The following is a 51,858-nucleotide window of genomic DNA, read 5'->3' as shown; positions in this document are numbered from 1 at the left end:
CACCCCCGAGACCCGGGGCCTGGTCGGCGCCCGGGAGCTGGGGCTGCTGCCGTCCGGCGCGGTGGTGGTGAACGTGGCCCGGGGCCCGCTGCTGGACGAGGGCGCGCTGTGCGACGCGCTGGAGAGCGGGCGGGTGTCGGCGGCGGCGCTCGACACGTACGAGCGGGAGCCGCTGCCTGCGGACTCCCGGCTGCTGGGGTTCTCCGAACGCGTGGTGCTCACCCCCCACTTGGGTGGCGCTTCGCGTGCGGTGGCGGAGAAGGCGGCGCGTATCGCCGCCGAGGAGGTGGGCCGCTGGGTGCGCGGCGAGCCGCTCGCGCACTGCCTGACCTAGGGCCTGTCGTTCGGATCAGGTCGCAGGGAAGCGGCGGTTCTTCTGATCGCCGGTGAGCGGGGTCTGGTGCGTGCCTGTGCAAGGCGGAGGAGGGAGTCGACGCGATGGGGGCACCACCCGCGCGAGCGAAGCCGAGCGTGGAGGAGTCGGCGAGTGACGACAACGCGGCAGAGGTGCGTGCCAGACCCCGCCTCTGCGGCGTGATCCAAACGACAGGCCCTAGGACCGGAGGAGAGCCGCATGTACGTCGGTATCGATGTGGGCACGTCCATGGTCAAGGCGGCGGCCTTCGACGACACGGGCCGCGAGCTGGCCGTGTCCTCCCGCCCGGTGGAGCTGAAACTGCACGGCGGGTTCGTCGAGCAGGACATGGAGGAGGTGTACCGGGCGGTCGTCGCCGTGCTGGACGAGGTCGCCGGGCGGGTCCCGGGGCCGGTCGAGCTGGCCGGGCTCACCGGGCAGGGCGACGGGGTGTGGCTGGTCGACGGGGAGGGGCGGCCCGTGCGGGCGGCGGCCTCCTGGATGGACGGGCGGGCGCACGAACTGGTCGACCGGTGGCTGGCCGACGGTACGTTCGAGACGGTGTTCCGGCGGACCGGAAGCGCGATGTTCCCGGGCTGTCCGGGGCCGCTGCTGGCCTGGCTGGACAGCAACGAACCGAAGGCGCTGGATGCCGCGAAGGCCGCCCTGTACTGCAAGGACATGGTGTTCCAGCGGCTGACGGGGGCGGGTCCTGCGACGGATGTGTCGGACGCGTCGATGCCCTTCCTGGACCCGCGCACCCGGACGTACGACAACCGGGTCGTGGAGCTGCTGGGGCTCGCGCGCCGGCGCCGTCTGCTGGCCCCCGTCAGCGACCCGGTGGCGACGGCCGAGGCGCGGGGCGAGGGCCTGCCGCCGGGCACCCGGATCGCGAACGGGCCGTACGATCTGCCGGCCTGTGCGCTGGGCGCCGGGGTGACGGCCCCGGGGGACGGTCTGCTGATCGTCGGCACCTGTCTGGCCAGCCTGGTCGCCACGACCGAGCTGGACCTGACGGGCGAGCCGGCGGGCCTGTACATCTCCACCGACCGGCCCGGGTACTGGCTGCGCGCCATGCCCGCGATGGTCGGCACGGCGGCCCTGGACTGGGTGCTGTCGACGACGGGGGTGCGGCACGACGAGGTGGACGGCCTGCTGGCCGAGACCCCGCCGGGCGCGAACGGCGTGCGTGTGCTGCCGTACTTCGCGCCCTCCGGCGAACGCGCCCCCTTCGTCGAGCCGCGGCTGCGCGCCGAACTCACGGGCGTCTCCCTGGAGTCGACCCGGGGCGATCTGGTCCGCGCCACCTGCGAGGGCATCGGGTACGCGGCCCGGCACTGCCTGGAGGCGGCCGGCCTCGACGGGAATCTGGCCGTCTGCGGCGGCGGCACCCGCAGCCCCGCCTGGATGCGGCTGCTCGCCGATGTGCTCGGCCGGCCGCTGCGGGTCGTCGAGGGCGAGGTGGGTGCCAGGGGCGCGGTCCTAGCTGCGGCCGAGCGGTACGGGGTACCGCTGGACGCGCGGGTGTGGACGCGGCCGACACAGGTCGTCGAGCCGGACCGGGGCCGAGCCGCGTACTACACGAAAGGCTACGAGGAGCACCTGGTCCGGCTTGCCGGGGCACGGGCCCGGGCAAGGACCTGAACGTCCGGATGGGGAAAGGGACCTGAATGCACCTGAGACGCCGATCTGTCCTGCTCGCGGCCGCCGCCACCCCGGCGGCCGCGACCGTACCCGCGCTCGCGGCACCCGCGGACACGGCCGCTGCCGGCGGGCCGCTGGTCATCGGCCACCGCGGCGCGGCCGGCTGGCGCCCCGAGCACACGGCCGCCTCGTACACGTACGCCGTGCAGACGGGCGCCGACTGGATCGAACCGGACCTGGTGCCGACCAAGGACCATGTGCTGGTGGTCCGGCACGAGAACGAGATCTCCCAGACCACCGACGTGGCCCGCCGCCCGGAGTTCGCGGACCGCCGCACGACGAAGACGGTCGACGGCCGGTCCGTGACCGGCTGGTTCACGGAGGACTTCACCCTCGCCGAGCTGAAGACGCTGCGGGCGGTGGAGCGGCTGCCGCAGGTCCGCAACCGCAACACGGTGTTCGACGGGCGCGAGGAGGTCATGACCTTCCAGGAGGTCGTGGACCTGGCGCGGAAGCTGTCGAAGACGCACGGCCGGACGATCGCCGTCTTCCCGGAGACCAAGCACCCGACGTACTTCCGGTCCAACGGCCTGCCCCTGGAGCCGAAGCTGGCGGCCGCGATCCGCCGCAACCGGCTGGGCCGGCGCGAGTGCGTCGTGCAGTCCTTCGAGCCGACGAGCCTGAAGCGCATGACAGGCCTGGGCGTACCGCTGTGGCAGGCCCTGGGGACCACGGGCGGGCCGTACGACCTGCCCACGACGACCTACCGGGAGATGATGACCCCCGACGGGCTGGCGGACATCGCGCGGTACGCGGACTGGATCGGCCCGGACAAGTCGTCGCTCGTCGGCACGTCACTCCTCGCGGACGCCCACGCGGCGGGGCTGCGCGTGGGGCCGTACACGTTCCGGGCGGAGAACCAGTTCCTGCCGGCGGACTTGCGGCGGGGAACCGGACCGAACGATTTCGGGGACGCGTTCGCCGAGTACGCGCTGTACTACCGCTGGGGAGTCGACGCGGTGGTGACCGACTTCCCCGACCTGGCGGTGATGGCGAGGAGGGGCTGATGTTCTTCAAGGACAAGCACTGCCCGACCTGTGGCGGCAGCGGAACGCAGGTGTTCACGCCGCTCAAGCCCGAGGAGAGAAAAGCGCTCGGGACGCACCGCACGGACCTGTGGCGCTGCTCCGCTGCGGGCTGCCGGTGGTATCAGCCCTGGGGCCATCAGGCCGGCGGGGGCCGGCTCCCGGAGGAACTTCAGAACCCGGGAGCCGACGCCTCGGTGTGACCCCTACAGGTTGGAGAAGTCCGGGCCCTTCGTGCGAGTGCGCTTGATCTCGTAGAAGCCCGGCACCGAGGCCACGGCGAGGGCGCCGTCCCACAGGCGGGCGGCCTCCTCGCCCTTGGGAGCCGGGGTGACGACCGGGCCGAAGAAGGCGATCTGCTCGCCGTCCGCGCCGGGCACGGCGATGACCGGGGTGCCGACCTCCTGGCCGACCTTGTCGATGCCCTCCTTGTGGGAGGCGCGCAGTTCGGGCTCGTACCGGGTGCCGTCCCAGTGCTCCATGAGGGACTCGGGCAGGCCGACGTCCTTCAGGGCGGCGGCGACGGTCTCCTTGCCGGGGCCCTCGTCCTGGTTGTGGATGCGGGTGCCGAGCGCGGTGTAGAGGTCGCCCAGCACCTCGGCGCCGTGCTCCTGCTGTGCCGCTATGACGATCCGGACAGGACCCCACGCCTTGGTCTCGAGCAGGTCGCGGTACTCCTCGGGCAGCTCGTCGAGCTTGTCCTCGTTGAGCACGGCGAGGCTCATGACATGCCAGCGGACCTCGATGTCCCTGACCTTCTCCACCTCCAGCACCCAACGGGAGGTCATCCACGCCCAGGGGCACAGCGGGTCGAACCAGAAGTCGACGGGGGTCTTGTCCGACATGTCTCTCCTCATGAGGAAACCGTTTCTCCGGGAACGCCACTGCTCGCCCCGGTCATTCCCGGCTGCCTCGTGTCAGGGGTACGTGGCAGGATCGTCGCTGTTCAGCCGTATCCGACGACGCTTGAGGAGTTCCGCCCGTGCCCGGTGAGAATCTGTCCCGCGACGAGGCCCGGGAGCGGGCCGCCCTGATCGGCGTCGACGGGTACGAGGTGTCCCTCGACCTGCGGTCCGCGGTCGGTGCGGACGACACCGACGGGCCCCGCACGTTCCGGTCCGTCACGACCGTCCGGTTCCGCTGCAACGAGCCCGGCGCGAGCAGCTTCGCCGATCTGATCGCCCCGAGTGTGACGGCCGTCTCACTCAACGGCCGTGATCTGGACCCCGGCGAGGTTTTCGACGGCTCGCGGATCACGCTGGAGGACCTGGCCGCCGACAACGAGCTGGTGGTCGACGCGCAGTGCGCCTACTCCCGCACCGGCGAGGGCCTGCACCGCTTCGTCGACCCCGAGGACGGCGAGGTGTACCTGTACACGCAGTACGAGCCGGCCGACTCCCGCCGCGTCTTCGCCAACTTCGAGCAGCCCGACCTCAAGGCCCCCTTCCGCTTCGAGGTGCGGGCGCCGGAGGGCTGGACGGTGTGGAGCAACGGCGTGGGCGAACGGGCCGACGGGGTGTGGCGGTTCGCCGAGACCAAGCCGATCTCGACGTACATCACGTGTGTGGTGGCGGGCCCGTACCACTACGTGACGGACAGCTACTCCCGTACGTTCGCGGACGGCACGACACTGGAGATCCCCCTCGGCGCCCTGTGCCGCAAGGGTCTCGCGCCCTACTTCGACGCCGAGGACGTCTTCCTGGTCACCAAGCAGGGCCTGGACTTCTTCCACGACCACTTCGACTATCCGTACCCGTTCGGGAAGTACGACCAGGCGTTCGTGCCCGAGTACAACCTGGGCGCGATGGAGAACCCGGGCCTGGTGACCTTCCGGGAGGAGTTCATCTTCCGGGGCAAGGTGACGCAGGCGTCCTACGAGCGCCGGGCCAATGTCGTCCTGCACGAGATGGCGCACATGTGGTTCGGCGACCTGGTCACCATGGAGTGGTGGGACGACCTGTGGCTGAAGGAGTCGTTCGCGGACTTCATGGGCGAGTTCTCGCTGGTCGGCGCGACCCGCTTCGTCAACGGCTGGGTCACCTTCGCCAACCGCCGCAAGTCGTGGGCCTACCGGGCCGACCAGCTGCCCTCCACGCACCCGATCACGGCGGACATCCGCGACCTCCAGGACGCCAAACTGAACTTCGACGGCATCACCTACGCCAAGGGCGCGTCGGTGCTGAAGCAGCTCGTGGCGTACGTCGGCCAGGACGCGTTCCTGGAGGGCGCCCGGCGCTACTTCAAGCGGCACGCGTACGGCAACACGCGCCTCGGTGATCTGCTGTCGGTACTGGAGGAGACCAGCGGCCGGGACATGAGCGCCTGGTCGCGGTCCTGGCTCCAGACGGCCGGGGTGAACTCGCTGACCCCGCAGCTGCTGCTGGACCCGCGGGGCCGCGTCCAGGAGCTGGCGGTGGTGCAGGAGGCGGCCGAGTCGCATCCGGAACTGCGCCCGCACCGCGTGGCGGTGGGCCTGTACCGGGCGACGGACGGCGGGGCGGTCGAGCGGTACGCGCGCGCCGAGGTGGACGTCGACGGCCCGCGGACGGTCGTGGCGGAACTGGCCGGCGCCGAGGCGCCCGACCTGGTCCTGGTCAACGACGACGACCTGACGTACTGCAAGATCCGCTTCGACGAGACCTCGCTGGCGACGCTGCGCGAGCACCTGGGATCGGTGACCGACCCGCTGGCGCGTGCCCTGTGCTGGTCGGCGCTGTGGAACATGACGCGCGACGCGCTGCTCCCGGCGAGGGACTTCGTGGACCTGGTGCTGCGGTTCTCGGGGAGCGAGTCCGAGATCGGCGTGGTGCAGATGCTGCACGCGTGGGCCGAGTCGGCGGTCACGCACTACGCGGCGCCCGCCCGGCGGGAGACGACCGCCCGCCTCCTCGCCGAGGGCGCGCGGCGCGAGCTGTACGCGGCCGAGGCCGGCAGCGAGCACCAGCTGGCCTGGGCGCGTTTCTTCGCCCGGACGGCCGCCGCCGAGGCCGACTTCGAGCTGCTGAGTGATCTGCTGGCGGGCACGGCGTCGGTCGAGGGCCTCGACCTGGACCAGGAGCTGCGGTGGGTGTTTCTGGAGCCGCTGGCCGCGCACGGGGTGGTGGACGAGAAGGCGTTGGCCGAGGAGCTGACCCGGGACGACACGGCCTCCGGCAAGCGCCACCAGGTGCGCTGTCTGGCCGCCCGGCCGTCGGAGGCGGTCAAGGCGCAGGCGTGGGCGCAGGTCGTGGAGTCGGACGCGCTGTCCAACGCCATGGTCGAGGCGACCATCGCAGGCTTCTCCCAGGGCTCGCAGCGGGAGCTGCTCGCTCCGTACGCGCAGAAGTACTTCGCGGCGATCGAGCGGGTGTGGGCCGAGCGGTCGATCCAGATCGGGATGCATGTGGTGCAGGGCATGTTCCCGTCGCTCCAGCAGTCCCAGGAAACCCTCGACGCCACGGACGCGTGGCTGGAGACCCACCGGGAAGCGGCCCCGGCCCTGCGCCGGCTGGTGCTGGAAGCCCGGGACGACCTGGCGCGGGCGCTGCGGGGACAGGAGTGCGACGCGGCCTCTGACCAGTAGCTTTGGCCTGAGATCTGGGCATTCCGCCATCGTTACGAGATGCGTGCCCCGCAAGCCGTAACCCTGGTCCACACCCGAACGGACCAGGGACTTTCGGCATCCGAACACTCGTCCTTTAGAGCCTGGTTGTCCGTATTTGTCGACGGACCTGTAACAGCGGTTAAAGGGCGGTCGGAGCACGGGAAATTGCGGGTCATGACCCACAACACCCCGCTCTCCCCCCGCCCCCTGCACGACCTGTCGGGCCGCCGCCGGCTCCGCGTGATGACGGTCACGCAACTCCGCTCGCACGGCGTGACGACGTCCGAGGCGAACGAGCAGTGCCGCCCCGGCGGACCCTGGCAGCAGCTCCTCCCGGGCGTCGTCCTGCTCCACCCGGGCCCGCCGACCAGCGAGGAGCGGCTGCACGCGGTGCTGATGTACGCGGCGCGGGAGCGCGGCGCGGGCGTCCCCGCCCAGCCCGGCGCGAGCGGGGGGCACGCTCCCGCCTGCGCGGAGGTGATGATCACGGGCCTGGCCGCGCTGACCCTGCACGGCTTCTCCTCCACGCCCCCGCTGCCGTCCCTGGATGCCTTCGACGTCCTGGTCCCGCGCATGCGGCGGATTCGCTCGACAGGCTGCGCGCGCATCGTCCGCACCCCCGCGCTCCCTGTCCCCGAGCAGGTCGCGGGCGTCCCGGTGGCCCCGGCGGCCCGTGCGCTGGCCGACGCCGTCGCCGAGCTCTCGGATGCCGACATCGTGCGCCGGCTGATGACGGAGGCGGTGCGCGGCGGCCACTGCGAGCCGGCGGCGGTGGTGCGGGAGCTGAACCAGGCGCGGCTGCTGAGCCGTCCGCACGTGGTGGACGCGGTGGAGTCCCTGCTGGCCGAGGGCCGGGCGCGTGCGGAGGACCGCCTGTACCGGATGGTGCGCGAGTACGGCCTGCCCGAGCCGGTCTGGAACGTGGACCTGCGCCTGCCCGGCGGCCCGTACCTCGGGGGCCTGGACGCGTACTGGCCCGATCAGGCGGTGGCGCTGGAGCTGGACACACGGGCGCCCCGGCAGGACGACGACGCCCTGTGTTCCGAGTACGCCCGCAAGCGCGAGCACCTGGAGCGCCTCGGCATCACCGTCGTCCACATCACGCCCAGGAAGCTCCGCGACTCCCTGGAACAGCAGGCGGCGGTGGTCCGCACGGCCCTGATGGCCTCGGCCGACCGCGATCCGGCCGCGCATGTCCTGGTACTGCCCCGGTAGTGACGGACAAGGGGCAGGACCAGAAGGGATTACTTTCCGCAGAACTCCGCCTCGATGATCGCGCGGGGGCTGCCCGACCAGTCGCCGTTGAAGTTGACGGCGAGCATGTGGCGGCCGTCCTCGGTCGTCACGGCGTCCGAGTCGGAGCCGCTGATGCCGCCGTCGTGGCCCCAGACGTGGACGCCGCAGCTGAGCTTGCGGTCGACGAGCCCCAGGCCGTAGCGGCTGGTCTCCCGACTGGACTCGACCGTGGTCTTCATCTTCCTCAGTTGCTCGGGCGGCAGCAGCCTGCCGCGGAGCAGGGCCGAGTAGAAGCGGTTCAGATCGGCCGAGCTGGAGACCATCTGGCCCGAGCCGTAGGCCAGGCGCGCGTTCAGTTCCGTGACGTCGTACGTCGGGCCCGTATCCGTCTCGGCCAGCTTGGAGTAGGCGCGGCCGCTGGGCCGGGGCAGGGTGACCCTGGTGGTGGGGACGGACGTGGAGGTCAGGTGCAGGGGGGCGATGATGCGCCGTTCGATCTCGTCGCCGTAGTCGTTGCCCGTGGCCTTCTCGATCACCCGCGCGGCCAGGAGGTAGTTCGTGTTGGAGTACCTGAACGAACTGCCCGGCGCGAAGTACGGCTCGTTCGCCATGGCGAAGGCGAGCAGGTCCTCGGGGGCCGCCTCGTCGAACCGGTGCTTCATGAAGCCGTCCGCGGTCATGTACGTCCGCTGGAAACCGGCGTCCGCCAGGTAGTCGAAGATGCCGCTGGTGTGGTTCAGGAGCCGGCGGAGGGTGACCTTTCGGCCGTCGTGGCCGTTGCCCCGGACCACGCCCGGCAGCCACTTCTCCACCGTGTCGTCCAGCGACAGCCTTCCCTCCGCCTCCAGTTGCAGGACGACGGTGGCGACGAACGTCTTGGAGATGCTGGCGACGCGGTAGTGGTCCCGCGTCGAACGCGGCTTGCCCGTCTCGAGGTCGCCCACTCCGCCCGTGGCCGCCCAGGCGCCGTGGCCCTGCTGCACTCTTACGGTCACGCCCGGGACGCCGTCGGCGACCGCGGCCAGCATCGCCTGCCGGGTCGCGTCGTGGTCGTCTACGGGCGGGGCCGCGACCGCGGGGCCCGCCAGGGCCGCCGACAGTGCCACGGCCGTCGTCGCCGTCAGGATCGTGCGTGCGCGTCTGGTCATGTCCCGTACCCCCGTCACGTCGAGCGGTGTCAGGAGGTGGGACCCGAGTCGGCGGGCCGGAGTTGACCGGCCCGCGGCGGGTTGGGTGGGTTTCAGCCCTTTTTCAGCACCAGCTCGGTGTTGCGGTCGTCCGGGTCGCCGCCGAGGGTCGTGCTCGCGCCGGGGGCGTTGAGGGACAGCTCGCGGTAGAGGGCGGCGAGGCCGGTCTGGGAGAGGTCGGAGAAGTCCGTGCGGTGCGGGGCCGAGGACTCCACGAGCGTGGTGAACAGGGAGACCGTGCCGTCCTTGTTGTCGGTCAGCTCGATGATGCGGGCGAGCTGGGGGTAGTCGACGTGGGAGGCCGTGGAGATCTCCCAGAAGGAGCCGCCGCCGGACATCGAGTGCGGGGTGATGACGTTCTTGTGGATGTGGCCGTTCACCCAGGCGAGCACGTTGCGGTGGCCGCCGAGGAGGGCGAGGACCTCCTGGCCGTTGTGCCGGCGCTCGTGGGGGCGGGCCGGGTCGATGCGGGTGTTCGTCATCGTCTTGCTGGTGTGATGGCTGAAGATCACCGCGTAGGAGTCCTTGTTCTCCCGCAGTGTCCGGTCGAGCCACTTCAACTGGGCCGTGCCGAGCGAGCCTTCGTAGTGGCCGCCCGCGTCGGTGGTGTCCAGGCTGATGCCGATGACGTCGTCGGAGACGCGGAAGGCGTAGTACTGGGTGCCCGTGTCGAGGTTGGCGGAGGAGTAGCCGTGGCCGGCCGGGCCGATGCCGCGGTAGGCCGGGTCCAGGTGCGCCTGGAGGTACTCGGTGGGGGTGAAGGGGGCACGGCTCTCGTCGGGGGTGACCGAGCGCGTGGCCCGGGCGTGGGTCTTGAGGAAGTCGTGGTAGCGGACGCCCTCGGGGTCCCGGGCCTTCTTGATGAGGGTCTGGAGCCGCTGCGCCTCGGCCGCGGACACGTTCATCAGCTTCTTGCCGCCGACGGCGAGTTCGGTGAGATAGGAGTCGCCGTGCGAGGCGTAGCAACCCATCGGCATGGAGTCGTGGTTGCCGACGGTGGAGTACCAGGGCAGGTTGAGGCCGGGGCTTTGGACCTCTCGGATGGCGGCCTTGAGGAAGCCGTCGAGGTGCGGGAAGCCGACCTGCTTGTCGCTGTCGCGGACCGCGGCGTCCGGCTGCCAGTACAGCTTGAGGCCGCTGTTCTGGACGCCCTCGTACCGGCGCGGGTCCCCGGTGTTGGGTGTGATGCGCCCGCCGCTCATGATCTTCAGGAACCACTCCAGCTCGGACTTGGCGTTGTTGTCCGTGTTGTCGCCGGTGGTCATGGCGAAGTGCAGCGGGGCGCCGGTGACGGGGGCGCCGCGGAGCGCGTTGATCCGCTCCACCAGCGCGATCGCGCCCTGCACGGTCAGCGCCTCGTGCGGCCGCCAGGCGTGCACGTCGGCGGAGCGCAGGTACTCCAGGCGCAGCGGGTGCTGGGCGTCGATGATGTGCAGGTCGGTGAGCTGGACGAACGCCGCGAGCGCGGTACGGCGCCCGGCGCGGCCGGACTTGGGCGCGGCCAGGTCGGAGCGCACGACCCGCTGCCAGCCGGGTCCGTCGCCCAGCCGCCGGTAGCCGGAGCCGCGCGGGGTGGCCACGGACGCCACGGTCGTGCCCTTGGTGTACGGGGCCAGCGGCGCGGCCGGTGCCCGGCGGGAGGAGGCGGCGACGGCCTCGGTGGTTTCCTTGGTGCCCGTGGCGGCCTGGCTGTCGCTGGGCCGCAGGGCGTAGCCGACGCCCGCGGACAGGGCGACCGCTCCGGTGGCGGCGAGGACGGAACGACGGTGGATGCCCTGGCCGGAGCCGGCGACTGAGCGTGTGCGCGACATGCGCTTCTCTCCCCGAGTGCGAACGCGTCGGCAGTGGTCGCGGGATGTCCGGCACGCGAACATCCCGCTCGTACTGGATCGTTGGCACTGGGAATGACCTGCGCGTAAACGGGGTGGCAACGCGCAGCGCCGATCACCGTACGTGGATCTTGGACTACCCTGCGCGTCGCCGGTCGCACCTGGAACGGCCGGGAGTCGGTCACGCGGTGTTCATCTTCCGGGGCAGTGCACCTATTCCACCTCCTCCATGAGGCCGGCGAGCCGTCCGGTGGCCGGCCGCTCCCGCCACAGGCGCAGTGCTATGTCGACCATTCCCACCCGGACCAGTCCGGGCACCGCGTCCAGGTCCTGCCACGCGGCGAGGTCGGTGGAACCGTTCACCTCGTTGCGCAGCTCGCCGCCGGTGATCCGGCCCTCGTAGACGAAGCGGACGGCGTGATGGTCGACGGCACGTCCGATGCCGCCGCGGAAGGTGTGGTGGGAGGAGTCCACGCCGAGCAGTCCGGTGACCTCGATGTGGTACCCGGTCTCCTCCTCGACCTCCCGCCGCACGGTGTCGTAGGGGTCCTCGCCGTGCTCCATGCCGCCGCCGGGCATGACCCACTCGGGGGTGCCGTCGGCCGCCGGGGAGCGGGCGAGCAGGATCTGTCCGTCACGGACGCATACGGCGTAGGCCGCCACCCTCAACTTCTGTCTCACTCCGGGACGTTAACCGATTTCGCCGCCTTCAGGACTCATGCCCGCAAAACGCATCGCGGGTTTTCCCCATACATCCATTTCGATTCGGTCAACCCTCCCCAAAGAACCTCCCCTTGCGTAAAGCTGTGCGATCGTCCGGGCCTGCGTTCCGGACGGTCGCGACCAGGACCGATCGGCCCCGGCCGCTCCCGCTCGTTCCTTTACCTACAAGGGATGCCGATGACCAACACCCCCCAGCCTGAGCCGATATCGGCCCGCAGACGTGCGGCGCGCGTCGCCGTGGCCGCCGGTCTCGTCGCCGCGCTCTCCGCGGCCGGACCGGTCCCCCTGGCCTTCGCCGCCGACGAGCCGGGCGCCTCCGCCCCGGCCGACACCGACGTCAAGTCCGCGCACGCCAAGCTCGGTTCGGGCGACGCGGACCTGCTCGCCGAGGCCAAGGCCGACGGCGACAAGACCGTCACGATGATGATCGCCACCGCTCCCGGGCAGACCGAGCAGGTCGCCGGGCAGCTGGACGCGGTCAAGGGCGGCGCGGTGGGCCGGGCCGACGACAAGCTGGGCTACGTCCGCGCCACCGTCCCGACGTCCCGGGCGGACTCGGCCATCGCCGCCGCTGTCAAGCTCTCCTCCGTGCACGGCATCGACCTGCGCGAGGAGATCCCGCTGGACGACCCGACGCCGGCCGCGGACGCCGTCAAGGGCGCCGAGGCCGCCGCGGGCACGTACCCGGCGCCGGGGAAGAAGACCCCCGCGGAGAACCCGTACAACCCGTCCTTCGAGACGGGCGCGGTCGACTTCGTCGAGGACCACCCGAAGGCGGACGGCCGCGGCATCACCATCGGCATCCTGGACTCCGGCGTCGACCTGGGCCACCCGGCACTCCAGAAGACCACGACCGGCGAGCGGAAGATCGTCGACTGGGTGACGGCGACGGACCCGGTCGTCGACAACGACAACACCTGGCGCCGGATGGACACCTCGGTCTCGGGCCCCACGTTCACGCACGACGGCAGGACCTGGACGGCGCCTTCGGGCTCGTACCGGGTGAGCACCTTCAAGGAGTCGTACACCACCGGCGGTGACGCCGCGGGTGACGCCAACCGCGACGGCGACACCACGGACTCCTGGGGCGTGCTGTACGACCCGGCCGCCGGCACGGTCCGGGTCGACCTGAACAACAACAACGACTTCGGTGACGACACCGCGATGAAGCCGTACAAGGACGGCTTCCAGATCGGATACTTCGGCACCGACGACCCGAAGACCGACGTCGCCGAGCGGCAGCCGTTCGTCGTCGAGATCCGCAAGAACGTCGTCTACAACGGCGCCGGCGCGAGGGCCGACTTCGTCAACATCGGCGTCATCGAGTCCGAGCACGGCACGCACGTCGCCGGCATCACCGCCGCGAACGGCCTGTTCGGCGGCAAGATGGACGGCGCGGCGCCGGGTGCCAAGCTCGTCTCCTCGCGCGCCTGCACCTGGTCAGGCGGCTGCACCAACGTCGCGCTCACCGAGGGCATGATGGACCTCGTCACCAAGCGCGGCGTCGACATCGTCAACATGTCCATCGGCGGCCTGCCGCCGCTGAACGACGGCAACAACGCGCGCGCCGAGCTGTACACGCGCCTCATCGACACCTACGGCGTCCAGCTGGTGATCTCCGCGGGCAACTCCGGCCCCGGCACCAACACCATCGGCGACCCGGCCCTGGCCGACAAGGTCATCTCGGTCGGCGCGTCCGTCTCCAAGGAGACCTGGGCCGCCAACTACGGCTCGGTCGTGGAGAAGAAGTACGCGCTGATGCCGTTCTCCTCGCGCGGCCCGCGTGAGGACGGCGGCTTCACCCCGACCCTGGTCGCCCCGGGTGCCGCGATCAACACGATCCAGACCTGGATGCCGGGCGCGCCGGTCGCCGAGGCGGGCTACGCACTGCCGGCCGGCTACGGCATGCTCCAGGGCACCTCGATGGCCTCCCCGCAGGCCGCCGGCGCCGCCGCGCTGCTGCTGTCGGCCGCGAAGCAGAAGAAGATCGAGCTCACGCCGGCGACCCTGCGCACGGCCCTCACCTCGACCGCCGACCACATCAAGGGTGTGCAGGCGTACGAGGAGGGCGCGGGCCTGATGAACATCGAGGACGCCTGGGACTCGATCCGCGACGGCGCCACCTCCCACGCCTACGCGGTGAAGGCGCCGGTCGACACCGCGATGGACGACAAGCTCAAGACGCCCGGCTACGGCACGGGCCTGTACGACCGTGAGGGCGGCCTGAAGGCCGGCCAGAAGAAGACGTACGAGATCACCGTCACCCGGACGTCCGGCGCCGACAAGGCGATCCGGCACGAGCTGCACTTCGAGAACAACGCGGGCGGCACGTTCCGGATCGTCGGCTCCGACGAGGTGAAGCTGCCGCTGAACAAGCCGGTCACCGTCAAGGTCCAGGCCGCGCCGAAGTCCGCGGGCATCAAGAGCGCGATCCTGGAGGTCGACGACCCGAAGACCGAGGGCATCGACAAGCAGGTCCTGCACACGGTGGTCGTCTCCGCGCCGCTGAAGTCCACGTTCTCCGCGTCCGGTTCGGTGCAGCGCAACAGCTCGCAGCACTACTACGTCACCGTTCCCGAGGGCGCGAAGACGCTCGAGGTCGCGATGAGCGGGCTGAAGGACAAGAGCCAGACCCGGTTCATCTCCATCCACCCGTTCGGCGTCCCGGCCGACCCGACGTCGACGGTCAACTGCTACCCGAACTACTCGAACCCGGCCAACACCTGCCGCCCGGACCTGCGTTCCTACGCGAACCCGAAGCCCGGCGTGTGGGAGATCGAGGTCGAGTCGCGCCGTACGTCGCCGCTGCTCGACAACCCGTACAAGCTGGACGTCGCCGTGCTCGGCGCGGTCTTCGACCCGGCGGAGAAGACCATCGCCGAGGCGAAGACCGGCACTCCGGTCAACGCGGAGTGGACCGTCACCAACAAGTTCGCCGCGATCGACGGCAGGCTGAAGGGCGGGGCTCTGGGCTCCGGCCTGATCACCCGGAAGACCATCGCGCACGGCGATTCGCAGGAGTCCTCCGTCACCGTCCCCGAGGGGGCTGAGCGTCTCGAGGTGGCGATCGGGGGCGTGTCCGACGCCAAGGCCGATCTCGACCTCGCGGTTCTCAAGGACGGCAAGGTCGTCGGGCAGTCCGCCGACGGTGACTCCGAGGAGTCGGTCAGCCTGACCGCGCCGGCGGCCGGCACCTACACCATCGTCGTCGACGGCTACTCCGTTCCCTCCGGATCGACGGCGTACGACTACAAGGACGTGTTCTTCGCGCCCTCGCTCGGTGCGGTGAACGTCGACGCCTCGCAGGCTGTGAAGCTGACCAGCGGCGAGTCGGCGAAGGTGACTGCCCAGGTCCTGGTGAAGAGCGCGGCTCCCGAGGGCCGGAAGTTCTCCGGTGAACTCCAGCTCGTGAACAACCGCGGCACGGTCGCGGGTACGAGCACGGTCACCATCGAGAAGGCCGTTCCCTAGCAACCGGTTCGGGATGGTGTGAAAGGAGCGGGGCCGGTGTTCTGACGAGCACCGGCCCCGCTTCCGTCACCCCACGGATCGGTGCCGTTTGATCACGACCGCGACAGAGGCGGCCAGCAGGAGTGTCCAGACGGTGATCTCCACGGTTCCGAACCCGCTACCGAGCAGGACCAGCAGACCGGCGAACACCGCGACTGTCGCGAGCACCTTCAGGAGAAGCCTGACCACCAGGGAACTTCCTTACTTGTTGGAACTGGTGAAGGAGGTGCCACCGGACCCCTTGACCTTGATCTTCGACCAGGGGTAGTTGGTGGCGTAGCAACCGTAGGGTCCAGGCCGGTGCCGAAGGAGCGCCCGAGGACAAGGTCAGCAAGCGGCTCCTCATCGGGTAGGCGCGAAGCATGTGGAGGGGCGGGCACGTACCTGACGTGGCCGCCCCCTCGGCGTTCCCCTCGGCGATACCCCCCGGGGTCAGCCGTCGTCCTCGCACTTCAGCCCGCGCGCCTGCGGCAGTGCCTCGGTGATCCAGGCCCGTTCGTCGGCGATATCGCGCCGGTCGACGACCCACTTGTCGGCCACGGCGGTGTCGCGCGGGATGCCGACCAGCACGTGCTGGCCCTTGCGGGGGCGGGGCTCCAGGAAGTTCTCCCACAGGAAGCTGATCTCGGCCTCGGCCTTCGCCGGCTTGTAAGAGCGGGTCACGCGCAGGGTGACGCGCTGCTGCCCGGTACCGGCGAGGGGCTCGACCTCGGTGACCGTGCCCTCGACGACGAGCCGGGAGCACGACAGGTATCCGGCGGCGCTCCTGGACGCCGCGGCGCCCGAGTCCGACTCGGCCGACCCGCTGCTCGTGGCGTCGCTGGAGCCGCTCCCCGACTCGACCACGGGCCACGACATGCCGGCGAAGAGGACGGCAGCGGCGGCCACCCCGACGGCACCGAGGGCCAGGGCGAAGGGCCGGCGCCGGGACCGGGGCGGCCGTAGCGGAGCGGGGTCGGGTGTCTGCACGAGATCGTGCACCGGCGCCGGTTCGGCGAGCGCGTCCCCCAGGATGCGCAGGTGCCGGCGCAGCAGCGCCACATCGGCCACCGCAGCGCTGTGCTCGTCCGAGAGGGCGGCGTCCGTCAGCGGCTCCCCCGTGATCGCGGCCATCAGCGGGTCCGCACCGGTGTTCCGCTCGTGCTGGGCGGGCATGTCACACCACCTCGTCCTCGTGCAGGCGGGCGCGCAGGGCCCGTACCGCCGTGTGCAGCCTGCTCTTGACCGTGCCCTCGGGGACGCCGAGCTGCTCGGCGATGGACCGGACCGGCAGGTCGGCGTAGAAGCGCAGCACGACGACCTGCCGCTGGGCGTCGGGCAGCTCGTCCAGGCCCTGGGCGACGGCGACGGACAGCACGCTGGTGTCCTCGCCGGAGGGGTGCTCCAGCTGCCGCAGGGCGGCGAGCCGCTCCCCGAGGCGCTCCTGGCGGCGCTTGGCCCGGTGCCAGTCCATGGCCAGGTTGGACGCGACCACCGCCGCCCACGCCGATACGTCCCGCGGCGCCTCCCGGCCGCTCGCGGCCCGCTCCAGCAGCCGCAGGCGGACCTGCTGTACCCCGTCCGGCAGGTCCGCCTGCGGCACCCCGCCCAGCGCGAGCACCGCCCGCACCCGGCGCTCCTGTGCCGCGTCCAGCGGATCGTCGCCGGTGCCGGCGTGCGCCTCCCGGCCGCGCCGGGCCCTTCCGCGCAGCAGCACAAGCCACCCCCCTCACCGTGTTTCTCCTACGACGCCGGCACCGCCCGGAACGTTCGGTCCTTTTTCCGGCGGGCGACAGAGGCGTACGTCACACTCCCGTGTGGCCGAGACCAACAGGGGCAGGCGACCTTGCGGCGTATGCCCCCCGGCAAACGAATTTCTCCAGCTCAGCGGGGGTGGGCGCCGGATGTCCGCAACCATGGAACGGGACACGTCGTCCCACTCCCCGGGCAGACCGGGGAAAGAAGTGGACAGGCGGGCCGTGGTCGGCCGCATGATGGAAAAGCCTCGGCCAAGCAACGAGCACGTGAAGAGACGCAGGAGAGGGAGTCACCGTGAGGGTCGGAATCGTCGGAGCCACCGGACAGGTGGGCACGGTCATGCGCAGGATCCTCAAGGAACGGAACTTCCCGATCACGGAGCTGCGCCTGTTCGCCTCGGCCCGCTCGGCGGGCTCGGAGCTGGACGGTGTGACGGTGGAGGACGCGGCGACCGCCGACTACACCGGCCTGGACATCGTGCTGTTCTCCGCGGGCGGTGCCACGTCCAAGGCGCTGGCCGAGAAGGTCGCCTCCCAGGGCGCGGTCGTGATCGACAACTCCTCGGCGTGGCGCAAGCACCCGGAGGTGCCCCTGGTCGTCTCCGAGGTGAACCCGCACGCGATCAAGAACCGCCCCAAGGGCATCATCGCCAACCCGAACTGCACGACGATGGCCGCGATGCCGGTGCTGCGTCCGCTGCACGAGGAGGCGGGCCTGGAAGCCCTGGTCGTCGCCACGTACCAAGCGGTCTCCGGCTCCGGCCTCGCGGGCGTCGCCGAGCTGCACGACCAGGCGCAGAAGGTCGTCGCCGAGGCGGACAAGCTCACGCACGACGGCGAGGCGGTCGACTTCCCCGAGCCGGGCGTCTACAAGCGCCCCATCGCCTTCAACGTACTGCCGCTGGCGGGCTCGATCGTCGACGACGGTCTGAACGAGACCGACGAGGAGCAGAAGCTCCGCAACGAGTCCCGCAAGATCCTGGAGATCCCCGAGCTGAAGGTCTCCGGCACCTGCGTGCGCGTCCCGGTCTTCTCCGGCCACTCCCTCCAGGTCAACGCCCGCTTCGCCCGCCCGATCTCGCCGGAGCGCGCGACGGAGCTGCTGAAGGACGCCCCGGGCGTCGAGCTCTCCGACATCCCCACCCCCCTCCAGGCCGCCGGCAAGGACCCGTCGTACGTCGGCCGCATCCGCCGCGACGAGACGGTGGACAACGGTCTGGCCCTCTTCGTCTCCAACGACAACCTCCGCAAGGGCGCGGCCCTGAACGCGGTCCAGATCGCGGAACTGGTGGCGGCCGAGCTGAAGGGCTAGCCCCTGCGCACCTCGTAGAGGAAACAGCCGTACTCGACGGCCCGGACGTGGACGAGCGCCACGGCCGGGTCGTCGAACGCTTCCCCGAGCGCTCGCTCGAAGGCAGCCGGTTCCTCGACCAGCCGGCCGCCCAGGATGCGGCCCTCGGCGGAGTAGCGGCGGACCGTGCGGTGGGCATCGGTGAAGGGGAGGGCGGCTTCGGCGTCCGGGCCCGCGCACTCCTCGGAGTGGATGAAGACGGGGCCCTGTTCGTCGTAGGCGCCGGGATCGACGCCCCTGTCGGCCGCCCAGCGGCGCAGTGGGGCGTAGGAGACCAGGGCGATGCGTTCGCCCGGTTCGCCGCGGCGCAGGCAGCAGCGGAGGGGGGCGCCGCCCTCGGTGTCGGTGAAGGGGGCCGGTGCGCGGTCCGCGTCGTCGGCCGTGCGCAGGTTCTTCAGGGTGTGCGGGTCGATGGGGCGTGCCGTGTACGTCGTCGTCATGGTCATCAGGTTTGCTCGTCCGGGCTCTGCGGACCGGCGGGATCCGGACGTCGCGTTGCCCCTGTCCCGGGCCGCACGGCCCGTACGGCCGCGGGCAGGGCCGGGAGCGGCAGGCCGCCGCGCACGCGGAGCACCGCCGTCGGGCCGAGTACGTCGGCCGCGCGTCCGGCCGGGCCGGCAGGGCGACAAGGGCACGGCCCGCGCCGAGCCGCAGCGCGGCGGCTCCCGGTGAACGCCCGGCGCGATCCCCGGTGAACGCCCAGCGCGATCGGCTGACAGCCAGTTCCGGGCGGGGATCGAGACACCCCCGTACCCAGGCCCCGGAAGGCGAGCAGCAGCGTCGAGCCGGCGAGTGAGCCCGCCGCCGGGATCAGCAGCAGGACGACCGTGCCCAGCCTCGCCGAACCGACCAGCAGGGTGCTGATCGTTCCCGCGCCCTGGCGCGGGAATTCGCGCGGACCGTCGCCGCGCAAGCGGTGTCCCCCGGGAACCCTCAGGTCGTCGCCCGATGCCAAGCTGCCGTGGAAAGATGACGCAACCCACCCATACCGAGGAGATGACCGCGTGCCTGGCACAAACCTGACCCGCGAGGAGGCGCAGCAGCGGGCGAAGCTGCTCGCCGTTGACTCGTACGAGATCGAACTCGACCTCTCCGGCGCGCAGGAGGGCGGCACCTACCGGTCCGCGACCACGGTGCGCTTCGACGTCTCGGAGAACGGGGCGGAGTCGTTCATCGACCTGGTGGCCCCGGCCGTGCACGAGGTGACCCTCAACGGGGACTCCCTCGACCCCGCCGAGGTCTTCGCGGACTCCCGGATCGCCCTGCGCGGCCTGCTGGAGGGCCGCAACATCCTCCGGGTGGTCGCCGACTGCGCGTACACCAACACCGGTGAGGGCCTGCACCGTTTCGTCGACCCGGTCGACGACCAGGCCTACCTCTACACCCAGTTCGAGGTGCCGGACGCCCGGCGGGTGTTCGCGAGCTTCGAGCAGCCGGACCTGAAGGCGACCTTCCAGTTCACCGTGAAGGCGCCGGAGGGCTGGACCGTCGTCTCCAACTCGCCCACCCCCGAACCCCAGGGCAGCGTCTGGGTGTTCGAGCCGACGCCGCGCATCTCGACGTACATCACGGCGCTCATCGTCGGCCCGTACCACTCCGTGCACAGCGTGTACGAGAAGGACGGCCAGTCCGTCCCGCTCGGCATCTACTGCCGCCCCTCGCTCGCCGAGTACCTCGACTCGGACGCCATCTTCGAGGTGACCCGGCAGGGCTTCGAGTGGTTCCAGGAGAAGTTCGACTACACGTACCCGTTCAAGAAGTACGACCAGCTGTTCGTGCCGGAGTTCAACGCGGGCGCGATGGAGAACGCGGGCGCGGTGACCATCCGCGACCAGTACGTGTTCCGGTCGAAGGTGACGGACGCGGCGTACGAGGTACGCGCGGAGACCATCCTGCACGAGCTGGCCCACATGTGGTTCGGCGACCTGGTCACCATGGAGTGGTGGAACGACCTGTGGCTGAACGAGTCGTTCGCCACGTACACCTCGATCGCCTGCCAGGCGCACGCGCCCGGGAGCCGGTGGCCGCACGCGTGGACCACCTTCGCCAACTCCATGAAGACCTGGGCCTACCGGCAGGACCAGCTGCCCTCCACGCACCCGATCATGGCCGAGATCCGGGACCTGGACGACGTCCTGGTCAACTTCGACGGCATCACGTACGCCAAGGGCGCCAGCGTCCTGAAGCAGCTCGTCGCCTACGTCGGCATGGACGAGTTCTTCCGGGGCGTGCAGGCCTACTTCAAGCGCCACGCCTACGGCAACACGCGCCTGTCCGACCTGCTGGGCGCCCTGGAGGAGACCTCCGGCCGCGACCTGAAGACGTGGTCGGAGAAGTGGCTCCAGGCGGCCGGCATCAACATCCTGCGCCCGGAGGTCGAGACGGACGCGGACGGTGTCGTCACCTCCTTCGCCATCCGCCAGGAGGCCCCGGCCCTGCCCGCGGGCGCCAAGGGCGAGCCGATGCTGCGCCCGCACCGGATCGCCGTCGGCCTGTACGAACTCGACGACGCCAGCGGCAAGCTGGTCCGCGACGAGCGGATCGAGCTGGACGTGGACGGCGAGCTGACGCCCGTACCGCAGCTGGTGGGCAAGCGCCGCCCGGCCGTGGTCCTGCTCAACGACGACGACTTGTCCTACGCGAAGGTCCGCCTGGACGAGCAGTCCCTGGCCGTCGTCACGGAACACCTCGGCGACTTCGAGTCCTCCCTCCCCCGCGCCCTGTGCTGGGCGTCGGCCTGGGACATGACCCGCGACGCCGAGCTCGCGGCCCGCGACTACCTCTCGCTGGTGCTGTCCGGCATCGGCAAGGAGTCCGACATCGGCGTCGTGCAGTCGCTGCACCGCCAGGTGAAGCTGGCGGTCGACCTGTACGCCGACCCGGCCGCCCGCGAGGCGCTGCTGGCCCGCTGGACCGACGCGACACTGGCCCATCTGCGGGCGGCGGCGCCGGGCAGCGACCACCAGCTGGCGTGGGCGCGCGCGTTCGCCGCGACGGCCCGCACGCCCGAGCAGCTGGACCTGCTGGACGCCCTGCTGGACGGCTCGAAGACCATCGAGGGCCTGGTCGTCGACACGGAGCTGCGCTGGGCGTTCGTGCAGCGGCTCGCGGCGGTGGGCCGGTTCGACGAGACGGAGATCGCGGGCGAGTACGACCGTGACCGTACGGCCGCCGGTGAGCGCCACGCCGCCACGGCCCGCGCGGCCCGGCCGACCCCGGAGGCCAAGGCGGAGGCGTGGGCGTCGGTCGTCGACTCCGACAAGCTGCCGAACGCCGCGCAGGAGGCGGTCATCGCCGGCTTCGTCCAGACCGACCAGCGCGACCTGCTCGCCCCGTACGCGGACCGCTACTTCGAGGTGGTCAAGGACATCTGGGAGTCCCGCTCCCACGAGATGGCCCAGCAGATCGCCGTCGGCCTCTACCCGACGGTCCAGGTCTCCCGGGAGACCCTGGACAAGACGGACGCCTGGCTGACCTCCGCCGAGCCGAACGCGGCCCTGCGACGGCTGGTGTCGGAGTCGCGCGCGGGCGTGGAGCGCGCACTGAGGGCGCAGGCGGCGGACGCGGCGGCGCAGTAGTCGACCGTACGGCGATGAGGGGCGCCCGGCGCAGTGCCGGGCGCCCCTTGTCCGTGCCGGGGGCGGTCCCGGAGCAGGCGGGACTTTGCGGACACCCGCTAGCGGCGGATGAGGTGGGTGAGAGTGACGCCGTTGGGAAAGGCGGTGCGTTCGGCGACGTCGAAGACCGTGGGGTCGAAGGCGCCGTCGAAGGCCGGGACGCCGGCGCCCGCGGCCACCGGGTAGTTCTTGATCACCAGTTCGTCGATCTCGGGCAGCAGGGTGCCCGCGAGCTTGCCGCCGCCGCAGAGCCAGACGTCCAAGCCGGTGCCTTCCTCCTGCTTGAGCTCGCGGACGAGGGCGAGCGGGTCGCCCGGGACGACGGTGACGGCCGGGTCGGTATCGGATTCGAGGGTGCTGGACACCACGTACTGGCGCAGGTGCGCGTACGGACTGGTGATTCCGTTGTCGAGGGCGGGGCGGTAGGTGCCGAGGCCCATGACGACGGTGTCGAAGTGCCGGTTGGGTGCGTCGGCGAGGCCGACGGCGGCGCGGTAGGCGGTCGGGACGGTCTCGGGGTACAGGGTGTTGGTCCAGGCGCTGTAGGCGGCGGTCTGCTGTTCGTCACCGGCGGGGAAGAAGTCGTACTCGCCGCCCGGCCCGGCGATGCGGCCGTCGAGCGTGACAGCGACGTAGTACACGAGCTTTCGCATCAGGTAACTCCACATGTAGTACTCTGCTTGAAGTGGTTTGAACGTAGTACTACGAGTGGAGTGGTGTCAATGGTCAGACGGAACGAACAGCGGCGTGCCGCCCTCGTCGACGCGGCGATCGAGGTGCTGGCCAGAGAAGGCGCACGGGGCCTGACGTTCCGGGCGGTGGACACCGAGGCCGCCGTACCCGCCGGCACCGCGTCCAACTACTTCGCCAACCGCGACGACCTGCTCACCCAGGCCGGCGCCCGTGTCTACGAGCGGCTCCAGCCCGACGAGGCCACCATCGCCCGCCAGCGCGCGGCCGGCCGCGACCGGGAAACCTATGTGGAGCTGATGCGCGAACTCGTCAGCCGCGTCGCTTCCTTCCGCACCGGCTACCTCGCACTGCTCGAACTCCGGCTGGAAGCTACCCGCCGCCCCGAACTGCGCAAGGTCCTCACCGAACGGGTCCGGGCCGACGTCGACGCCAACGTCGCCTACCACGAGGCCTCCGGCCTCCCCGGCGACGCCATGGCCGTCAAACTGCTCATTTTGACCCTGAACTGGCTGATCGTCGAGCAGCTCACCCTGCCGGACGTCTTCACGGAGGCCGAGCGCGAACAGCTGGTGACGGCCGCGGTCAAGCGAATCGTGGCGGCGGAATGAGCGGAAGCGGGACCTACCGCCGCAGCGCCGGACCTGTCACGCCCTGACCTGTCACGTCCATCGGATCCCTTGGGGCCTTCCTTCCAGGAGAACCGAGGACTGGCCCGCCAGAGGTTCCCCGGACCGCTTCCGAGCCCGACGGCTTCCGCCGCGGCCCGATCTGCCCCGCCACCGTCGCTCCGAACGCCAGCGCCATGCCCGCCAGTTGCACCGGTGTCAGCGTCTGACCGAGCGCCGCCCAGCCGACCACGGCCGCGGTCAGCGGGGAGAGCGGACCGAGGAAGGTGGCCTGGGTGGCGGTGAGGCGGCCGATGCCGCGGAACCACAGCCAGTACGCGACCGCCGTGTTCGCCAGGGCGAGGTAGAGGTAGCCGCCGACCGCCCGGCCGTCCAGCGCCGGCGGTGCGCCTTCGACGAGGACGGCGAGGGGCGCGATGAGCAGGCCTCCCGCGGTCAGCTGCCAGCCGGTGAGGGCCAGCGGGCCGACGCCCTCGGGGCGTCCCCACCGCTTGGTGAGCACGATGCCGGCGGACATGGACGCGGTGGAGGCGAAGGCCGCCAGCACGCCCAGCACATCCAGCGCCCCGGCTGCCTGGAGCACGACCAGGCTGACGCCGAACGCCGCCGCGACCCCGGTGAGCAGCGTGCGCGGCGACGGCCGCTGCCCCAGCAACAGGGCCGAGAGGCCGACCACGAACAGCGGGCCGACCGAGCCGACGACCGCCGCCATGCCGCCGGGCAGCCGGTATGCGGAGAGGAACAGCAGCGGGAAGAAGGCGCCGATGTTCAGCGCGCCCAGCACCACCGACTTCCACCACCAGGCACCGCGCGGCAGCACCCGCGCGAGGGCCAGCAGGAGCAGACCGGCGGGCAGGGCGCGCAGGAGGCCGGTGAACAGGGGACGGTCGGGCGGGAGGAACTCGGTGGTGACGGCGTAGGTGGTGCCCCAGGAGACGGGGGCGAGGGCCGTGAGGGCGGTGAGTGTGGCGCGGTGCGCGGCCTGGGGACGCATGAGTCGCACCCTTCGGAGTAGGTCAGTGACAAGTAGCTTAGCGCTAAGCCACTTGCCGTCAAGCCACTTTCTTGCGGGCGACCCGGAGCCGTCGGATACTCGTGCCATGAGCGAACGCCCCGAGCAGCGCAAGGACCCCGTCGACGCGATCATCGACCAGTGGGCGACCGTGCGGCCCGACCTCGACACCGCCGCCATGGAGGTCTTCGGCCGCATCTACCGGCTCTCCCGCGCGATGGGCGACCGGACGGAGAAGGCGTACGCGCGGTTCGGGATCGGCCGCGGGGAGTTCGACGTCCTGGCGACCCTGCGCCGCGCCGGCGAGCCCTACACGCTCTCGCCCCGGCAGCTCTCGGCCACGCTGATGCTCACGACGGGAGGAATGACGGGCCGCCTCGACAGGCTGGAGCGCGCCGGCCTGCTGCGCCGCTCCCCCGACCCGCACGACCGCCGTGGCCTGAAGGTCACGCTCACCGATAAGGGCCTGGAGCTGATCGACGAGGCGGTCGGCGCCGGACTCGCCGTCCAGACGGAGGCGCTGTCCGGCCTGGACGCCGAGCAGGCCGGACAACTGGCGGAGCTGCTCAGGCAGTTGCTCCGGACGACGGAGGACCGGCAGGACTGAGCCGGCGTCCGACGCATTCGCCGGTGACCTGACCGGCCGGTGCCGGTGCCGACCCGCCGATGCGCTACCCCACGTGGGCGGCGACGGCCGCCTCGATCGCCCGGACGTCCGCCGAGTCGGCCGCCCATGCCGCGTACCCGTCGGGCCGTACCAGCACGGTCGTACGGCGGTCGCTCGCCCAGCGCTCCACGGCCAGCCGGTCCTCACGGCCGGCCCCGGCCTTGTACGGCTCCGGGGTGATCAGCACGAACCGGCCGCCCCGCATCGCCTCGTGGAGACGACCGCCTCCGGCCAGGGCGACGTCCGGGACGCGGAGGCCGGTGAAGCGGTGGGAGCCGCGGGGCGCGGGGTAGCGGTAGCCGATGCCGGTGACCTGGCCGAGCGCCTTGCGGCGGGCCGGGCCGACGGTGTCGAGGAAGGCGGCGAAGGCGGTGCGCAGGCCAATCGTCCAGGGCCGCCGGGCCATGGCGGCACGCACGATGCCGCCGCTGCTGCGCAGCACCGTCCTGCCGACGGGGTGCCGTTCGGCCTGGTAGGTGTCGAGGAGCGTGTCGGCCGCGTGCCCGTTGAGGACGGCGGCCAGCTTCCAGCTCAGGTTGGCCGCGTCCTGGAGGCCGGTGTTCATGCCCTGGGCGCCGGCCGGGGTGTGGACGTGTGCGGCGTCACCGGAGAGGAGGACGCGGCCGACGCGATAGGAGGGTGCCTGCCGCTCGTCGCTGTGGAAGCGGGACATCCAGCGGGGGTCGTGCATGCCGAAGTCACGGCCGAGGGCGCGCCGGGTGGTCTCCCTGATCTCGTCGAGTCCGACCGGCGCGTCGTCGGGGAGCTCGCGGCCGCGGTCCCAGCAGACGACGCGGTGGTAGCCGTCGCCGAAGGGGACGAGGAAGGCGAAGGCGTCGCCGACGGCGTCGAAGGTGAGCAGTTCCCCGGGTTCCTCGGTCACCCGTACGTCCGCGAGCATGACGGAGCGGATCACGGAGCGGCCGGGGAACGGCAGCCCGATGGCGTTCCGCACCGTGCTGCGCATCCCGTCGGCGCCGACGACGTACGCCGCGCGCAGCGTCTCCGTGCCTCCGTCTGGCCCGCGGACCTCGACCGTCACGCCCTCCGCGTCCTGCGTCAGACCTGTCACCTCGGTCTCGTACCGGAACCGCGCCCCGGCCTCCAGCGCCCGCCGCTCCAGGACCTTCTCCACCTCGTACTGCGGAAGGACGAGGAGGTGGTTGAAGCGGGAGGGAAGCGCGGAGAGGTCGAGGCTGAGCCGGCCGTAGAGGCGGAACCGGCCGAGCCGCCGGCCGACGGCCTCCACTTCACCGGCCAGCCCTCGGGCGTCGAACTGCTCCAGTGTGCGGGCGTGCAGGACGAACGCGCGGGAGAGGTTGCTGATCCCGTGCGGGCGCTTCTCGACGACGGTGACGGGGACGCCGGCGGTGGCCAGGTCGCCGGCCAGGAGCAGGCCGGTGGGGCCGGAACCGACGACGATCACGGTGCGGGTGGTGTCGCTCATCAGGGCCTCCCTATAGGCCAACACATGTTGGTCGATGACCGTTGGCCAACACTCGTTTGCCAACAGTCGTTGACCAACGGTCGTTGACCAATGTAGAACCGCACATCCACTCCGTCAACGCTTGTTGGCCTACACATGTTGACCTACGCTCGTTGGCATGCCCGACAACAAGCCCACCGCCCCCTCCAGGCGCTCGGACACCACCCGCGCCGCCATCCTCCACGCCGCCCGCGAGCGTTTCGCCGCCGACGGCTACGAGCGCGCCACCATCCGCACCATCGCGCGGGACGCGGGCATCGACCCGTCCATGGTGATGCGGTACTACGGCAGCAAGGAGGGCCTGTTCGCGGCCGCCGTCGCCGTCGATCTGAAGCTGCCCGACCTGGGCCCGCTGCCCCGGGACGAGGTCGGGTCCGCCCTCGTGACCCACTTCCTCGCCATGTGGGAGGACAACGAGGTGCTCACGGCCCTGCTCCGGGTCGGTGCCACCAACCAGGCCGGGGCCGAGCGCATGCAGGGCATCTTCCAGGAGCAGCTGCTTCCGGTCGCCCGCCAGGCGTGCCCCGACCCCGAGCAGGTCCCGGTGCGGGCCGCGCTCACCGCCACGCAGCTGCTCGGGATGGCGCTCACCCGGTACGTCCTGCGCCTCCCGCCGGCCGTGGCGCTCAGCCGCCAGGAGATCGTGGCGTGGCTGGCGCCGACGGTGCAGCGCTATCTGACGGCACCGAATCCCTGACTCCCGGCCGATTCCCGGCCGGCCACCGGGAAAGCCGAGGGCGCCGCCCCGGGCGCCGTACGACGGCATGCGCGTACGTACGGCGGGGGACGGCGCCCTCGGAAAAGGTGCGTGACGGACTCGAAGGGAGCCCTGGTCAGGCCTTGGCGTCGGCCTTCGCGTCGGCCTTGGTCCTGATGTTGGAGCTGGTCGGGTCCTTCTGCTTGTGCGACTTGTCGCCGATCATCACCAGACCGTGGATGACCAGGTACAGCACGATCGGGGCCACGACGAAGAGGCCCAGCGTCTCGATGACGCTCAGGCCCGGACCGGGGTCGTCACCGTCGTCGCGCGTGAGCGCGGAGGCGGGCGACGACATGAGCAGCATCATCAGCGTCGTACCGGCGGCCAGGGCGCCGGCGCGCAGGGCGTTCTTCTTGTCCACGGTGCCAAAAGTATCCAACGCCGGTCGGGGCCGCGCGCCCGGGGTGCCGTAAGAGGCGTCCTCAGCCGCCCGACGCGTCGGGCGGCTGTCTCAGAACCTCGATGAGGGCGTGCAGCCGGGGCGAGGCGGCCAGATCCTCCAAGGTCACGGGACGGCCCTCCGCGTCCGCGATCGGCAGCCGCCAGTTCGGGTACTGGTCCCACGTTCCCGGGAGGTTCTGCGGGCGGCGGTCGCCCACCCCGTCGGGGAGCCAGACGCCGACCATGCGGGCCGGGGTGCGCAGCAGGAAGCGGTGGACGGCCTGGATCTCGGCCTCCTCCGAGGAGGTGTCGGTGCCGCCGGTGCCGTTCAGCAGGCCGAGGTGGGTGAGCAGGGCCAGCCACTCGGCGGTGTCGGCGGCGGCCTCGGCGCGCTCCTGCTCCAGCGGGCGGGTCAGCAGGCCCAGGCTGTCGCGGAGTTCGACGTGCTCGCCGGTGAGGCGGGCGGCCGTGGAGGGCAGGTCGTGGGTGGTGGCGGTGGCCAGGCAGTCGGCGCGCCAGCGGTCGGGGGGCAGCGGACGGCCGTCGCCCTCCCAGTCGCGTTCGAACCACAGCACGGACGTGCCGAGCACCCCGCGCTCGCGCAGCGCCTCGCGCACGCCCGGTTCGACGGTGCCCAGGTCCTCGCCGATCACCAGCGCCCCGGCCCGGGAGGCCTCCAGGACGAGGACGGCGAGCATGGCCTCGGCGTCGTAGCGGACGTACGTGCCCTCCGTGGGCGGGTGGCCCAGCGGTACCCACCACAGGCGGAACAGACCCATGACGTGGTCGATGCGCAGGGCTCCGGCATAGCGGAACAGGGCGCGCAGCAGCTCGCGGAAGGGGGCGTAGCCCGACTCGGCCAGGCGGTCGGGGCGCCAGGGCGGCAGGCCCCAGTCCTGGCCGCGGGCGTTGAAGGCGTCCGGCGGGGCGCCCACCGACATGCCGGCGGCGAAGTACTCCTGCTGGGCCCAGGCGTCGGCGCCGCCGGGGTGGACGCCGACCGCGAGGTCGTGCACGATCCCGACCGGCATCCCGGCCTCGCGCCCGGCGCGCTGTGCGGCGGTCAGCTGGGTGTCGGTGAGCCAGGCGAGCCGGGACCAGAAGTCCACCCGGTCCAGCAGTCCGTTGCGGGCACGGACGGTCTCCGCCGAGCGCGGGTCGCGCAGGCCGGTCGGCCAGCGGTGCCAGTCCGGGCCGTGCACCTCGGCGAGCGCGTACCAGGTGGCGTGGTCCTCCAGGGCCTGGCCCTGTTCGGCGAGGAAGTCGCAGTAGGCGGCGCGTCTGCCGGGGCCGAGCGGGACCTCGTACAGCAGCTGAAGCGCCTCCCGCTTGAGCTCCCACACGGCGTCGCGGTCGATCAGCGCGCCCTTGTCCAGCACCGCTTCGCGCAGCCGGCCGGATCTCTCCAGCAGCACGCGCAGCCGCTCGCGGTCCTCGACGTACGCGCACTCGGGGACGTCCTCGATGCGCAGGTGCACGGGGTCGGGGAAGCGGCGGGAGGAGGGGCGGTACGGGGAGGGGTCGGTGGGGGCGCCGGGCACGGCCGCGTGCAGCGGGTTGACCTGGACGAATCCGGCGCCGAGCGACCGCCCGGCCCAGCCGGCCAGCTCGGCGAGATCGCCCAGGTCGCCCATGCCCCAGGAACGGCGGGAGAGCAGGGAGTAGAGCTGGACGAGGAGTCCGTGGGAGCGTCCGGTGGGGCTGGGCAGGCGGGCCGGGGCGATGACCAGGTGGGCGGTGGCCGTGCGGCCGTCGGGGACGGTGGCGGTCAGCCGGTGGACACCGGGCGGGAGGTGCTCGGACGAGGCGCGGGTCTCGCCCTGCTCGGTCTCGATGAGCAGCCGGCTTCCCTCGGGGAGCGCGGCCAGGGCGGCCGGGGGGCTGGTGCCCCAGCCGACCACCGTGGGCGGCAGCAGCCTGGCGCCCAGTTCCCGCTCCCGGGCGGCGAGCGCGGCGCGGACGGCGCCGGGCGTGCTCGCGTCCACGCCGAGAGCGGCCAGGGTGAGGGCGACCGCGGCGGCCGAGGCCGCGACCGTACGGTCCGGGGACGGGCTGTACGAAGTGGCGACGCCGTGCAGGTCGGCGAGTCGGGACAGGTCCTCGGAAGGCGGTTCGGCCGGCCGGGGTGCGGTCATCTAGGACCTCGTGAAGTCCGGGACGAAGGCGGAGGGTTCGCTGGTCAGGGGGGCGGATTCGGCGAGCGGCGGCTCGCTGGTGAGGGGCTCGGCGTCGGGCAGCGGGGGCTCGCTGGTCAGCGGGGGCTCGGCGCAGGTGCTCTCGGAACTGAAGATGCAGTAGTGAGGGTCTTCGTAGCGGGGATCGTCATAGTGGGGGTCGAGGTCGGCGGACGTGTCCGCCACGGGTTTGGACGGGGCCGGGAGCGGAAGGAAAGTCATCGCAGCCACGGGGGCCTCCTTTTGGGTACGGCGTTCAACGGTTATCGCAGCCCTACCCAGTCGACGCGAAGGCAGACACCCCAGGCCGAACATCGTGCTTCTGCTCACATTCCACTCTCCTCCACCCTCTCCAGATTCCGGCAATACGGCCATAACGGCCACTCTCGTTGACACCCTCACCGGGCGGGTGGTGGGCTCGTTCTCCCGGTCGAACACACGTGGAGGGGGCCTGTGGGACTGCGGCGTGGGAAGCGGGCGGCGGCTCTCGCCGTCGCCGTCGTCGCCGGAACCCTCGGCACGCCGCCCGCCGCGGTGGCGGCCCCGCCCGTCCCGGAAGCGACCGCGACACCCACCACCCCCGACACCGCCCGTCCGGACCTCTCCGTCTGGCCGCGCCCCCAGTCCCTGCGCGCGAACGGCGCACCGGTCGCGGTCACCGACGAGGTCGCCCTGATCACCGGTCCGACGGCCGACCAGTACGCCGTCGAAACCCTGCGCGACCTGCTGCGGCAGGCCGGGGCCCGTCACATCACGGACTCCGCCGCGCCCGGGGCGCTGGTCGTGCGGGCGCGGACGGAGCCCGTCCGCCGGGACGACCGCCGCGCCCTCCCCTCCGGGGGATACGAGCTGTCCGTGGGCAGGGGCGGCGTCTTGCTCACCGGAGCCGGCGAGGACGGCCTGTTCCACGCGGTCCAGACGCTGCGGCAACTCCTGCGCGCCGACGGCACGATCGCCGCCGCCGTCGTACGCGATTGGCCCGGCACCGCCGTGCGCGGCATCACCGAGGGCTTCTACGGCACCGCGTGGACGCACCGGCAGCGGCTGGGGCAGCTCGACTTCATGGGGCGCACGAAGCAGAACCGTTACCTGTACGGCCCCGGTGACGACCCGTACCGGCAGGCCCGCTGGCGTGAGCCGTACCCGGCGGCGCAGCGCGCCGAGTTCCGGGAGCTGGCCGAGCGGGCGCGCCGCAACCACGTCACGCTCGGCTGGGCGGTGGCCCCGGGCCAGGCGATGTGCTTCGCCTCGGACGCCGACGTGCGCGCCCTGACGCGCAAGCTCGACGCGATGTGGGCGCTGGGCTTCCGGGCCTTTCAGCTCCAGTTCCAGGACGTCAGCTACAGCGAGTGGCACTGCGAGGCGGACGCCGAGCGGTTCGGCTCCGGCCCGCGGGCGGCCGCGCGGGCGCAGGCCCGGGTGGCGAACGCGGTGGCCCGGCACCTGGCGGACCGGCACTCCGGGGCCGCCGGTCTGTCGCTGATGCCGACCGAGTTCTACGAGGACGGCACGACCGACTACCGACGGGCCCTGGCGAGCACGCTGGACGCGGGTGTCGAGGTGGCGTGGACGGGCGTCGGGGTGGTGCCGCGCACCATCACGGGCGGCGAACTGGCCGACGCCCGGGAGGCGTTCCGGCATCCGCTGGTCACGATGGACAACTACCCGGTCAACGACTACGAGCCCGGCCGCCTCTTCCTCGGCCCCTACCGGGGCCGCGAGCCGGCCGTCGCCACCGGTTCGGCCGCCCTGCTCGCCAACGCGATGCAGCAGCCCGAGGCGTCCCGCATCCCGCTGTTCACCGCCGCCGACTACGCCTGGAACCCGCGCGCCTACCGCCCCGGGGAGTCCTGGCGCGCCGCGATCGCCGACCTGGCGGGCGGGGACCGGCGCCGCGAGGAGGCCCTGGCCGCGCTCGCCGGGAACGACGCGTCGTCGGTCCTCGGCGAGGAGGAGTCGGCGTACCTGCGCCCGCTGACCGAGGCGTACTGGCGGGCCCGTACCGCGGGCGGTGCCGAGGTGAGTGGTCGAGGGACGGACGGCGACGCCGCGCGGCGGCTGCGCGAGGCGTTCACCGTGCTGCGCGAGCTGCCGCGGCGGCTGACGGGCACCGCCCTCGCCCCGGAGGTCGCCCCCTGGTCGGCGCAGCTGGCCCGCTACGGCGAGGCGGGCACGGCCGCGCTCGACATGCTGGACGCGCAGCGCGCCGGGGACGCGGCGGCGGCCTGGACGGCCTACCGCGAACTCGGTGCGCTGCGGGCCCGGCTGGAGCCTGCGCCGGTCAAGGTCGGCACGGACGTCCTGGACCCCTTCCTGGGACGGGCGCAGAAGGCGTACGCGGCCTGGTCGGGCATCGACCACGAGCCGCCCCCCAGCCCCGGCGACCCGGGCGACGGCCGCACCCTGCGCTTTTCGCACCCCCGGCACCTGACGGCCGTGACGGCCCTCACCGACCCCGGCACCGAGGGCGACGTCGAGGTACACGTACCGGGCCGGGGCTGGCGGCGGGCCGGCCGGCTGGCCGCTTCGGGGGCGACCGAGGTGCGGGCCGGGCAGCGGGTGGACGCCGTGCGGGTCACCGGTCCCGCGTCGTCCCGCGTGCGTCACCTGGTCCCGTGGTTCGCGGACTCCCCCGCCACCTCTCTGGAGCTGACACGCGACCGCGTGGACGCCGAGACCGGCAGGACGCGGCGGCTGACGGCCGGGCTGGGCTCGCTGCGCCCCGCCGACGCCCGCGGCAGGCTCACCGTCGAGGCACCCGAGGGCGTACGAGTCCGGGTGCCCAGGTCCGAGCTGGCCGTGCCGCGCGGCACGAAGGTGGAGGTCCCGGTCGAGGTGACCGTGGAGCACGGTGCGCCGAAACGGTCCTACGACATCCGGCTGGGGTTCGCGGGAGCGACCCGCACGCTCACCGTCCGGGCCTTCCCGCCCACCGGCGGGCCCGACCTGGCCCGCACCGGCACGGCGCGTTCCTCGGCCGATGAGACCCCCGACTTCCCCGCGTCGGCGGCGAACGACGGCGACCCGGACACGCGCTGGTCGTCCCCGGTGGACGACGGCGCCTGGTGGCAGGTCGAGCTGCCCCGCCCGGTGCGGCTCGGGCAGGTCGTGCTGCGCTGGCAGGACGCCCACCCCTCGGCGTACCGCGTCCAGGTCTCGCCCGACGGCCGCCGCTGGCGCACGGCGGCCGCGGTGCGGGACGGCAGGGGCGGCCTCGAGAGCGTCCGCATGAACGAGCACGACGTGCGCTTCGTACGGGTGCAGGGCGAGAAGCGGGCCACACCGTACGGGTACTCGCTGTGGTCGGTGGAGGCGTACGCCGTCACGGACTGAACCCCTTGGAGATTCCGTCACGGACTTCTTGGGCGTCTACTATTCACTCAGTACATGTACTCAGTACATAATGAGCGGCATGAGCACCCGCCACATCCTGCTGGGCCTGCTCGCCACGGGTCCGAGCCACGGCTACGACCTCAAGCGACGCCACGACGAACGGTTCCCGCAGGCCCGACCGCTGGCCTACGGGCAGGTCTACACGACCCTCCAGCGCCTCGTCCGGGACGGCCTCGCCGCGGTCGAGGGCACCGACTCGGACGGCGGCCCGGAGCGGACGACCTACCGCGCCACGGACGAGGGGACGCGTGAACTGTCCCGGTGGGCCGGGGAGATCGCGCCGCCGGCGCCCTTCGTGGCGAACGAGATCTTCGCCAAGGTCGTGGTCACGATCCTCTCGGGCGGCGACCCGGCCGCGTATCTGAGCGCCCAGCGCGCCGCCCACATGGAGCGGATGCGGGAGCTCACGGCGGTCAAGGCCGCCAAGGGCGCGGACCTCGCGACCGTGCTCTCGGCGGACTACGCCCTCAACCACCTCGACGCCGACCTCCGCTGGATGAGCACCACGGCGGCCCGGCTCACCACCCTGACCGCGGAGGTCGACGCAGCATGAGCAAACCCGTGCCTCTTCTCTCGGCGAGCGGCCTCACCAAAACGCACGGCAGGACACCCGCGCTGCGCGGCGCCTCGGTCGACCTGCACCGCGGCGAGATCCTCGCCGTGACCGGCGCGAGCGGCAGCGGGAAGTCGACGCTGCTGCACTGCCTGGCCGGGATCGTCCGGCCCGACGAGGGATCGGTGTCGTACGACGGCCGGCGGCTGGCGGACCTGCCCGAGAAACGGCTGAGCGAGCTGCGGCGGACCGAGTTCGGCGTGGTGTTCCAGTTCGGGCAGCTCATCCCCGAGCTGACGGCCCTGGACAACGTCGCCCTGCCGCTGCTGCTGGCCGGCACCGACCGCGCCCGTGCCCGGGCCCGGGCCGGTGAGTGGCTGGAGCGGTTCGGCGTGCGCGGACAGCAGGACCTGCGGCCGGGCGAGATGAGCGGCGGCCAGGCCCAGCGGACCGCACTGGCCCGGGCCCTGGTCACCGGCCCGAAGGTGGTCTTCGCCGACGAGCCGACGGGCGCCCTGGACTCGCTCGCCGCCGAGCAGGTCATGACGGCCCTGGTCCACACGGCCCGCGAGTCGGGCACGGCGGTCCTGCTGATCACGCACGACGCCCAGGTGGCGGCGTACGCGGACCGGGAGGTCCAGCTACGGGACGGCGCTGTGACACCGCTGGGGGTGACCGCGTGAACTCCCTGCGTTCCGATCTGCGCCTCGCCTGGGAGCTCACCCGTGGTTCCGACCGAGGCGAGTGGTGGCGGGTCGCACTGACGGCGACGGGCGCCGCCCTCGCGACGGGGTTCGCGCTGGCCGCCGTCGCCCTGGCCGCGCTGCGGGGCAGCTACCGGGTGCCCGTCGCCGCGGGCCTGCTGGACGAGCCCGGCACGCGGTCCGGCGTGATCGTCGGCCTGCTGCTCCTGCTCGTGCCCCTGCTGGGGTTCCTCGGCCAGTGCGCCCGGATCGGCGCCGTGCACCGCGACCGGCGGCTGGCCGGGCTGCGGCTGGCCGGGGCGACACCCTGGCAGGTCCGGCGGATCGCCGCACTGGAGACCGGCCTGGCCTGTCTGCTGGGCTCGGCGGTCGCCACCGTCCTGTCGGTGCTGGTCCTGCTGCGTCAGTGGGAACGGCCGACCGTCCTGGCCTGGGTGGGGATCGCCCTGGTCGCCGTCGCCGTACCGGTGCTGGGCGCGGTGGCGGGCGCACTGGCGCTGCGCCGGGTCGTGGCCTCCCCGCTCGGCTGGGTGCGCCGGGTCGGGCCGCGCGGCGGACGGGGGCCCGGACTGCTGTTCCTGGCCGGGGTCCTGCTCGTCGCGGTGCTGGCGTTGCTGACCGTGGCCACCACGTCCCCAGTAGCCTCCAACCAGTCGAACGGCGGGGTGCCGCTGCAGCTGATGGGCGTGGTTCTCGCGGTCGGCGCGGGCGCGGTGTGGCTCTCGGGGGCCACCTCGAAGGCGACCGGGCGGATCCTCGCGCCCCGGGCCCGGTCGGCGGCGACCCTGATCGCGGCGGAACGGCTGCGCGACGACCCCTGGTCGGCCGCCCGCACGCATGCGGCGGTGCTGCTGGTGACGACCGTCGCGACCGGCTTCATGGGCATCCGGCAGGTGCTGAGCGACGTGGTGCACGCCTCACCGAACCTGTACAAGTCCGCGACCTACTACACCACCGGCCTCGACCTCACGGGCGCCGCCGTCGTCGTCGCCTTCGCGATCACCCTGTCGGGCCTCGCCGTGGGCACCGCCGAGTCCTTGGCCACCCGCCGCCGGGGCCTGGCCGCGCAGGCCGCCGCCGGGGTGCCGCACACGGTGCTCGGCCGGGCCCTGCTGCTGGAGACCGCGCTGCCGCTCGCCCCCGCCGTACTGCTCGCGGGCCTAGGCGGGACGGCCATCGGCGCGTGGTACGCCCTGCTCCTCAACCGCCCGGTGCCCTGGGCGATCGCCCTGGTGCCTGTCGCCGTCTACGCCGCCTGCCTGCTGGCCGCGGCCACCTCACTGCCCCTGCTGCGCCGCTCGGTACACCCGGGGGAGCTGCGGTACGCGTAGGCGCCCTCCACAAGCGGGCCGGCCCGGGGGAACGGGGGTTCACCGGGCCGGTCGGCCGGCCGCACGCGGCAATACCGAACGGCGCGCGGCCATACGAAAGCCCGGATCTTCTCAGGCGGAAATGCCGTCGATCCGGGCCAAGGCGTCGTCCGCGCCGTACGGCTGCAAGTACGGCAGCCAGCGCGGGTCCCGATGGCCGGTCCCGATGATGCGCCAGGCCAGGCCGGTGGGCGGGGCGGGTTTGTGGCGCAGCCGCCAGCCGATCTCGAAGAGGTGCCGATCGGCCTTCACGTGGTTGCAGCGGCGACAGGACGCCACCACGTTGTCCCAGACGTGCTTGCCCCCGCGGCTGCGCGGGATGACGTGGTCGACGCTGGTTGCGACGCCACCGCAGTACATGCACCGGCCCCCGTCACGGGCGAACAGCGCCCGGCGGGTCAGAGGAACGGGCCCCCGATAGGGAACCCGGACGAATCGCTTGAGCCGGACCACGCTGGGTGCGGGGACTGTGACGGTCGCGCTGTGCAGATAGGCGCCGGACTCCTCGAGGCATACGGCCTTGTTCTCGAGGACGAGGACGAGCGCGCGGCGGAGCGGTACGACACCTAGCGGCTCGTACGACGCGTTGAGGACCAGGACGTGCGGCACGGATGCCTCCTTGGACGCCGGCGGCGCGTGGCTCGCGCCGGGACGATTCGTAGCCAGTCTCCCCTCATGCCTGGTGAAAGCGCCACCATGCCCCCGTAACGGGCTGGGAGTGTTTTCGACCACATCTGATTCATCCCCCGGATCGTGGCCTGTTCAAGCCCAGGTGAGCACGGTCTCTCCTTCACACATCCTGCCGAAGCACACACAATGCCCCGTTAGTGTGGTGGTTCTGCCCCCGCGGTGACCCAGTCGTGACCTCGACCCCCTGAACCACCGCACCGGGGCGGACCGCTGTACTTGGAGGTACCTGCCGTGTCCCTGTCCGCTGTCCTGCTCGCCGTCGGCCCGTCGCCGTCGCCGACCCCCTCGGATACGGAGACCCCGAGAGTGCCCTCGCTCCAGGACGCCCAGGAGAGCGCGACGAACGCCGCCGGCTGGGTCGAGCAGAACTGGTCGACGTGGCTCGCGATCGGGCTGAGGGTCCTGCTCATCGTGGTGGTAGCGGCGGTGCTGAGGGTCGTCGTCCGGCGTGCGATCACCAAGCTGATAGACCGCATGAACCGGAGCGGCCAGTCCGTGGACGGCTCCGGGCTCGGCGGGCTGCTGGTCAACGTCGAGCGCCGCCGCCAGCGCTCGCAGGCGATCGGCTCGGTGCTGCGCTCGGTGGCGTCGTTCCTGATCATGGGCACGGCCGCGCTGATGATCCTGGGCACCTTCCAGATCAACCTGGCCCCGCTGCTGGCCTCCGCCGGTGTCGCGGGCGTGGCGATCGGCTTCGGCGCCCGCAACCTGGTCACGGACTTCCTCTCCGGCGTCTTCATGATCCTGGAGGACCAGTACGGCGTCGGCGACACGATCGACGCGGGCGTCGCCTCCGGCGAGGTGATCGAGGTGGGCTTGCGCGTGACCAAGCTGCGCGGCGACGGCGGCGAGATCTGGTACGTCCGCAACGGCGAGGTCAAGCGCATCGGCAACCTCTCCCAGGGCTGGGCCACGGCCAACGTCGACGTCACGGTCCACGCCGGCGAGGACCTGGACAAGGTCAAGGCCACCCTGGACGAGGTCGCCGAGAAGATGGGCGCCGAGGAGCCCTGGAACGAGCTGCTGTGGGGCCCGATCGAGGTACTCGGCCTGGACAGCGTCCTGCTGGACTCCATGGTCGTGCGCGTCTCGGCCAAGACGATGCCCGGCAAGTCCCTGACCGTGGAGCGCGAGCTGCGCTGGCGCATCAAGCGGGCCTTCGACGCGGCGGGCATCCGGATCGTCGGCGGCGCCACGGCCACGGCGGAGGAGACGCCCGCCGACCCGACGGCGGGGATGGCGCCCCCGTCGGTGTACGCGAACTCGGCGTCCCCGCAGTCGGCGGCGGCGTCCCCGCTCACGCCCGTCGCACCGCCGACGAGCACCACGAAGTAGCCGTCCCGGTAAGGGCGGCTGGACGGTAAGCCACCAAGAGGGCGGCACCCGGACCTTCCGGGTGCCGCCCTCTTCGCACGCCCGGGCAACGACTGCGTTGCCTGAACCGTCCCCTGTTGACGCCCGCACGGCGCGGGCTCACCTTCCCGCCATAGGAAACTTTCCTAACAGTGATGGGGCGCGGGTGTGACGCGCCGGGGCGGAGGGCCGGAGGGGAAAGGTGCCCGGGTCGATGGGACTTCCCCGCCAGGTCACTGAGAAGCTGAGCAGCCGAAGGGCAGGTGTGGACACGCATGGCAGGAACCGCCGGCACGCCGGGCACCCCGCGCGTCCTGCGCGCCATGAACGACCGGGCCGCCCTGGACCTGCTGCTGGAGCACGGACAGCTGTCCCGCACCCGGATCGGCAAGCTCACCGGCCTGTCCAAGCCGACCGCCTCCCAGCTCCTGGCCCGCCTGGAGGCCGCGGGCCTCGTCCTGGCCACCGGCACCACCGAGGGCAGGCCGGGCCCGAACGCCCAGCTCTACGAGGTCAACCCGGCGGCCGGTCACGCCGCCGGACTCGACGTCACCCCCCAGCGGATCCTCGCCGCGGTCGCCGACGTCACCGGCCGCACGGTCGGCCGCTTCGAACTGCCCGCCCCGGGCCGGCGCACCGGCATCCCGGTCGCCCAGCAGGTCGCCGACGCCCTGGACGGCGCGGTGAAGGCGGCGGGCCTCGCCCGGGACGACATCCACCGGCTCGTCATCGGCACCCCCGGCGCCTTCGACCCCACCACGGGCCGTCTGCGCTACGCCTCCCACCTCCCCGGCTGGCACTCCCCCACCCTCCTGGACGAGCTCGCCGCCGCCCTGCCGATGCCGTTCGAGTACGAGAACGACGTCAACCTGGTCGCCCTCGCCGAACAGCGGCTGGGCGCGGCCCGGGACCACACGGACTTCGTGCTGCTGTGGAACCAGGAGGGCCTGGGCGCCGCCCTGGTCCTGGGCGGCCGGCTGCACCGCGGCTGGACCGGCGGCGCCGGAGAGGTCGGCTTCCTGCCCGTGCCGGGCACGCCCCTGGTCCGCCAGGTCACCAAGGCCAGCAGCGGCGGCTACCAGGAGCTGGCCGGTTCCCAGGCCGTGCCGAGGCTGGCCCGTGAACTGGGCATCGAGGACATCCCGGCGGGCCCGTACGCCGAGGTGGCCGCGGCCCTGGTCGAGCGGGCCGCCACGCGGGACGACGACCTCCACCGGGAGCTGCTGCGGTCGTACGCGATCCGGCTGGCGACCGGTCTTGCCTCCCTCGTCTCGGTCCTCGATCCCGAGCTCGTCGTCCTGAGCGGCGCGTCCCTCACCTCGGGCGGCGAGACGCTGCGCGCCCTCGTCCAGGCCGAGCTGGAAGAACTGGCCGCGTCACGCCCACGCCTGGTCGTGGGCGACGTCCGTGAACACCCCGTGCTGCGCGGCGCACTGGAGAGCGCGCTCGCGACCACACGCGACGAGGTCTTCGACACCTCGCGCTGACGCCACCTCACGCTGAACCCACGCCCCCCTCGCTACCCCACTGACCCCACCCCCCCTTTCCCACGCCGCTCCCCGTTCCCCAGGGGGCCCCCATGCCTGGAACCTCCCGCAAGGCGGCCATCGCCTTCGCCGCCTCCGCCTCCATGGCCCTCCTCGCCACGGCCTGTACGGGCCAGGCGTCCGGGCCGGTGTGACGGAACCCCGGGGTGTCGCGGTCGTCTGCGGCGCGGGCATCAACTGCGTCGGCATATGCCCCGACGGCCGCACGGCCCGCTTACCGGCGCCGAGCCGGGTCTCGGGCGACCGGGGCGGCGGCCGGGGCCTGCCGGAGGAGGCCCTGGCACGCGGCAGGCTCGGAGGACGGCCGCGGGCGCCTCAGGGCCCCGGCCCACACCCTCCCCGCCCACTTCGGTCTGCCCTCCTTGTACGCCCTCATCGAGGCACTGCATCTGGGCGACTTGGAGCAATCTCGTCGCCACGAGCTGACGCCGGTCCTCTTCGCGACGGCGGCGGACGGCGACACGGTCGCCCGCGCGATCGCCGAACGCCAGGCGGAAGAGGTGGTCGCGATGGCCGTGGTGGCCCTGACCCGCCTGGAACTGCTGGACGAGCCGACACCCGTCCTCCTGGGCGGCGGGGTGCTGGCCGCCAGCATCCGCAGCTCAACGGCATGATCACCGACCTGCTGGCCGACAGAGCACCCAAGGCGGCCCCTCAGGCGGTCACGGCCAGTCCTGTCCTCGGGGCGGCGCTGCTGGGGCTGTACGGGCTGGGAGCAAGGGAGGGGCGCAGGAGCGTTTGCGGGCACACTTCGGGACGTGAGGGAGGCCCGCCCAAGACCGGCCGGGGCGGTACCGAACAGCGGAACGTGGACAGACGCGGGCAGCAGAACACGCGAGGGCGCATACTAGGGGCAATGACAAAGCCTGCTGCTCCTAAGCGCCATCTGCCCACCAGCCCCTTCAAGGCCCCGGTCATTCCGGCCCCGAAGCACTTCTCCGTGGGCGACCAGGTCACACACGACATGTACGGCCTCGGCCGGGTCATCAGCATCGAGGACGGGATCGCGGTCCTCGTGGATTTCGGCTCGTCTCAAAGGCGGATCCTGAGCCCGTACGCCAAGATGACCAAGCTCTAGCACCGCTGTGCCCGGTCACGGCACACCAGGTCCCTCCGGGGGCCCGGCACCAGAAGGAGACCTCTCATCGATCTGACCTCGCTCTTCTCCGCCCCGGAAGGGGCACCCCGCTCCACTGCCACGGCATCACCGCCTCCGACCACGAACCCCTTCCAGGCCCCGGACTTCGGAGAGGACGACGGCGCGACAGCGCCGGAGCCCCTCAACGGCGACCGGCACGGACGGTAAAACCCCAGCTCAGAGCGGACTGTTACATGCCACGAGAGGGCATGAAGATGCCCCTCACCAGCGGTTTCCCTGCCGATGAGGGGCCGTGACAGGCGGCTCGGGCCGTCGGCGTGCCGTCACCTGCTCATGGCTCTACACCTGCTCATGGCTCTATCTGTGGCGTCCGTGCGGGTTCTTCGACGCCGAGGCATGCCCGCATCCGCGTACGCGTGTCCTTCCCGCGCCCCGCCGATGAGTTCCTCCGCCACGGCATCCAACTCGGCGAGTACAGGCGCTGGGACGGCCAGATGAGCCTCTGCGATCGCGTGACGTTGTCCAAGTGGACGACCCAGAAAACGGGGGCCGGCAAGGTCCTCGTGACACCGACGAACGCAGCGATCAACGCGGTCGGACCACCCCCCGTACCTGCCCCCCCACAGGTCGTCCGGACGCACCTCGATACCCGCCCTCATGACGCAGGCCCCGGACCGATCGTGGCCCAAGGCCTTTGACGAGGGTGCCACCGTGAACGGCGGGCCGCGCGTCCCGGCGTGGCTCGCTCAGTAGGTGCCTCACCGGGGAGTCGTGAGCACGCCACCCGGCCGATGGGCCTGCACGGTGCTCAGCCGGGACCTGACTGTTGCCGGGTTTCGTCGGCGACCTGCCTCCCGGAGTCGCGTGCCTGCTCGGCTACCTGGGTGGCCTGGCCGCGGGCCTCGCCCTGCGTGGTACGGGCGGCCTCCGTGGCGGTGTCCTTCACCTCCTGCGCCGCACTCTGGGCGGCCTCCTTGGCCCCCTCCTTCAGGTTCTGCGCGGAATCCTGGGCGGCCTGCTTCACCGGTTCCAGCGCCTCGCCACCGCGTTGCATCAGGTCAGTGGTCTTCTCCTGCTCCATCTGGGAGACGGGCAGCATCGAGGCCGCCAGCATGCCGGCACCGAAGGCGATCAGACCGGCGGCCAGCGGGTTGCCCTGGGTCCGCTGCATCGCCTGTTCCGGAGCCTGCCGTACGGCTTCACCGGCCTGGCCGGCCGCCTCACGCGCGGTGTCGGCCGCCTGCTGGGTGCCCTCCTGCAGCGATCCGGCCATCGACTGCGCGCTGCCGCTGACGCCCTGGGCGGTCTGGGAGGCGGATCCCATGACCCGTTCCCGCATGCCCGAGACGGCACCGCGCATCCTGCGGGTGCGGCGGCGGGCTATACGCCGGGGGCTGGTCCGGTCCGCGAGCCGGTCCATGTCGGCGGACAAGCGGTCCCGCGTGGCGGTGATCTCGGCCCTCATCTGGTCGGGTGACGTGCCCATTGCGCATTCTCCTTCAGCGTCTCGACTGTCTGTCCGGGCTTCGGGTCCACGGCGCGCATCCGGGTACGACCCCGTTGGTACAGCACCGCCGCGACCACGGCCCACACCGCGGTGACGATCAGGGCGGCCCAGCCGCCGTCCATCACGTTGGCCAGGCCCAGTACTGCGGCCAGTGACAGGAAGAGCAGAACCATGTAGCCGGCGAAGCCCGCTCCGCCGTACATGCCGGCCGCCTTGCCCGCCTTGGTCGCCTCCTGCTTGACCTCGGTCTTGGCCAGTTCGACCTCCTGCCGGAACAGCGTCTGGACGTCGGAGGTCACGGCGGACAGCAGCTCGCCCACCGAGGTGTCCCCACCACGCGCCTCCACTTGGCGGGACGGGATCGAGGCCATCTCTCACACCTCCGGGTACGGACGAGCCGGCGCACCGCCCGGGGGCATGCCGACGGACGGCTGTATCTCCGGCGGAGGGCCGGACGGCAACGCCGTGGGCTGCCCCTCGGCCGACGCCGCGGGCTGCTGTCCGCGCTCAGCGGAGCCGTCGGACTTCCCCGCCGCCTTGACCAGCCGTCCGACGGCCAGCCCTGCCAGGAGCGCGCCGCCCAGGAACATGCCGGGGCGCCGGCGGGCGAAGTCCTGCACATCGGTGAGGACGCCGTCGACTCCCTGTTTGTCCAGGTAGTCGGCAGCCCGGTGCCCGCCGTCGGCTGCCTGAGCCGCGAGGCTGCGGGCAGGTGAGTCGCTCTGGGCGTTCTCCGCCAGTCCGGCCAGGTCGTCCGCCCACTGACGCAGCGAGCCGGCCACCCGCCTGGTCTGCTCCTCAACCTCGTTCATCGCACGGCCCCGCAGGTCCTGGGCGACCGCGCCGGCCTGCTGTCGAGCCTCACCCGCCACGGCCTTGGCCTGGTCCACGGCGGTACCCGTGACCTCTCCCGCGGCTCGCCTGGCCTGATCGGTGGTGGCCGACGCCTCCGCCCTGGCGGTCTCACCGGTCTGCCGCAACCTCGTCGTGTCGCCCTGCGCTGCCTCGCTCATCGCCACTCCTCCTCACACGATCACGTAACCCCTTGGTCCGCTTACGTACTCGAGTGACTGTTTTGTTCTTGTTCACACCCATCAGGAGAGATTTGTCGAGCATCATCCGATACTCATAAGGGTGGGTTCGTGGACATGTCCTCGGCCTGTGCTCATGACACGGATCAGCGGCTCCCGCCAACGTTGCCGGCCGTCCGGGGCTACGGAAGCGCCCAGGGCTCCACCACCACTGCGCCGCAGGTCGGCGCAGCAACCGCAGCCACAAGACCCGGGCTTCCCAGGCAGAGGTCCCCAGAGGTGGACCAGGCCGCAGACGGGCCGCAGCACAGTTCCAGATCCCAGAGCTGGCCGGGCTGCGGTTCTTCTCCCCCCTTGGTTGTCCGGCGAGGTCGCGCCGGAGCGGGGCGCGCAGCCACGGGAGCTTCCGTGCCCACCGGCCGTCAGTAGCGGTAGCCGGGCCAGTACGGATCCGTCCAGCGATCCTCACCGGTGAGTCCGAGCAGCCGTATTCGGTGCTGCAGATCCGCCGATGCGCCCGACTCGCGGAGTCGTATCGCAGCGTGGCCAAGGAGCCAGGCGACCAGTTCGGCGCGCAGCCCCTCCTCGTCGCGCTCGTACCAGCCGACGCTCCACGGCAGCATCTCTCCCAGGAGATCGCACTCCCATTCCGCGGCCGCCTCTGCGAGACGTCGGTCGCTGAGGTACCCGGTCTGATCTTCCCGGTCGGCAAGTCAAGGGCCGAGCGTTCCGGACGCCTCGGCACACATCACGAAGACCTGGTGCGCCGGGACGACCGCATCCGGATCGGTGAGGCTCTGCACCCACCGGGCACGCAGGAACTCGCGGACCGAATCGGCCTGTTCGCCGGGCCATTGTTGCCAGCGGCCGCGGGCGAATGAGTATCCGACCTCTTCCAGCCCGAACAGGGGTTCGGTGCGACCGGCGACCAGGACCGTGGCGAACTGCGGCGGGATACGGCGCAGCACGGCAGCGTGATCGGTCCAGTCGATGGCCTGCCAGGTCCGGCGCAGAAGGTCCGGCTCCAGTTCCACATCCGGCGTCTTCAGAAGGCGAAGCTCCTCAGGGCCGCCCCAGTGGCATGCGCAGTTGCGCTCGTCCGGATGCGCGGTCATGCCGCGGAAGGTGACGGAGAGGTTCTCCAGGGCGGCGACGAGGCGGTGGCGTGCGGGGCGGGGGGGGGCGATATGCATGATGTGCCCGGCCTTCGAGGACTCCGTACGGCTTCCGCCGGTCGAAGATCGCCACGTTACCCGGTGATCGAACGCCTGAGACGGCGCTCATCTCGGCGCGACGGCACGAAGCCAGGCAGCGAGAGCGAAGAAATCGGCGTCTTGGAGGCCTTTGGCCGGGTCGACGTGATGAAGCAGCGACGGCCCAGGATGGCCGGCTTCGACCCAAAGGCGGTCCATGGCGCTGATCTCGTCGTCGACCCAGATGAACGGCCGGCCGTCGGCCCACTCGACAAGGGAGCGGGTCTTCCAGTGCAGGCCGCGCGGAACTTTCTCGGCACCGTTCTCCGGCCACTCCAGTACTGGCAGCTTTGGCAGACCGATGCGCGGAGCGACGGCCTCGTTCGCCTCATCCCCCCAGGTCGTGGCCCATACGAGATGGCAGCCCAAGGCCAAGAGGCGCGCCCCGATCCCGGGGTCAAGCCGCCTCAACAGTGGGTTCCCCTGATCGGCAGGCGCCGAGGCGTCGGCAGCAGCGGAATGCGGGTGGCCGGACGACGACCCGAACGGGATGAGCGGACCATCGACGTCGAGGAAGAGGAGAGGGCGCTCCGCTGCGCTTGTCACGGCGGCACGATAGCCCGGCGCGGTGGTGAGCACCCTTTGGCCGGGCCGTGCGAGGGCGCCCGAGGCCGGCCAACGGCGACCGGCGTCGACGGTCGATTCCAAGCCAATGACCACGTCGCGACCAGGACCTGACCGCCGCCGGTCTCCGCCAAGCCGCCCGACCCGGCCGCGAGCGGGTCGGCATCATGAGGCCATGGACGAGGCGCCCGAGCTCCCGGCAGGTCGCCGGCGTGGTTGTCGTCCATGATGCGCTCGATCCGCTCCCGCGGTTTGAGCGGGTCACCCTTCCGCACGTCGCCGGTCTTGGGCAGCTCAGCCTGGAACAGATGCGGCCTTCGGCAGGAGGGGAGGTCACTGGCGCGGAATCACCCAAGCCGGCATGGAGGCCGCGTCCTGTTAACCTTCCCGGATGTTCATCGTGATGTTCATCTGACGGTCCTGGGTCTCTCCCGTCCAGGTTCTGATCCGTTGAGGGTGCGCCCTGTCCTGCCCTCCGGACCTCGGCAGCCGTCAGATTCTTGGCGGCCTCGCGTTCAGCGTCGGTCGCACATCATCGGAGCTTCTTCGTGCTCGCAGTACTTCTCCTTCCTGGCGCTCTTCGCGCCTTCCTCCCCGCCCTGATTGGCCGGTCCGCCCTCGCGATGGGCGGTCTTGCTCTCCTCCTCGCCGTCCAGGACAGCACGGGTTCGTACACGCAGGCCGGTTTCGCAACAGCGGTGTTCGGCATCGCCAACGTCCTCGCCGCCCCCTGGCGTGCCCGGGCCGTCGATCGATTCGGTCAACGGATCGCGCTCACCACGATGGCCTCGGGCCAGGCCGCCGGGTTCATCGCTCTCGCGCTCATCACGGAAGCCGAGAGTGTCGCGGATATCTGGTTCCTCGTTCTCAGTGCGGTGGTCGGCCTGACAGCGCCACCCCTGGGGGCGGCGATGCGAATGCTCTGGGCATCGCTCACAACAGCCGGTGACCAGCGAACAAAGGCATTCAGTATCGACGCGGTTTGCGAAGAGCTCCTCTTCGTCGGTGGTCCTGTCATCATCACCGCGGTCATCGTGGCCAGTTCTCCCAGCATTGGGCTCTGGGTGACCGCGGCAGCGGTTTCCCTCGGCACTGCAGCGATGACGTCCAGTGCGTCATCGGGGGCGCTGCGCGGGACAGGAGGGAGCGGAGCGCAAGGTGATCGCCCGCTGCGGCAGCCAGGTTTCGCAAGGGTATTGGTCGTCCTGCTGGGCGTCGGTGGTGTATTGGGCGTCGCGGAGATCGCAGCACCAGCCACCGCTGCTGAACGTGATGCTGTCTCAGCTTCGGGCTGGCTCCTGGCGGCCTTTGCCGGCGGAAGTGCTCTCGGGGGTTTCCTCTATGGGCAACTGAACCTCAAGTCGGGAATCGGCAAGAGGCTGTTCGCCCTGTGCGTCAGCATGGGGCTTGCTGCGGTGTTCGTGTCCCAGCTGGACACACTCGGTCTCTTCGCTGCAGGCCTCGCCCTCATCGGCCTCTTCCTCGCCCCGTCCCTCATCACCGGATACCTCATCGCCGACACCATCGTTCCGGACACCAGCCGGACGGAAGCGTCGACATGGATCAACACCTCCGTAAACCTCGGCGCATCGCTGGCATCCGCCGCGGCAGGACTCGTCATCGACAGGTCCGGCGCCTGGCTCGCCCTCTTGCTCGTGGGCGCGATCGCTCTCGTGCTCGCCTCCGCTGTGCCATTTACACGGCTGCGCAAGATCGAGTCGCCTGCGGACCACGCTCCCGACCGTGGCGAGCAAGGCTGATCAGCAGCCCCCGGCCTCCCGAGCGGTCAGGGCGTTGGTGCTGACGTGCGGTACTCCGTAGAAGCCCGGACAGGGTGGTCGGCCATGAGGCCGGCAGATCGGTGGCCCCAACCACGGTGGGGACTGGCTTGACAGTGAGGGGGCCCCGGCGGGCGCGCCGCCGGGGCCCCCTCACATATCCACCCTTCGACGACGGTCTGTTCGTCGAAGGCTCGAAGGGGCAGCGACCTCATCGAGAGCCTGGCCCAGGACGACCGTCGAATCGTCAGCGGATGCAGCGGAGGCGGGAGCAAGCGTCGGCCGAGACGGCCGTAAGGGGCGGCGGTGCCTGCCCTTGGGAAAGTAAGTGATCACCCCAGGGCCGTGCGATGTTGCCCGAGGTCGACCAAAGGCGACCGACAGTGACAGTCGCCCGGCAGTCGGTATCCGAGAAAGGCCAGGTCAGCCACCCCCACCCATACGCGTTTCCACCCAGGCCTAGCGGTACGGCAAGATGGGGTGTATCTGCCCACTGCCGTATTCAAGCTGCCGGACGGTTTCTCTTGGCTGAGTTCATTTACACCATGCGCAAGGCGCGTAAGGCGCACGGCGACAAGGTGATCCTCGACGACGTGACGACGAGCTTCTACCCGGGAGCGAAGATCGGCGTCGTCGGCCCGAACGGCGCCGGCAAGTCGACCATCCTCAAGATCATGGCCGGGATCGAGCAGCCGTCCAACGGTGACGCCTTCCTCAGCCCCGGCTACACGGTCGGCATCCTGCTCCAGGAGCCCCCGCTGACCGAGGACAAGACCGTCCTGGAGAACGTCCAGGAGGGTGTCGCCGGGATCAAGGGCAAGCTCGACCGGTTCAACGAGATCGCCGAGCAGATGGCGACCGACTACACCGACGAGCTCATGGACGAGATGGGCAAGCTCCAGGAGGACCTCGACCACGCCAACGCGTGGGACCTCGACGCCCAGCTGGAGCAGGCCATGGACGCCCTGGGCTGCCCGCCCGGCGACTGGCCCGTCACCAACCTGTCCGGCGGTGAGCGCCGCCGCGTCGCGCTGTGCAAGCTGCTGCTGGAGCAGCCCGACCTGCTGCTGCTCGACGAGCCCACCAACCACCTCGACGCCGAGTCCGTGAACTGGCTGGAGCAGCACCTGGCCAAGTACCCGGGCACCGTCGTGGCGGTCACCCACGACCGGTACTTCCTCGACAACGTCGCCCAGTGGATCTGCGAGGTCGACCGCGGCCGCCTCTACCCCTACGAGGGCAACTACTCGAAGTACCTGGAGACCAAGGCCGCCCGCCTCAAGGTCGAGGGCCAGAAGGACGCCAAGCGGCAGAAGCGGCTCAAGGAAGAGCTCGAGTGGGTGCGGTCGAACGCCAAGGGGCGCCAGGCCAAGTCCAAGGCGCGCCTCGCCCGCTACGAGGAGATGGCCGCCGAGGCCGACAAGATGCGGAAGCTGGACTTCGAGGAGATCCAGATCCCGCCGGGCCCGCGCCTGGGCAGCGTCGTCGTCGAGGTCAACAACCTCACCAAGGGCTTCGGCGACAAGCTGCTCATCGACGACCTCAGCTTCACGCTGCCGCGGAACGGGATCGTCGGCATCATCGGGCCGAACGGCGCCGGCAAGACGACCCTGTTCAAGATGATCCAGGGCATCGAGGAGCCCGACTCCGGCGCCATCAAGGTCGGCGACACCGTCAAGATCTCCTACGTCGACCAGAGCCGCGAGAACATCGACCCGAAGAAGACGCTGTGGGCCGTCGTGAGCGACGAGCTGGACTACATCAACGTGGGCCAGGTCGAGATGCCCTCGCGCGCGTACGTCTCCGCCTTCGGGTTCAAGGGGCCGGACCAGCAGAAGCCGGCCGGTGTGCTCTCCGGCGGTGAGCGCAACCGGCTGAACCTCGCGCTCACCCTCAAGCAGGGCGGCAACCTGCTGCTCCTCGACGAGCCGACCAACGACCTCGACGTCGAGACCCTCTCCAGCCTGGAGAACGCGCTGCTGGAGTTCCCCGGCTGCGCCGTCGTCGTCTCCCACGACCGGTGGTTCCTGGACCGCGTCGCCACGCACATCCTCGCCTACGAGGGCGAGTCCAGGTGGTTCTGGTTCGAGGGCAACTTCGAGTCGTACGAGAAGAACAAGATCGAGCGGCTCGGCCCGGACGCCGCGCGTCCGCACCGCGCCACCTACAAGAAGCTGACCCGAGGCTGATCTTGCGGCACATCTACCGCTGCCCACTGCGCTGGGCGGACATGGACGCGTACGGCCACGTCAACAACGTGGTGTTCCTCCGCTACCTGGAGGAAGCCCGTATCGACTTCCTGTTCCGTCCGGAGAAGGACTTCAAGCAGGGGTCCGTGGTGGCGCGCCATGAGATCGACTACAAGCGGCAGCTGGTCCACCGGCACACCCCCGTGGACATCGAGCTGTGGGTCACGGAGATAAGGGCGGCGTCCTTCACCCTCACCTACGAGGTGAAGGACGACGACCTGGTCTACGTCCGGGCCTCGACGGTGATAGTGCCGTTCGACTTCGAGGCACAGCGCCCGCGCCGGCTCACCCCGGAGGAGCGGGAGTTCCTCCGGGAGTACACGGACGACGAGGAGGAGGCCGTCGCCGCATGACGGTGCTCCACCTGGCCGACGAGGGGGAGGCGGCGGATCTCGCGGCCTTCCTCTCCCGGCTGCTCCACTACGACCGTGGCGCCGCGGTGCGCCTCCAGGCGGCGGGCACCGCCTTGGCCGTGTTCGGGCGGCCGCCGTCCTTCGAGGTGCTGGCCGTGCGCGCGGTGCGGCTGGCGAAGCCGTACGAGGACGGGCTCGACGTCACGCTGGACATGACCGTGTCCGCCGGTGAGCTCCTGGAGTCGGTGGACGAGAAGGGCGCCACGGCCCTCGTGCCGGGCGCGGTGACCGGGCCGCCGTGGGCGGGCGTGCTGCCGCCGCGCGGCGGCTGGCGGCCCGAGCCGGGGCTGCCGGCACCCGACGCGCTGCGGTCCCTCGTGGCCGCCGCCGTGGCCGAGTTCCGGTCCCGTACGCAGGAGTTGCCCTCGGAGCGGCGTACGAGGGCCGAGCTGGACCGGATCGGGCGGGACATCTGGTCCCGTACGGTCGGCGACACCCGGCTCCCGGTCCGCGCCGTGCACGCGGCACAGTCGCTCGGGTTCCTGCGGCCCGGGGCGCCACTGGGGCTGTTCTCGTCGGGCGCGTGGCTGCGGCTGCGCACACCGTACGGGTCGATCGCCGTACGACAGGCCGGGCTCGGGGCGCTGGACGTCAGCGTCCGCTGACCCTCGCCACGCCCCTGCGGGTCAGCCCGGGGCGTTCACTATCGACGCCGCCGCGTACGTCATGTAGTTCCACAGCGTCTGCTCGTGCTCCTCGGAGAGCCCGAGTTCCTCGACGGCGACCCGCATGTGCTTCAGCCAGGCGTCGTGCGCCGCACGGTCCACCGTGAAGGGCGCGTGCCGCATCCGCAGGCGCGGGTGGCCGCGGTTGTCGCTGTACGTCGTGGGGCCACCCCAGTACTGGATGAGGAACAGCGTGAGGCGCTCCTCGGCCGGGCCCAGGTCCTCTTCGGGATACATGGGCCGCAGCAGCGGGTCCTCGGCGACTCCCTCGTAGAAACGGTGGACGAGCCGGCGGAAGGTCTCCTCCCCGCCGACCTGCTCGTAGAAGGTCTGCTCCTGAAGCGTGCCGCGCCGAATCTCTTTCACGCCCTCCATGCTCTCAGACGCGGAGGCATAGGACTCAAGGCCTAGGACCGGCCCCGATGCCCTTACTGTGGGGGTATGGGCGGGCATGCTCCCGACAGGGATTCAGACGGTCTCGCCGCCTCCGCGCGGGCGGCACTGGTGCGCCGGATCGACGCGAGCGAGGCCTGGGCCACCGACCCGGTGTGGCGGGAGGCGTTCGCGGCGGTCCCGCGCCACCTCTTCGTGCCGTACTACTACGTCGGCATCGCGGGCGGCTACGAACGGCGGTGGGGCGAGAGCCCCGACCCGCAGGCGCGTGAGCGGTGGCTACGGGGCGCCTACGAGGACACCCCGCTGGCGACCCGGCTGCGCGACGGCGAACTGCTCTCCTCCAGCAGCCAGCCGTCCCTGATGGCGGACATGCTGGCCGCGCTGCGCGTGGAGGACGGGAACACGGTCCTGGAGATCGGCGCCGGCACCGGCTACAACGCCGCGCTGCTCGCCCACCGCCTGGGCGACGACAAGGTGACCACCGTGGACCTCGACCCGGAGATCACCGAGTCGGCCCGCCGGCACCTGGCCGCTGCCGGGTACCACCCGGTCGTCGTCACCGGCGACGGCGCCCGGGGCGTGCCGGAGCGCGCGCCGTTCGACCGGATCATCGCCACCTGCGCGCTGAGCGCCGTGCCGCGCGCCTGGCTCGCCCAGAGCCGCCCCGGTGGCCGGATCCTGATGCCGCTCGCCACCGGCCTGGTCGTGCTCACGGTGCGCGACGCCGACCATGCCGAGGGCCGTTTCCTGCACACGCCCGCCTACTTCGTGCCGCTGCGCGGCGGGAGCCGGCCCGGGGGCGAGCCGCTCCAGCTGGGCGGCGTACCGCGCCGGGCCAGGGAGGACGACCTGTTCCGTTTCCTGCTGGCCCTGACCCGCGGCAGCCTGGACCCGCAGGAGGCGCACGCGCTGTGGGAGCAGGAGGGCAGGCCGCAGCGCGAGCGCTACGGGATCACGGTCAGCGGGGACCGGGAGTGGGCCTGGCTGGACGACCCGGAGGGGCCGTACTCCTGGCCCCTCCCGTCCTGAGCCTGACTCCCGTCCTGAGCCTGACCCCTGTCCTGAGCGGGCTCAGCCGCGGCGGATCGTGATCGTCGTCCATGCGCCGACGTGCACGCGGTCGCCGTCCTGGAGCGGTACGGGGACGAACGGCTGGATCGGCTCCTCCGAGCCGTTGACCGTCGTGCCGTTCGTCGAGTTCTGGTCGACGACCGCCCAGGTGCCGTCGGGCTGCTGGACCAGCACCGCGTGCTGGTGTGAGACGCCCGGGTCCTCCGGCGGCACCGAGAGATCGATGTCGGGGGTGTCGCCGGTGGAGTGCCGGCGACGGCCGATCGTGAGCTGGTTGCCGGTGAGCGTGCGCTGCTGCTCGGGCGAGTACGCGGGCAGGTTCAGGCCCGCGGCCTCGGGACCGGAGCGCTGCATCATCGCCATGAAGTACTCACGGTCCGGGCCGATGGTCGCGGTCCAGGTCGTCGGTCCCTGGGGCGCCTGGGGCTGCTGCGGGAAGCCGCCGGGGCCGGGAGGGGCCTGGGTCGCGCCGGGCTGCGGATAGCCGTAGCCGCCGCCCTGAGCACCGCCGGGGCCGGGAGGGGCCTGGGTCGCGCCGGGCTGCGGATAGCCGTAGCCGCCACCCTG

47 protein-coding genes and 1 pseudogene are annotated in these 51,858 nt (G+C 71.6%); 25 read left to right on the top strand and 23 right to left on the bottom strand.

Annotation, left to right across the window (positions count from 1 at the left end; genetic code table 11):
* The 4 genes from AOQ53_RS22970 to AOQ53_RS22955 form a co-directional block, all read left to right on the top strand.
* Positions 1-334 (top strand): NAD(P)-dependent oxidoreductase (locus AOQ53_RS22970; protein WP_269085465.1); only part of this gene is annotated, 334 nt, incomplete at its 5' end.
* 240 nt (positions 335-574) lie between these two features.
* Positions 575-1,999: an FGGY-family carbohydrate kinase gene (locus AOQ53_RS22965; protein WP_059420037.1), complete on the top strand. Its 1,425-nt coding sequence runs from the start codon at positions 575-577 to the stop codon at positions 1,997-1,999.
* A 26-nt stretch (positions 2,000-2,025) separates the two neighbouring features.
* Positions 2,026-3,066 (top strand): glycerophosphodiester phosphodiesterase family protein, encoded by a 1,041-nt coding sequence (locus AOQ53_RS22960; protein WP_059420034.1) that lies wholly within the window; start codon positions 2,026-2,028, stop codon positions 3,064-3,066.
* Positions 3,066-3,287: a hypothetical protein gene (locus AOQ53_RS22955; protein ID WP_059420032.1), complete on the top strand. Its 222-nt coding sequence runs from the start codon at positions 3,066-3,068 to the stop codon at positions 3,285-3,287. Before AOQ53_RS22960 ends, AOQ53_RS22955 begins: the two co-directional genes overlap by 1 nt.
* A 3-nt stretch (positions 3,288-3,290) precedes the next feature.
* On the opposite strand, the gene AOQ53_RS22950 is transcribed toward AOQ53_RS22955, so the two are convergent.
* Positions 3,291-3,929, bottom strand: a complete 639-nt coding sequence (locus AOQ53_RS22950; protein WP_059420031.1) for a mycothiol-dependent nitroreductase Rv2466c family protein — start codon at positions 3,927-3,929, stop codon at positions 3,291-3,293.
* A 137-nt stretch (positions 3,930-4,066) separates the two neighbouring features.
* Between AOQ53_RS22950 and pepN (AOQ53_RS22945) the strand changes: the two genes are divergently transcribed.
* Together pepN (AOQ53_RS22945) and AOQ53_RS22940 are read left to right on the top strand one after the other, a co-directional pair.
* Positions 4,067-6,646: an aminopeptidase N gene (gene pepN, locus AOQ53_RS22945; RefSeq protein WP_059420029.1), complete on the top strand. Its 2,580-nt coding sequence runs from the start codon at positions 4,067-4,069 to the stop codon at positions 6,644-6,646.
* 195 nt (positions 6,647-6,841) lie between these two features.
* The gene (locus AOQ53_RS22940; protein WP_059420028.1) at positions 6,842-7,882 is read left to right on the top strand and encodes a hypothetical protein; all 1,041 of its coding nucleotides are present in this window, start codon (positions 6,842-6,844) and stop codon (positions 7,880-7,882) included.
* Between the two features lie 29 nt (positions 7,883-7,911).
* Here the strand turns inward: AOQ53_RS22940 and AOQ53_RS22935 are convergent, their stop codons facing one another.
* From AOQ53_RS22935 to AOQ53_RS22925, 3 genes are all read right to left on the bottom strand, one after another.
* The gene (locus tag AOQ53_RS22935) at positions 7,912-9,051 is read right to left on the bottom strand and encodes a serine hydrolase domain-containing protein (protein ID WP_059420027.1); all 1,140 of its coding nucleotides are present in this window, start codon (positions 9,049-9,051) and stop codon (positions 7,912-7,914) included.
* Between the two features lie 92 nt (positions 9,052-9,143).
* Positions 9,144-10,901, bottom strand: a complete 1,758-nt coding sequence (locus AOQ53_RS22930) for a TIGR03767 family metallophosphoesterase (protein ID WP_059420026.1) — start codon at positions 10,899-10,901, stop codon at positions 9,144-9,146.
* Between the two features lie 231 nt (positions 10,902-11,132).
* Positions 11,133-11,600, bottom strand: a complete 468-nt coding sequence (locus tag AOQ53_RS22925; protein ID WP_236711759.1) for an NUDIX hydrolase — start codon at positions 11,598-11,600, stop codon at positions 11,133-11,135.
* A gap of 219 nt (positions 11,601-11,819) precedes the next feature.
* Between AOQ53_RS22925 and AOQ53_RS22920 the strand changes: the two genes are divergently transcribed.
* Positions 11,820-15,113 carry a S8 family serine peptidase gene (locus AOQ53_RS22920; protein ID WP_059420022.1) on the top strand — a complete coding sequence of 1,098 codons (3,294 nt, stop codon included), beginning with the start codon at positions 11,820-11,822 and terminating at the stop codon, positions 15,111-15,113.
* A 66-nt stretch (positions 15,114-15,179) separates the two neighbouring features.
* Here the strand turns inward: AOQ53_RS22920 and AOQ53_RS44815 are convergent, their stop codons facing one another.
* From AOQ53_RS44815 to AOQ53_RS22910, 3 genes are all read right to left on the bottom strand, one after another.
* Positions 15,180-15,341, bottom strand: coding sequence for a hypothetical protein (locus AOQ53_RS44815; protein WP_167745756.1), 162 nt, complete (start codon positions 15,339-15,341; stop codon positions 15,180-15,182).
* A 243-nt stretch (positions 15,342-15,584) separates the two neighbouring features.
* Complete coding sequence (locus AOQ53_RS22915; protein WP_059420021.1) at positions 15,585-16,307, bottom strand: hypothetical protein; 723 nt, start codon at positions 16,305-16,307, stop codon at positions 15,585-15,587.
* Position 16,308: 1 nt separating this feature from the next.
* Positions 16,309-16,845, bottom strand: coding sequence for an RNA polymerase sigma factor (locus AOQ53_RS22910; protein WP_059420040.1), 537 nt, complete (start codon positions 16,843-16,845; stop codon positions 16,309-16,311).
* A 338-nt stretch (positions 16,846-17,183) separates the two neighbouring features.
* Here AOQ53_RS22910 and AOQ53_RS22905 point away from each other — a divergent pair, with 338 nt between their 5' ends.
* On the top strand, positions 17,184-18,200 hold the full coding sequence (locus AOQ53_RS22905) for an aspartate-semialdehyde dehydrogenase (RefSeq protein ID WP_059420020.1): 1,017 nt from the start codon (positions 17,184-17,186) through the stop codon (positions 18,198-18,200).
* On the opposite strand, the gene AOQ53_RS22900 is transcribed toward AOQ53_RS22905, so the two are convergent.
* On the bottom strand, positions 18,197-18,679 hold the full coding sequence (locus tag AOQ53_RS22900; RefSeq protein WP_059420039.1) for a DUF1203 domain-containing protein: 483 nt from the start codon (positions 18,677-18,679) through the stop codon (positions 18,197-18,199). The two genes, AOQ53_RS22905 and AOQ53_RS22900, sit on opposite strands and share 4 nt — an antisense overlap.
* 564 nt (positions 18,680-19,243) lie before the next feature.
* Here AOQ53_RS22900 and pepN (AOQ53_RS22895) point away from each other — a divergent pair.
* A complete protein-coding gene (gene pepN, locus AOQ53_RS22895) occupies positions 19,244-21,817 on the top strand; it encodes an aminopeptidase N (RefSeq protein ID WP_059420018.1) in 2,574 nt (857 codons plus the stop codon).
* 98 nt (positions 21,818-21,915) lie between these two features.
* Here pepN (AOQ53_RS22895) and AOQ53_RS22890 read toward each other — a convergent pair whose 3' ends face one another.
* A complete protein-coding gene (locus tag AOQ53_RS22890) occupies positions 21,916-22,509 on the bottom strand; it encodes a dihydrofolate reductase family protein (RefSeq protein ID WP_059420017.1) in 594 nt (197 codons plus the stop codon).
* Between the two features lie 69 nt (positions 22,510-22,578).
* Here AOQ53_RS22890 and AOQ53_RS22885 point away from each other — a divergent pair, with 69 nt between their 5' ends.
* On the top strand, positions 22,579-23,157 hold the full coding sequence (locus tag AOQ53_RS22885; protein ID WP_059420015.1) for a TetR/AcrR family transcriptional regulator: 579 nt from the start codon (positions 22,579-22,581) through the stop codon (positions 23,155-23,157).
* Between the two features lie 13 nt (positions 23,158-23,170).
* Here AOQ53_RS22885 and AOQ53_RS22880 read toward each other — a convergent pair whose 3' ends face one another.
* On the bottom strand, positions 23,171-24,169 hold the full coding sequence (locus AOQ53_RS22880) for an EamA family transporter (RefSeq protein ID WP_059420014.1): 999 nt from the start codon (positions 24,167-24,169) through the stop codon (positions 23,171-23,173).
* Positions 24,170-24,275: 106 nt separating this feature from the next.
* On the opposite strand from AOQ53_RS22880, the gene AOQ53_RS22875 reads away from it, so the two are divergent.
* Entirely contained in the window at positions 24,276-24,794 is a 519-nt protein-coding gene (locus tag AOQ53_RS22875) for a MarR family winged helix-turn-helix transcriptional regulator (protein ID WP_059420013.1), read from the top strand.
* A 64-nt stretch (positions 24,795-24,858) separates the two neighbouring features.
* Here the strand turns inward: AOQ53_RS22875 and AOQ53_RS22870 are convergent, their stop codons facing one another.
* Positions 24,859-26,301: an FAD-dependent monooxygenase gene (locus AOQ53_RS22870; protein ID WP_059420011.1), complete on the bottom strand. Its 1,443-nt coding sequence runs from the start codon at positions 26,299-26,301 to the stop codon at positions 24,859-24,861.
* Positions 26,302-26,458: 157 nt separating this feature from the next.
* Between AOQ53_RS22870 and AOQ53_RS22865 the strand changes: the two genes are divergently transcribed.
* On the top strand, positions 26,459-27,037 hold the full coding sequence (locus tag AOQ53_RS22865; protein WP_059420010.1) for a TetR/AcrR family transcriptional regulator: 579 nt from the start codon (positions 26,459-26,461) through the stop codon (positions 27,035-27,037).
* A gap of 136 nt (positions 27,038-27,173) precedes the next feature.
* On the opposite strand, the gene AOQ53_RS22860 is transcribed toward AOQ53_RS22865, so the two are convergent.
* From AOQ53_RS22860 to AOQ53_RS22850, 3 genes are all read right to left on the bottom strand, one after another.
* Positions 27,174-27,461: a hypothetical protein gene (locus AOQ53_RS22860; RefSeq protein WP_059420008.1), complete on the bottom strand. Its 288-nt coding sequence runs from the start codon at positions 27,459-27,461 to the stop codon at positions 27,174-27,176.
* Positions 27,462-27,522: 61 nt separating this feature from the next.
* Positions 27,523-29,616: a 4-alpha-glucanotransferase gene (gene malQ / locus AOQ53_RS22855; protein ID WP_059420007.1), complete on the bottom strand. Its 2,094-nt coding sequence runs from the start codon at positions 29,614-29,616 to the stop codon at positions 27,523-27,525.
* The gene (locus AOQ53_RS22850) at positions 29,617-29,886 is read right to left on the bottom strand and encodes a hypothetical protein (protein ID WP_059420006.1); all 270 of its coding nucleotides are present in this window, start codon (positions 29,884-29,886) and stop codon (positions 29,617-29,619) included.
* 222 nt (positions 29,887-30,108) lie between these two features.
* Here AOQ53_RS22850 and AOQ53_RS22845 point away from each other — a divergent pair, with 222 nt between their 5' ends.
* The 4 genes from AOQ53_RS22845 to AOQ53_RS22830 all read left to right on the top strand — a co-directional run bounded on the left by AOQ53_RS22845 (position 30,109) and on the right by AOQ53_RS22830 (position 35,636).
* Positions 30,109-32,988, top strand: coding sequence for a beta-N-acetylglucosaminidase domain-containing protein (locus AOQ53_RS22845; protein ID WP_059420003.1), 2,880 nt, complete (start codon positions 30,109-30,111; stop codon positions 32,986-32,988).
* Positions 32,989-33,067: 79 nt separating this feature from the next.
* Positions 33,068-33,601, top strand: a complete 534-nt coding sequence (locus AOQ53_RS22840; protein WP_059420001.1) for a PadR family transcriptional regulator — start codon at positions 33,068-33,070, stop codon at positions 33,599-33,601.
* Positions 33,598-34,284: an ABC transporter ATP-binding protein gene (locus AOQ53_RS22835; protein ID WP_059419999.1), complete on the top strand. Its 687-nt coding sequence runs from the start codon at positions 33,598-33,600 to the stop codon at positions 34,282-34,284. The genes AOQ53_RS22840 and AOQ53_RS22835 overlap by 4 nt, the downstream gene beginning before the upstream one ends.
* Positions 34,281-35,636, top strand: coding sequence for an FtsX-like permease family protein (locus tag AOQ53_RS22830; RefSeq protein WP_059419997.1), 1,356 nt, complete (start codon positions 34,281-34,283; stop codon positions 35,634-35,636). Before AOQ53_RS22835 ends, AOQ53_RS22830 begins: the two co-directional genes overlap by 4 nt.
* Before the next feature lie 111 nt (positions 35,637-35,747).
* Here the strand turns inward: AOQ53_RS22830 and AOQ53_RS22825 are convergent, their stop codons facing one another.
* Positions 35,748-36,284, bottom strand: coding sequence for an HNH endonuclease (locus AOQ53_RS22825; protein WP_019760491.1), 537 nt, complete (start codon positions 36,282-36,284; stop codon positions 35,748-35,750).
* 312 nt (positions 36,285-36,596) lie between these two features.
* Between AOQ53_RS22825 and AOQ53_RS22820 the strand changes: the two genes are divergently transcribed.
* The 4 genes and pseudogenes from AOQ53_RS22820 (at position 36,597) to AOQ53_RS22805 (ending at position 40,343) form a co-directional block, all read left to right on the top strand.
* Positions 36,597-37,700: a mechanosensitive ion channel family protein gene (locus AOQ53_RS22820; RefSeq protein ID WP_059419995.1), complete on the top strand. Its 1,104-nt coding sequence runs from the start codon at positions 36,597-36,599 to the stop codon at positions 37,698-37,700.
* Positions 37,701-37,993: 293 nt separating this feature from the next.
* A complete protein-coding gene (locus AOQ53_RS22815; RefSeq protein WP_059419994.1) occupies positions 37,994-39,205 on the top strand; it encodes an ROK family transcriptional regulator in 1,212 nt (403 codons plus the stop codon).
* A gap of 178 nt (positions 39,206-39,383) precedes the next feature.
* Positions 39,384-40,027, top strand: a pseudogene (locus AOQ53_RS22810) (ATPase); the annotation flags it as partial.
* A gap of 94 nt (positions 40,028-40,121) precedes the next feature.
* The gene (locus tag AOQ53_RS22805) at positions 40,122-40,343 is read left to right on the top strand and encodes a hypothetical protein (RefSeq protein WP_059419992.1); all 222 of its coding nucleotides are present in this window, start codon (positions 40,122-40,124) and stop codon (positions 40,341-40,343) included.
* 829 nt (positions 40,344-41,172) lie between these two features.
* Here the strand turns inward: AOQ53_RS22805 and AOQ53_RS22800 are convergent.
* The 6 genes from AOQ53_RS22800 to AOQ53_RS22780 all read right to left on the bottom strand — a co-directional run bounded on the left by AOQ53_RS22800 (position 41,173) and on the right by AOQ53_RS22780 (position 44,701).
* Positions 41,173-41,850, bottom strand: a complete 678-nt coding sequence (locus AOQ53_RS22800; protein WP_059419990.1) for a DUF3618 domain-containing protein — start codon at positions 41,848-41,850, stop codon at positions 41,173-41,175.
* On the bottom strand, positions 41,826-42,242 hold the full coding sequence (locus tag AOQ53_RS22795; protein ID WP_059419988.1) for a phage holin family protein: 417 nt from the start codon (positions 42,240-42,242) through the stop codon (positions 41,826-41,828). The genes AOQ53_RS22800 and AOQ53_RS22795 overlap by 25 nt, the downstream gene beginning before the upstream one ends.
* A 3-nt stretch (positions 42,243-42,245) precedes the next feature.
* Positions 42,246-42,884: an ATP synthase subunit B family protein gene (locus AOQ53_RS22790; RefSeq protein WP_059419987.1), complete on the bottom strand. Its 639-nt coding sequence runs from the start codon at positions 42,882-42,884 to the stop codon at positions 42,246-42,248.
* Positions 42,885-43,324: 440 nt separating this feature from the next.
* Positions 43,325-43,525: a hypothetical protein gene (locus AOQ53_RS47760; protein WP_330219365.1), complete on the bottom strand. Its 201-nt coding sequence runs from the start codon at positions 43,523-43,525 to the stop codon at positions 43,325-43,327.
* A 90-nt stretch (positions 43,526-43,615) separates the two neighbouring features.
* Complete coding sequence (locus AOQ53_RS47755; protein WP_330219364.1) at positions 43,616-44,095, bottom strand: hypothetical protein; 480 nt, start codon at positions 44,093-44,095, stop codon at positions 43,616-43,618.
* Between the two features lie 87 nt (positions 44,096-44,182).
* Positions 44,183-44,701: an HAD domain-containing protein gene (locus tag AOQ53_RS22780; RefSeq protein WP_059420038.1), complete on the bottom strand. Its 519-nt coding sequence runs from the start codon at positions 44,699-44,701 to the stop codon at positions 44,183-44,185.
* 566 nt (positions 44,702-45,267) lie between these two features.
* On the opposite strand from AOQ53_RS22780, the gene AOQ53_RS22775 reads away from it, so the two are divergent.
* From AOQ53_RS22775 to AOQ53_RS22760, 4 genes are all read left to right on the top strand, one after another.
* Positions 45,268-46,479: an MFS transporter gene (locus AOQ53_RS22775; RefSeq protein WP_059419986.1), complete on the top strand. Its 1,212-nt coding sequence runs from the start codon at positions 45,268-45,270 to the stop codon at positions 46,477-46,479.
* Between the two features lie 542 nt (positions 46,480-47,021).
* The gene (gene ettA / locus AOQ53_RS22770) at positions 47,022-48,686 is read left to right on the top strand and encodes an energy-dependent translational throttle protein EttA (protein WP_059419985.1); all 1,665 of its coding nucleotides are present in this window, start codon (positions 47,022-47,024) and stop codon (positions 48,684-48,686) included.
* A 2-nt stretch (positions 48,687-48,688) separates the two neighbouring features.
* Entirely contained in the window at positions 48,689-49,099 is a 411-nt protein-coding gene (locus AOQ53_RS22765) for an acyl-CoA thioesterase (RefSeq protein WP_059419984.1), read from the top strand.
* The gene (locus AOQ53_RS22760; RefSeq protein WP_059419983.1) at positions 49,096-49,764 is read left to right on the top strand and encodes a hypothetical protein; all 669 of its coding nucleotides are present in this window, start codon (positions 49,096-49,098) and stop codon (positions 49,762-49,764) included. Before AOQ53_RS22765 ends, AOQ53_RS22760 begins: the two co-directional genes overlap by 4 nt.
* A 21-nt stretch (positions 49,765-49,785) precedes the next feature.
* On the opposite strand, the gene AOQ53_RS22755 is transcribed toward AOQ53_RS22760, so the two are convergent.
* Entirely contained in the window at positions 49,786-50,199 is a 414-nt protein-coding gene (locus AOQ53_RS22755) for a globin (RefSeq protein ID WP_059419981.1), read from the bottom strand.
* Positions 50,200-50,265: 66 nt separating this feature from the next.
* Here AOQ53_RS22755 and AOQ53_RS22750 point away from each other — a divergent pair, with 66 nt between their 5' ends.
* Positions 50,266-51,249 carry a methyltransferase domain-containing protein gene (locus tag AOQ53_RS22750; protein WP_059419979.1) on the top strand — a complete coding sequence of 328 codons (984 nt, stop codon included), beginning with the start codon at positions 50,266-50,268 and terminating at the stop codon, positions 51,247-51,249.
* A 42-nt stretch (positions 51,250-51,291) separates the two neighbouring features.
* Here AOQ53_RS22750 and AOQ53_RS44810 read toward each other — a convergent pair.
* Positions 51,292-51,858: FHA domain-containing protein (locus tag AOQ53_RS44810; protein WP_059419977.1), on the bottom strand; the 567-nt coding region annotated here is incomplete at its 5' end.

The organism is Streptomyces azureus, from assembly GCF_001270025.1.
Lineage (GTDB): Bacteria > Actinomycetota > Actinomycetes > Streptomycetales > Streptomycetaceae > Streptomyces > Streptomyces azureus.
The sequence above is the reverse complement of the archived record's forward strand: the minus strand, read 5'-3'. Positions and strand labels throughout refer to the sequence as shown.

Coding starts and splice junctions, on each gene's coding strand:
- AOQ53_RS22965 (WP_059420037.1), top strand. CDS start 575: ATGTACGTCGGTATCGATGTGGGCACGTCCATGGTCAAGGCGGCGGCC.
- AOQ53_RS22960 (WP_059420034.1), top strand. CDS start 2,026: ATGCACCTGAGACGCCGATCTGTCCTGCTCGCGGCCGCCGCCACCCCG.
- AOQ53_RS22955 (WP_059420032.1), top strand. CDS start 3,066: ATGTTCTTCAAGGACAAGCACTGCCCGACCTGTGGCGGCAGCGGAACG.
- AOQ53_RS22950 (WP_059420031.1), bottom strand. CDS start 3,929: ATGTCGGACAAGACCCCCGTCGACTTCTGGTTCGACCCGCTGTGCCCC.
- AOQ53_RS22940 (WP_059420028.1), top strand. CDS start 6,842: ATGACCCACAACACCCCGCTCTCCCCCCGCCCCCTGCACGACCTGTCG.
- AOQ53_RS22935 (WP_059420027.1), bottom strand. CDS start 9,051: ATGACCAGACGCGCACGCACGATCCTGACGGCGACGACGGCCGTGGCA.
- AOQ53_RS22930 (WP_059420026.1), bottom strand. CDS start 10,901: ATGTCGCGCACACGCTCAGTCGCCGGCTCCGGCCAGGGCATCCACCGT.
- AOQ53_RS22920 (WP_059420022.1), top strand. CDS start 11,820: ATGACCAACACCCCCCAGCCTGAGCCGATATCGGCCCGCAGACGTGCG.
- AOQ53_RS22915 (WP_059420021.1), bottom strand. CDS start 16,307: ATGCCCGCCCAGCACGAGCGGAACACCGGTGCGGACCCGCTGATGGCC.
- AOQ53_RS22900 (WP_059420039.1), bottom strand. CDS start 18,679: ATGACGACGACGTACACGGCACGCCCCATCGACCCGCACACCCTGAAG.
- AOQ53_RS22890 (WP_059420017.1), bottom strand. CDS start 22,509: ATGCGAAAGCTCGTGTACTACGTCGCTGTCACGCTCGACGGCCGCATC.
- AOQ53_RS22885 (WP_059420015.1), top strand. CDS start 22,579: ATGGTCAGACGGAACGAACAGCGGCGTGCCGCCCTCGTCGACGCGGCG.
- AOQ53_RS22880 (WP_059420014.1), bottom strand. CDS start 24,169: ATGCGTCCCCAGGCCGCGCACCGCGCCACACTCACCGCCCTCACGGCC.
- AOQ53_RS22875 (WP_059420013.1), top strand. CDS start 24,276: ATGAGCGAACGCCCCGAGCAGCGCAAGGACCCCGTCGACGCGATCATC.
- AOQ53_RS22870 (WP_059420011.1), bottom strand. CDS start 26,301: ATGAGCGACACCACCCGCACCGTGATCGTCGTCGGTTCCGGCCCCACC.
- AOQ53_RS22865 (WP_059420010.1), top strand. CDS start 26,459: ATGCCCGACAACAAGCCCACCGCCCCCTCCAGGCGCTCGGACACCACC.
- malQ (WP_059420007.1), bottom strand. CDS start 29,616: ATGACCGCACCCCGGCCGGCCGAACCGCCTTCCGAGGACCTGTCCCGA.
- AOQ53_RS22840 (WP_059420001.1), top strand. CDS start 33,068: ATGAGCACCCGCCACATCCTGCTGGGCCTGCTCGCCACGGGTCCGAGC.
- AOQ53_RS22835 (WP_059419999.1), top strand. CDS start 33,598: ATGAGCAAACCCGTGCCTCTTCTCTCGGCGAGCGGCCTCACCAAAACG.
- AOQ53_RS22815 (WP_059419994.1), top strand. CDS start 37,994: ATGGCAGGAACCGCCGGCACGCCGGGCACCCCGCGCGTCCTGCGCGCC.
- AOQ53_RS22805 (WP_059419992.1), top strand. CDS start 40,122: ATGACAAAGCCTGCTGCTCCTAAGCGCCATCTGCCCACCAGCCCCTTC.
- AOQ53_RS22800 (WP_059419990.1), bottom strand. CDS start 41,850: ATGGGCACGTCACCCGACCAGATGAGGGCCGAGATCACCGCCACGCGG.
- AOQ53_RS22795 (WP_059419988.1), bottom strand. CDS start 42,242: ATGGCCTCGATCCCGTCCCGCCAAGTGGAGGCGCGTGGTGGGGACACC.
- AOQ53_RS22790 (WP_059419987.1), bottom strand. CDS start 42,884: ATGAGCGAGGCAGCGCAGGGCGACACGACGAGGTTGCGGCAGACCGGT.
- AOQ53_RS47760 (WP_330219365.1), bottom strand. CDS start 43,525: ATGCTGCCGTGGAGCGTCGGCTGGTACGAGCGCGACGAGGAGGGGCTG.
- AOQ53_RS47755 (WP_330219364.1), bottom strand. CDS start 44,095: ATGCATATCGCCCCCCCCCGCCCCGCACGCCACCGCCTCGTCGCCGCC.
- AOQ53_RS22760 (WP_059419983.1), top strand. CDS start 49,096: ATGACGGTGCTCCACCTGGCCGACGAGGGGGAGGCGGCGGATCTCGCG.
- AOQ53_RS22755 (WP_059419981.1), bottom strand. CDS start 50,199: ATGGAGGGCGTGAAAGAGATTCGGCGCGGCACGCTTCAGGAGCAGACC.
- AOQ53_RS22750 (WP_059419979.1), top strand. CDS start 50,266: ATGGGCGGGCATGCTCCCGACAGGGATTCAGACGGTCTCGCCGCCTCC.